Origin of the sequence: Corynebacterium aurimucosum (genome assembly GCF_030408555.1) — a bacterium.
Lineage (GTDB): Bacteria > Actinomycetota > Actinomycetes > Mycobacteriales > Mycobacteriaceae > Corynebacterium > Corynebacterium aurimucosum.
In genome coordinates this window covers 509,321-566,354 of sequence record NZ_CP047048.1, presented here as the reverse complement: position 1 = coordinate 566,354, position 57,034 = coordinate 509,321, and the positions used below count along the sequence as shown (strand labels likewise).

51 protein-coding genes and 1 pseudogene (2 of these 52 cut by a window edge) are annotated in these 57,034 nt (G+C 63.2%); 30 read left to right on the top strand and 22 right to left on the bottom strand.

Annotated elements, in window-relative coordinates; all coding sequences use genetic code 11:
• The 3 genes in view from CAURIM_RS02730 to CAURIM_RS02720 are tightly spaced (at most 11 nt apart) and all read left to right on the top strand, a layout consistent with a single transcriptional unit that may run on beyond the window.
• Nucleotides 1-152, top strand: the 3' portion of a protein-coding gene (locus CAURIM_RS02730; RefSeq protein WP_070521391.1) for a hypothetical protein. 133 nt of this gene lie to the left of the window's left edge; 152 of the gene's 285 nt are visible here — the last part of the coding sequence; its start codon lies off the left edge, out of view; the stop codon is at nt 150-152.
• The gene (locus CAURIM_RS02725) at nt 152-1,018 is read left to right on the top strand and encodes a C40 family peptidase (protein ID WP_201828657.1); all 867 of its coding nucleotides are present in this window, start codon (nt 152-154) and stop codon (nt 1,016-1,018) included. Before CAURIM_RS02730 ends, CAURIM_RS02725 begins: the two co-directional genes overlap by 1 nt.
• Nucleotides 1,019-1,029: 11 nt before the next feature.
• Complete coding sequence (locus CAURIM_RS02720; protein ID WP_070446405.1) at nt 1,030-2,268, top strand: SatS C-terminal domain-containing protein; 1,239 nt, start codon at nt 1,030-1,032, stop codon at nt 2,266-2,268.
• Nucleotides 2,269-2,271: 3 nt separating this feature from the next.
• On the opposite strand, the gene CAURIM_RS02715 is transcribed toward CAURIM_RS02720, so the two are convergent.
• The gene (locus tag CAURIM_RS02715) at nt 2,272-3,156 is read right to left on the bottom strand and encodes an amidohydrolase family protein (RefSeq protein ID WP_201828658.1); all 885 of its coding nucleotides are present in this window, start codon (nt 3,154-3,156) and stop codon (nt 2,272-2,274) included.
• A gap of 39 nt (nt 3,157-3,195) precedes the next feature.
• On the opposite strand from CAURIM_RS02715, the gene CAURIM_RS02710 reads away from it, so the two are divergent.
• Nucleotides 3,196-4,416 (top strand): D-alanyl-D-alanine carboxypeptidase family protein, encoded by a 1,221-nt coding sequence (locus tag CAURIM_RS02710; protein WP_070446409.1) that lies wholly within the window; start codon nt 3,196-3,198, stop codon nt 4,414-4,416.
• On the opposite strand, the gene CAURIM_RS02705 is transcribed toward CAURIM_RS02710, so the two are convergent.
• From CAURIM_RS02705 to CAURIM_RS02680, 6 genes are all read right to left on the bottom strand, one after another.
• A complete protein-coding gene (locus CAURIM_RS02705) occupies nt 4,391-5,131 on the bottom strand; it encodes an RDD family protein (RefSeq protein ID WP_070644378.1) in 741 nt (246 codons plus the stop codon). The genes CAURIM_RS02710 and CAURIM_RS02705 overlap by 26 nt on opposite strands.
• 6 nt (nt 5,132-5,137) lie before the next feature.
• A complete protein-coding gene (locus CAURIM_RS02700; protein WP_070446413.1) occupies nt 5,138-6,220 on the bottom strand; it encodes a YhjD/YihY/BrkB family envelope integrity protein in 1,083 nt (360 codons plus the stop codon).
• Nucleotides 6,221-6,294: 74 nt separating this feature from the next.
• Nucleotides 6,295-7,329 (bottom strand): tryptophan--tRNA ligase, encoded by a 1,035-nt coding sequence (gene trpS, locus CAURIM_RS02695; RefSeq protein WP_070446415.1) that lies wholly within the window; start codon nt 7,327-7,329, stop codon nt 6,295-6,297.
• Nucleotides 7,330-7,377: 48 nt separating this feature from the next.
• Nucleotides 7,378-7,569, bottom strand: a complete 192-nt coding sequence (locus tag CAURIM_RS02690; RefSeq protein ID WP_049157254.1) for a hypothetical protein — start codon at nt 7,567-7,569, stop codon at nt 7,378-7,380.
• A gap of 65 nt (nt 7,570-7,634) precedes the next feature.
• The gene (locus CAURIM_RS02685) at nt 7,635-8,534 is read right to left on the bottom strand and encodes an exodeoxyribonuclease III (protein WP_070446419.1); all 900 of its coding nucleotides are present in this window, start codon (nt 8,532-8,534) and stop codon (nt 7,635-7,637) included.
• Between the two features lie 10 nt (nt 8,535-8,544).
• Entirely contained in the window at nt 8,545-9,780 is a 1,236-nt protein-coding gene (locus CAURIM_RS02680; protein ID WP_201829443.1) for an MFS transporter, read from the bottom strand.
• A 182-nt stretch (nt 9,781-9,962) separates the two neighbouring features.
• Here CAURIM_RS02680 and CAURIM_RS02675 point away from each other — a divergent pair, with 182 nt between their 5' ends.
• The 4 genes from CAURIM_RS02675 (at nt 9,963) to CAURIM_RS02660 (ending at nt 17,473) form a co-directional block, all read left to right on the top strand.
• The gene (locus tag CAURIM_RS02675) at nt 9,963-12,146 is read left to right on the top strand and encodes an NADP-dependent isocitrate dehydrogenase (protein WP_070730519.1); all 2,184 of its coding nucleotides are present in this window, start codon (nt 9,963-9,965) and stop codon (nt 12,144-12,146) included.
• Nucleotides 12,147-12,350: 204 nt separating this feature from the next.
• Nucleotides 12,351-13,829, top strand: a complete 1,479-nt coding sequence (locus CAURIM_RS02670; protein ID WP_201828659.1) for an RNA/DNA-binding domain-containing protein — start codon at nt 12,351-12,353, stop codon at nt 13,827-13,829.
• A 313-nt stretch (nt 13,830-14,142) separates the two neighbouring features.
• Nucleotides 14,143-15,378 carry a PepSY-associated TM helix domain-containing protein gene (locus tag CAURIM_RS02665; RefSeq protein WP_201828660.1) on the top strand — a complete coding sequence of 412 codons (1,236 nt, stop codon included), beginning with the start codon at nt 14,143-14,145 and terminating at the stop codon, nt 15,376-15,378.
• 52 nt (nt 15,379-15,430) lie between these two features.
• Entirely contained in the window at nt 15,431-17,473 is a 2,043-nt protein-coding gene (locus CAURIM_RS02660; protein ID WP_201828661.1) for a M3 family metallopeptidase, read from the top strand.
• A gap of 13 nt (nt 17,474-17,486) precedes the next feature.
• On the opposite strand, the gene CAURIM_RS02655 is transcribed toward CAURIM_RS02660, so the two are convergent.
• Nucleotides 17,487-18,995: a SulP family inorganic anion transporter gene (locus tag CAURIM_RS02655; protein WP_070530668.1), complete on the bottom strand. Its 1,509-nt coding sequence runs from the start codon at nt 18,993-18,995 to the stop codon at nt 17,487-17,489.
• Nucleotides 18,996-19,115: 120 nt separating this feature from the next.
• Here CAURIM_RS02655 and CAURIM_RS02650 point away from each other — a divergent pair, with 120 nt between their 5' ends.
• Nucleotides 19,116-19,472 carry a helix-turn-helix domain-containing protein gene (locus tag CAURIM_RS02650; RefSeq protein WP_070530670.1) on the top strand — a complete coding sequence of 119 codons (357 nt, stop codon included), beginning with the start codon at nt 19,116-19,118 and terminating at the stop codon, nt 19,470-19,472.
• A gap of 85 nt (nt 19,473-19,557) precedes the next feature.
• Nucleotides 19,558-20,586 (top strand): HNH endonuclease signature motif containing protein, encoded by a 1,029-nt coding sequence (locus CAURIM_RS02645; RefSeq protein ID WP_070530672.1) that lies wholly within the window; start codon nt 19,558-19,560, stop codon nt 20,584-20,586.
• A 99-nt stretch (nt 20,587-20,685) separates the two neighbouring features.
• Here CAURIM_RS02645 and ppc read toward each other — a convergent pair whose 3' ends face one another.
• The 3 genes and pseudogenes from ppc to pdxS all read right to left on the bottom strand — a co-directional run bounded on the left by ppc (nt 20,686) and on the right by pdxS (nt 25,362).
• Nucleotides 20,686-23,436, bottom strand: a complete 2,751-nt coding sequence (gene ppc, locus CAURIM_RS02640) for a phosphoenolpyruvate carboxylase (protein ID WP_236659322.1) — start codon at nt 23,434-23,436, stop codon at nt 20,686-20,688.
• A gap of 379 nt (nt 23,437-23,815) precedes the next feature.
• A pseudogene (gene pdxT, locus CAURIM_RS02635) lies at nt 23,816-24,409 on the bottom strand (pyridoxal 5'-phosphate synthase glutaminase subunit PdxT); the annotation flags it as partial.
• Between the two features lie 50 nt (nt 24,410-24,459).
• Entirely contained in the window at nt 24,460-25,362 is a 903-nt protein-coding gene (gene pdxS, locus CAURIM_RS02630) for a pyridoxal 5'-phosphate synthase lyase subunit PdxS (protein ID WP_049157099.1), read from the bottom strand.
• Between the two features lie 81 nt (nt 25,363-25,443).
• Here pdxS and pdxR point away from each other — a divergent pair, with 81 nt between their 5' ends.
• The 4 genes from pdxR to metX all read left to right on the top strand — a co-directional run bounded on the left by pdxR (nt 25,444) and on the right by metX (nt 30,006).
• Nucleotides 25,444-26,742, top strand: coding sequence for a MocR-like pyridoxine biosynthesis transcription factor PdxR (gene pdxR / locus CAURIM_RS02625; RefSeq protein ID WP_070446434.1), 1,299 nt, complete (start codon nt 25,444-25,446; stop codon nt 26,740-26,742).
• Nucleotides 26,743-26,786: 44 nt separating this feature from the next.
• The gene (locus CAURIM_RS02620) at nt 26,787-27,401 is read left to right on the top strand and encodes an MBL fold metallo-hydrolase (RefSeq protein WP_070718469.1); all 615 of its coding nucleotides are present in this window, start codon (nt 26,787-26,789) and stop codon (nt 27,399-27,401) included.
• Between the two features lie 138 nt (nt 27,402-27,539).
• Nucleotides 27,540-28,859 (top strand): O-acetylhomoserine/O-acetylserine sulfhydrylase, encoded by a 1,320-nt coding sequence (locus CAURIM_RS02615; protein WP_201828663.1) that lies wholly within the window; start codon nt 27,540-27,542, stop codon nt 28,857-28,859.
• Entirely contained in the window at nt 28,807-30,006 is a 1,200-nt protein-coding gene (gene metX / locus CAURIM_RS02610; protein ID WP_236659323.1) for a homoserine O-acetyltransferase MetX, read from the top strand. The genes CAURIM_RS02615 and metX overlap by 53 nt, the downstream gene beginning before the upstream one ends.
• 34 nt (nt 30,007-30,040) lie before the next feature.
• On the opposite strand, the gene CAURIM_RS02605 is transcribed toward metX, so the two are convergent.
• Nucleotides 30,041-30,364: a DUF3017 domain-containing protein gene (locus tag CAURIM_RS02605; RefSeq protein WP_070446599.1), complete on the bottom strand. Its 324-nt coding sequence runs from the start codon at nt 30,362-30,364 to the stop codon at nt 30,041-30,043.
• Between the two features lie 217 nt (nt 30,365-30,581).
• Entirely contained in the window at nt 30,582-31,436 is an 855-nt protein-coding gene (locus CAURIM_RS02600; RefSeq protein WP_070446440.1) for a bifunctional methylenetetrahydrofolate dehydrogenase/methenyltetrahydrofolate cyclohydrolase, read from the bottom strand.
• Nucleotides 31,437-31,460: 24 nt separating this feature from the next.
• Between CAURIM_RS02600 and CAURIM_RS02595 the strand changes: the two genes are divergently transcribed.
• From CAURIM_RS02595 to feoB, 4 genes are all read left to right on the top strand, one after another.
• A complete protein-coding gene (locus tag CAURIM_RS02595; RefSeq protein WP_201828664.1) occupies nt 31,461-31,931 on the top strand; it encodes a tRNA (cytidine(34)-2'-O)-methyltransferase in 471 nt (156 codons plus the stop codon).
• A 47-nt stretch (nt 31,932-31,978) separates the two neighbouring features.
• Complete coding sequence (locus CAURIM_RS02590) at nt 31,979-33,850, top strand: pyruvate kinase (protein ID WP_201828665.1); 1,872 nt, start codon at nt 31,979-31,981, stop codon at nt 33,848-33,850.
• A 109-nt stretch (nt 33,851-33,959) separates the two neighbouring features.
• Entirely contained in the window at nt 33,960-34,208 is a 249-nt protein-coding gene (locus tag CAURIM_RS02585; RefSeq protein WP_070644399.1) for a FeoA family protein, read from the top strand.
• Nucleotides 34,209-34,211: 3 nt separating this feature from the next.
• Nucleotides 34,212-36,146 (top strand): ferrous iron transport protein B, encoded by a 1,935-nt coding sequence (gene feoB / locus CAURIM_RS02580; RefSeq protein WP_070718475.1) that lies wholly within the window; start codon nt 34,212-34,214, stop codon nt 36,144-36,146.
• A gap of 240 nt (nt 36,147-36,386) precedes the next feature.
• Here feoB and CAURIM_RS02575 read toward each other — a convergent pair whose 3' ends face one another.
• The gene (locus CAURIM_RS02575; protein WP_236659324.1) at nt 36,387-37,901 is read right to left on the bottom strand and encodes a PH domain-containing protein; all 1,515 of its coding nucleotides are present in this window, start codon (nt 37,899-37,901) and stop codon (nt 36,387-36,389) included.
• Entirely contained in the window at nt 37,898-38,347 is a 450-nt protein-coding gene (locus tag CAURIM_RS02570) for a PH domain-containing protein (protein ID WP_070446450.1), read from the bottom strand. Before CAURIM_RS02570 ends, CAURIM_RS02575 begins: the two co-directional genes overlap by 4 nt.
• A 58-nt stretch (nt 38,348-38,405) precedes the next feature.
• Between CAURIM_RS02570 and CAURIM_RS02565 the strand changes: the two genes are divergently transcribed.
• Genes CAURIM_RS02565 through CAURIM_RS02555 form a run of 3 tightly spaced genes read left to right on the top strand, consistent with a single transcriptional unit; the run spans nt 38,406 to nt 39,143 of the window.
• A complete protein-coding gene (locus CAURIM_RS02565; protein WP_070446452.1) occupies nt 38,406-38,666 on the top strand; it encodes a helix-turn-helix transcriptional regulator in 261 nt (86 codons plus the stop codon).
• Between the two features lie 7 nt (nt 38,667-38,673).
• Entirely contained in the window at nt 38,674-38,796 is a 123-nt protein-coding gene (locus tag CAURIM_RS02560) for a hypothetical protein (protein WP_256364858.1), read from the top strand.
• Nucleotides 38,796-39,143 carry a hypothetical protein gene (locus CAURIM_RS02555; RefSeq protein ID WP_236659325.1) on the top strand — a complete coding sequence of 116 codons (348 nt, stop codon included), beginning with the start codon at nt 38,796-38,798 and terminating at the stop codon, nt 39,141-39,143. The genes CAURIM_RS02560 and CAURIM_RS02555 overlap by 1 nt, the downstream gene beginning before the upstream one ends.
• Nucleotides 39,144-39,148: 5 nt before the next feature.
• On the opposite strand, the gene CAURIM_RS02550 is transcribed toward CAURIM_RS02555, so the two are convergent.
• On the bottom strand, nt 39,149-42,286 hold the full coding sequence (locus tag CAURIM_RS02550; protein WP_201828666.1) for an error-prone DNA polymerase: 3,138 nt from the start codon (nt 42,284-42,286) through the stop codon (nt 39,149-39,151).
• A gap of 163 nt (nt 42,287-42,449) precedes the next feature.
• Between CAURIM_RS02550 and CAURIM_RS02545 the strand changes: the two genes are divergently transcribed.
• The 4 genes from CAURIM_RS02545 to CAURIM_RS02530 all read left to right on the top strand — a co-directional run bounded on the left by CAURIM_RS02545 (nt 42,450) and on the right by CAURIM_RS02530 (nt 46,047).
• Nucleotides 42,450-43,349, top strand: a complete 900-nt coding sequence (locus CAURIM_RS02545; RefSeq protein WP_070446457.1) for a MetQ/NlpA family ABC transporter substrate-binding protein — start codon at nt 42,450-42,452, stop codon at nt 43,347-43,349.
• 33 nt (nt 43,350-43,382) lie between these two features.
• The gene (locus tag CAURIM_RS02540) at nt 43,383-44,219 is read left to right on the top strand and encodes a MetQ/NlpA family ABC transporter substrate-binding protein (protein ID WP_201828667.1); all 837 of its coding nucleotides are present in this window, start codon (nt 43,383-43,385) and stop codon (nt 44,217-44,219) included.
• Between the two features lie 107 nt (nt 44,220-44,326).
• Nucleotides 44,327-45,370: a methionine ABC transporter ATP-binding protein gene (locus CAURIM_RS02535; RefSeq protein ID WP_070718482.1), complete on the top strand. Its 1,044-nt coding sequence runs from the start codon at nt 44,327-44,329 to the stop codon at nt 45,368-45,370.
• Complete coding sequence (locus CAURIM_RS02530; RefSeq protein WP_070446463.1) at nt 45,367-46,047, top strand: methionine ABC transporter permease; 681 nt, start codon at nt 45,367-45,369, stop codon at nt 46,045-46,047. The genes CAURIM_RS02535 and CAURIM_RS02530 overlap by 4 nt, the downstream gene beginning before the upstream one ends.
• An 88-nt stretch (nt 46,048-46,135) precedes the next feature.
• Here the strand turns inward: CAURIM_RS02530 and CAURIM_RS02525 are convergent, their stop codons facing one another.
• Complete coding sequence (locus tag CAURIM_RS02525; protein WP_070446465.1) at nt 46,136-47,005, bottom strand: sucrase ferredoxin; 870 nt, start codon at nt 47,003-47,005, stop codon at nt 46,136-46,138.
• Nucleotides 47,006-47,103: 98 nt separating this feature from the next.
• On the opposite strand from CAURIM_RS02525, the gene CAURIM_RS02520 reads away from it, so the two are divergent.
• Nucleotides 47,104-47,757: an AMIN-like domain-containing (lipo)protein gene (locus CAURIM_RS02520; RefSeq protein ID WP_070446467.1), complete on the top strand. Its 654-nt coding sequence runs from the start codon at nt 47,104-47,106 to the stop codon at nt 47,755-47,757.
• 5 nt (nt 47,758-47,762) lie between these two features.
• On the opposite strand, the gene CAURIM_RS02515 is transcribed toward CAURIM_RS02520, so the two are convergent.
• Nucleotides 47,763-49,307 carry a DNA polymerase Y family protein gene (locus CAURIM_RS02515; RefSeq protein ID WP_201828668.1) on the bottom strand — a complete coding sequence of 515 codons (1,545 nt, stop codon included), beginning with the start codon at nt 49,305-49,307 and terminating at the stop codon, nt 47,763-47,765.
• On the bottom strand, nt 49,304-49,987 hold the full coding sequence (gene imuA' / locus CAURIM_RS02510) for a DnaE2-dependent mutagenesis accessory factor ImuA' (RefSeq protein ID WP_236659326.1): 684 nt from the start codon (nt 49,985-49,987) through the stop codon (nt 49,304-49,306). Before imuA' ends, CAURIM_RS02515 begins: the two co-directional genes overlap by 4 nt.
• 59 nt (nt 49,988-50,046) lie before the next feature.
• Between imuA' and CAURIM_RS02505 the strand changes: the two genes are divergently transcribed.
• Nucleotides 50,047-50,457 carry a hypothetical protein gene (locus CAURIM_RS02505; RefSeq protein ID WP_201828669.1) on the top strand — a complete coding sequence of 137 codons (411 nt, stop codon included), beginning with the start codon at nt 50,047-50,049 and terminating at the stop codon, nt 50,455-50,457.
• A gap of 109 nt (nt 50,458-50,566) precedes the next feature.
• On the opposite strand, the gene CAURIM_RS02500 is transcribed toward CAURIM_RS02505, so the two are convergent.
• Nucleotides 50,567-51,220 (bottom strand): response regulator, encoded by a 654-nt coding sequence (locus tag CAURIM_RS02500; RefSeq protein WP_070446475.1) that lies wholly within the window; start codon nt 51,218-51,220, stop codon nt 50,567-50,569.
• A 2-nt stretch (nt 51,221-51,222) separates the two neighbouring features.
• Nucleotides 51,223-52,371, bottom strand: a complete 1,149-nt coding sequence (locus CAURIM_RS02495) for an ATP-binding protein (RefSeq protein ID WP_201829449.1) — start codon at nt 52,369-52,371, stop codon at nt 51,223-51,225.
• 112 nt (nt 52,372-52,483) lie between these two features.
• Here CAURIM_RS02495 and CAURIM_RS02490 point away from each other — a divergent pair, with 112 nt between their 5' ends.
• The 3 genes from CAURIM_RS02490 to CAURIM_RS02480 are packed head-to-tail and all read left to right on the top strand — an operon-like array spanning nt 52,484 to nt 55,866.
• Nucleotides 52,484-53,539 carry a PspC domain-containing protein gene (locus tag CAURIM_RS02490; RefSeq protein WP_201828670.1) on the top strand — a complete coding sequence of 352 codons (1,056 nt, stop codon included), beginning with the start codon at nt 52,484-52,486 and terminating at the stop codon, nt 53,537-53,539.
• 11 nt (nt 53,540-53,550) lie between these two features.
• Nucleotides 53,551-54,672 (top strand): threonine aldolase family protein, encoded by a 1,122-nt coding sequence (locus CAURIM_RS02485; RefSeq protein ID WP_201828671.1) that lies wholly within the window; start codon nt 53,551-53,553, stop codon nt 54,670-54,672.
• Between the two features lie 33 nt (nt 54,673-54,705).
• A complete protein-coding gene (locus tag CAURIM_RS02480) occupies nt 54,706-55,866 on the top strand; it encodes an HNH endonuclease signature motif containing protein (RefSeq protein ID WP_201828672.1) in 1,161 nt (386 codons plus the stop codon).
• 327 nt (nt 55,867-56,193) lie between these two features.
• Here the strand turns inward: CAURIM_RS02480 and guaA are convergent, their stop codons facing one another.
• Nucleotides 56,194-57,034: the 3' portion of a glutamine-hydrolyzing GMP synthase gene (gene guaA / locus CAURIM_RS02475; RefSeq protein ID WP_201828673.1), read on the bottom strand. Its footprint extends 728 nt past the window's final position; only the last 841 of its 1,569 coding nucleotides appear in the window; its start codon lies off the right edge, out of view; it ends in the stop codon at nt 56,194-56,196.

Here is a 57,034-nt window from a genome sequence, read left to right as displayed (position 1 = left end):
CCGGCGCATTTAACTCCGCCATGGAAAACCTCGCTGCCCGCCTTGCCCAGGTCAGGGCGGATGCCGGAGCTGTGGCGGACTCCAGCTTCCGCATGGCCCGCGAGGCCGAGGACGCTGACGGTGCTCTTGCTAGCGCCTGTGGGGGTCTGTGATGTTGGAGTCAGCAATCGCTCACATCGCTCGGATGCAGCCGGCACAGCTTCCCGATGTCTCCCTGCCCACTGTGCCCGATCTCACTGCTGCCGGGCCCTTAGCGGAGATAGCGCACGGAGATCCGCGGGCGCTTTTCGCCACCGCACGCCAGGCCACCGAGGACCTTTCCACGGCGCGCTCTGCGCTAGATTCCGCGCGCGGGCTCATCTCGGCGGCCGTCAGGGACCTCATCGGGCTGGGATTCGAGTTGCTCCAGCGCGGACTGCCTTTAGCCTTGGGCTTGCTCATCCCCAACCCAGCCACACAGGCCGCAGCCCGCTCGGCTTTGCAGGCCTTGGCAATGGAGTACGTCGGCAAGGCGATGCTGCGCGTAAAGCAGCTGGCCGGGGAGCTCCTTCAGGCGGCCGCGCCCCTCGTGCCCATTGCACAACGCGCGGTGCGCCCTTCAGTGCGCGGTCCGCAGGAGGAAGGCGGAGCACGCCACGCGCTGACCACGTCCTCGTCCTCTGATAGCAAAGGAAGCGCGCAAGGCCAGGCCGCGGTGCAAGCCGCACTCTCCCAGCTGGGCACACCCTATGGATGGGGCGGCACCGGCAACGGCAGCTTCGATTGCTCGGGGCTAACCCAATGGGCTTGGCGCCAGGCTGGGGTGGAACTGCCGCGCACCGCTGAAAGCCAGACCGTGGGCCGCCAGGTGAGCGCGGATGAGCTGCAGCCCGGCGACCTCGTTGTGTGGGATGGGCATGTGGCCATGTACTCCGGTGACGGGCAGATGGTGGAGGCCGGCAGCCCCGTGCAAACCAATCCACTGCGCACCAACAACATGGGGATGGCTTTCAAAGGCTTCTGGAGGCCCACAGGGTAGACTATTTGCCCATGAACACCCGCGCTATTGTCCCCATCAAGCTCTCCCTTTCTGAGGGCGATTTTTATACCCTATGGGCGCCAAAGTGGCGCCAGAACGGTTCCGAGTGGCAGGCCTTTCTCGGTGACGACGAATCCGTCCTGCTCTTTAACACCGAAGCCGAGATGCTCTGCTTCCTCGAATCCGGCACGAAGCACGACTTGCTCGACCACCCGAAGTGGGAAGCCTTTAATTCCCAAGCGGCGGACCGTGTCGTGCCAGAAAAGAAACGCGTCTACGACCTCATCGGCATGCCGAAGCACCTGGCCGGCCGCCCCAGCCACGAGAACGTGTCCACCGTCGCACGCTGCCTGGAGATTGCACAGGCACTAGCGGAGGTCTGCGCCGCGGAACACACCGTCATCTTCTTCGCATCGCACTCCATCCTGCGCAACCCTGCCCGCGGAGCCGATCACTACGCCGGTGAACAGGGCATGAGTGAGTGGTCCGGCGTGGGCCGCGTTATCCACAGCAACTGGCGCTCGGTCATCGAAGACCTCGACAAGGTGGTCAAGGTCGTTCCTTCCTCTGACTTCACCCAGGATGCAACCACCAACGCCGCCACCCGCATCTCCGCCGCCAGCGAAGCAGCAGAGGAAGCCCGCAAGAAGGCCGAGGAAGAGCGCAAGGCCGCCGCAGAATCCGCCGATCCTTATGACAGCTCCCCCTGGGCAGCCGCGGGCATCGACCCGGTGAAGATCACCGCCGATCAGAGGACGGTCTACACCCTGCGCACCTACCTCGACGGCAAGCCGGTTTTCTTGGGCAAGTGGGGCGAAATCTTCACCTTCCCCAGCTCCAAGGTGCTGGTGCGCTGGATCATGGAAAACGATGACCACGACCTAGCAAAGGTATCCACCTGGGAGGAAGTCGTTGCCGCAGCGAACGCTGGTGAGCTCGAGGTCACCGTTCACCCGGATAACCAGTACAGCTTCTACGGCATTGTCCGCGATATTGAAAAGGGCCCCGAATCCGTTGATACGGACCAGATGAGCCGTTGCTACGAGGTCTGCGCAGATGCCGCCGACTGGGCCGGGGATGACTCCATCAACTCCTACATGCTGCAGAACCCGCGCTTCCAGGACTACCTGGGCTACATGCTGGGTTCCACCGAGCACGCAGGCTACGTGCCCTCCAAGCCCTACACCGAGCACGCGGAGTCCTGGAAGGGCCTGGAGGAAATGCTGACGAAGCGCTTCTCCCGCTTCTAGTTTTTACTCGGAAGACTCGCTGTCTTCTTCCGCTTCGGAAGCGTTCACATCAGAAGCGTCTTCCGCGAATTCCGGATCCGCTAGCTCCTCGTAGGCGGGTAGGATTTCCTGCTCGATGAGGCGCTGGCGGTCTTCTTCACTGGCAAAAGAGTTCTCAATCGCCTTGATAGTGAGATCGAAGAACTCCTCCAGCCCATAGCCGAAGGTCTCGCTCAGGGCCAGGAAAACGTCACTGAGCTTCTCGCCTGCCACGGTGCAGGTAAAGCCAAGCTGCTGCAGCAGCGGCAGAGGATGGTCAGCCAGCTCCTCTGCGGGCAGCTCCTCCAGCGGCGCGAAGGTCAACGCGATGCGGCGATCCCGCACCCACGCGGATGCCTTGCCAGGGCGAACGCCGTCGAGATCAGCGCTGAAGTCATCGACAAGATCAGTGGCGTGCACAAGGCGTGTCGCACCCGCCTGCACAGCCACCACGGCATCCTCATAGGAGGCAACGTCCCGCTCCCACGGGATGAAATCTGCGCGGAGCTTCTCAGCCGCAGACAACTTTGTCAGCGCAGCACCAGCAACGCCTTCGCCTACATCCCAGCTATTGGCATCGCCCTCAACGAGGAGGCGAGCATCAATTCCAGGAACGTCGAGTCCTTCCCGCGCCGCAGCGAGCGCCTCGGCGGCACCGAAGGAGAAAGCACTGGGGCACAGGCGGAGCTCGGCGTAGACCACGTGGTCGCTGGCAAGCGCCTGCACAACAGCGTGCGTGGCCGCGCGGAGCTCCTCTGGGGTGGAAGCATCCGTGGGCAACGGCGCCAAGAGCGTCACCTTGGGCAGACCGGCGAAAATCTCAGCGCCGGAGTCTTTATTTTCGGGGCTAATCAGAGGTGCGTCATGCATGAGGATCATCCTAGGACGCGGTCTAGGATTAAGCACGCTATGAAACATGTCCCCGCGATCCTCACTGCCCTCGCCTTAGCCGCGACGCCGCCCGCGTTTGCAGAAGAGGAAGAGTCCTCATCGCCCACGCGCACCACCGCGCCGGATACCGACTCCTGCCCGCATTCCCTTGTTCCCGAGGAACCGACGACCACCTCTGAGAGGTTGGCACCTGGCCAGGAAGCGCCCACTCCCCTTCCCGCGGTTGAGGGCGCTGCGTGCGGTGTGACAGCCCCGCGCGGTTTTCGGGTCAATAAGGACGTTGTGGCTTCGGCGTGGATGGTTAGCGACCTGGATACTGGCGAAATCATCGCCATGAAGGATCCCAACGGGCGCTACCGCCCAGCCTCCATCATCAAGGCGCTGCTGGCGCTCGTGGTCATCGAAGAGCTGCCCCTGGACCAGCGCATCACCGCCACGCTTGACGACGCCTCCGTCGAAGGCTCCGCCGTCGGCCTCGGCCCCGATGGTGTCTATACCGTGGAGCAGCTTTTACAGGGTCTACTCATGGCTTCCGGCAACGACGCCGCGCACGCCCTCGCGCAGGCTGTTGGCGGGGATGAGAAGGCGCTGGAGAAAGTCAACGCGAAGGCACAGGAGATTGGCACGCGCTCGACGGTGGCGGCGAGCTACTCCGGTTTGGACGCGGCAGGCATGTCGACGTCCGCGGCGGATATCTCGTTGATCTACCGCGCGGCTTTTGCCAACGACACCTTCGCGCGCATCGTCGATACCGAGCACGTGGAGTTTCCCGGCTGGGGTGACATGCCCGGTTATGAGCTGTGGAACGACAATGGGCTCTTCCTCAACGACCCGGATGGTATCGGCGGCAAGACGGGCTATACCGAGGACGCGCACCATACCTTCGTCGGCGCGATTAATCGCGGCGGGCGCCGCCTGCAGGCGGTCCTCCTCGATACAACCGTCGAGCATGGTTTCCGCGCTTGGGAGCAGGCGCAGATGCTTCTCGACGAAGCCTCCGACGTCCGCCCCGGCGATGGCGTAGGGCTTGTGGATGATTTCGCGGCTGGACAAGAGGAGCCCTCGGAATCTGCACCAACCACCCCGGCTCCTACCACGCCGTCCACGCCCGCCACCCCGGAGGCGACTGCGGGGTCTTCATCCTTTGGGGACTCGCAGGGCTGGATTGGGTGGCTCGTGGCAGGGCTCGTCGCTCTCCTGGTCGTAGTGGTTGCTACTTTTTCACTACTTCGGCGTTAGCCATAATGTCGTGCTGGCCGCGCAGCGCATTCTTCGGACCAATCGTGGTCACCACGTACAGGGCACCAAAGAAGGCAATGAGCGGGCCGATGAGCGGCACGAGGGAGGCCACGCGCCACCAGTTGCGCTTGATGCTCTGCTGCCAGGTGAGCTTGTTGTGGGTGGTGACATCGCGCACCGTGTATCCAGCTATCAGCTTCGCCGGCGTTGCCCCAACTAGGACTTCGAAGCAGATGTAATAGGCCACCGTGATGATCCCCGAGAAACTGGTGAGCCAGACCTCATTGAGAGTGGAGTTGTATACCCCGACGCTTAGCAAGAGGGACACACCAATCGCCGCAATGACGTAGTCGATGACGGCCAAAAGCACTCGGGTGCCAGGAGTAGCGCGCGGGGCGTCCTGAACAGGCGCGGCGGGTGTGGCAGCATGATAGCTCTCGCCCCAGCGGCCGGTAGTGGCGTAGTCATCGAGCTGCGCCCACGTGAGCCGAGCACCTGATTCCATCATTTGGTCATAGCTGGCTCGGGACGAGGGCTCGCAGAGAATGCGGGCGGCAACGGCGAGTTCCTCGCGTTCGGAGTCCTCGGGGAGGTAGCCGAGGCCTTCGAGGTGGGCGTCGGCAGCCGCTAGCTGCACGCTGAGCTCGCGTGAGGTCGCGCGCGAATCCAGGGTGAAGTGCGTATAAAGGTTCGGGGCAAAAGACGCTGGTAGCATCCCGCCCTACTTTCGCCGCAGCAGGGCCCACGCACCCGCGGCGGCCGCACCAAGGGCAGCACCGGCGCCCAAGGTCACGCCCGTGTTCGGGCCCTGGCGGATCTCGTTGCGGACGCGGATGACTGCCTGATCCGGAACCGGCGGAACCAGCAGCTCGAGGGACTCCTCGGTGGTGGCTGTCCAGGCGGAGACGTAAAGCACGACGCGCCAGACCAAGTACATGACCACCATGAGGACGATCACCGGGCCAAACACGGCGCCGGCCGGGTTGCCTGCCGCGGAGGACATGATGATGGTGGACAGCTGTTTGATGGCCTCAAAGATCACAGCGCCGATAGCCGCGCCCTTCAGACCAGACTTGGTGGGCACCTTCGTGCGCGGCAGGAAAGCCACCATCCACCAGAAGACGAGGAAGTTAGCGATGAGACCGATCACGATGCCGGCGATAACCAGCACCGTTCCCATTCCTGGGAAGGACTCGATACCAACCCACTCGAAGATCTTTTGGGTCAGTCCGGAGGAACCCGCCGCCGTCACGCCGAAGGCGATAACCATGGCCACGAGCAGGCCGATGAGCCCCAGCAGGTCGCTGAGCTTCTTGGTCACAAAGTTGCCCGGGGCGTCAGTCGGATCCTGCATCCACATCGCCGAAATGCCGATGCGCAGGTTATTCATCCAGCCGAGCCCAGACCACAGGGTGGTGAGGCCACCGATGCCGTACATCGCACCGCGCTGTTCAATCGCGGTATGGAGAAGCTCCGTAATCGAATCCCCCAGATCGCCCGACACGGCGTTCGCGATCTGCTCTTCCAGTTGTTGCATGAGATCGGGGCGATTGGCCAACACGGTGGCGATGGCTGCCACCGTGAGCATGAAGATGGGGAAGATAGCAAGAACCGAGAAATACGTAATTCCGGCCGCGAACTGGTTGCCGCCTTGGCTACCGTAGCGATCCAGCATCTTCATGATGTGGTCGATAAAACCGGACTTCTCGCGGACCTTATCTACCGCTCCCGGCTCATCGGCATATGCACGCTCGATGCCGTAATCATCAGTCTTTTTCTCATCGGGTTGAGTCGTTGGCGCCACAGGCTTTCCCCTTTTTATGAATTACAGAAATAAGTTACAGAATCCTCTACACAGTCTTCATCATGCTAGCCAACTCAGCCGCGACGCGCGGGGAGAAAGCCCACCGCCTCGTAGACCTTGTCCACGAGCGGGGTGGCAATCTCCGTGGCGTGCTCGGCGCCCTTGGCCAAAATACGCTCCAACTCGCCGCGGTCTTCCATGAGCTCGTCGTAGCGAGCCTTCAGCGGAGTGGTGAAAGCCTCAAGTGCTTCCGCCGTGTCCACCTTCAGGTGGCCATAGCCCTGGCCCTCGTACTTGTCCACGAGGTCCGGGATGCTCTCGCCAGTCAGCGCGGACTGAATGGCCAGCAGGTTGGACACACCGGGCTGCTTCTCGCGGTCAAAGGCCACCACGCCAAGGTCATCGGTCACCGCGGACTTGATGCGCTTGGCGGAGGTCTTGGGAGCATCGAGCAGGTTTACGATGCCCTTCGGGTTAGCACCCGACTTCGACATCTTGGCCGTTGGCTCCTGCAGGTCATAAATCTTGGCCGAACCTTCCGGAATGAAGGCCTCCGGCACACGGAAGACCTCGCCGTACTTGTTGTTGAAGCGCTCCGCCAGGTTGCGGGTGAGCTCAAGGTGCTGGCGCTGATCCTCCCCCACCGGCACATAGTGCGGGGAATACAGGAGGATATCCGCGGCCATCAGGACGGGATAGGTAAATAGGCCCACGGACGTGCGGTCCTGGCCCTGTTTGAGGGACTTGTCCTTGAACTGGGTCATGCGGGAAGCCTCACCGAAGCCGGTCAGGCACTGCAAAACCCACGTCAGCTCCGCGTGTGCGGGGACGTGGGATTGTACGAAGAGGGTGGATTTCGCCGGGTCAATGCCCAATGCGATGAGCTGCGCGGCGCCCGCCACGGTGCGGTGGCGCAGCTCCTCCGGGTTCTGCTCCACTGTGATGGCGTGCAGGTCCGGGATGAAGTAAAAAGCCTCGTGGGAGTCTTGCAGGTCAATCCACTGCTTGAGCGCTCCAAGGTAGTTACCCAGGTGGTAGGAGTCCGCCGTGGGCTGAATACCAGAGAGGACTCGAGAAGCGGAGGTCGATGCAGAAGTGGAGTCAGTCATGGTTGATCACTCTACTCTGCCGCCTCCGCCGGGGAGGCGCTGCGTCGGTTAAATCTTGCGGGAGGTCGGGCTAATAACGTCCATCATCACGGCGAAACCGGCCACCATGAACGCGCCGCCAACACCCTGGAGGACGATCGGGCCAAGGAAGGCAAAGGACGGTCCGACGATGGTCCACCACCAGATACCCAGGGCAAGCAGAATAGCGCCGAGGACAAAGTAGATGATTGCGCGGGTCATGAGCATCTCCTGCGAAATAGAAAAGGACGTTAAGACGGGATTATCGTACCACTACTTGATGTGGGCTACTTGTACTCCACCAGAAGCGGAGAGTGATCGGACCAGCGCTCCTCCACCGTCGGCGCCTTCTCCACCCACGTGCGCTGCGCGCGCTCCAGCATGGCCTTCGTGGCAGCCTGATAGTCAATGCGCCACCCGGCGTCGTTGTTGAAAGCCTGGCCGCGGTAGGTCCACCAGGTATAGGGCCCCTCGGCCTCCGGGTGCAGGCGCCTGGCGACGTCAAACCATTGCGGATCCTTGGCCGCCTCCCAGGCGGTCTTGGTTTCGTAGTCCACCACGCCGAGCCAGTCCCCAAGCCCCTTCTTCTCCTGGGGCTCATCATCCGGGAAAGAGCCAAAAACGCGGTCCATGAAGGCTCGCTCCTCCGGCAAGTGTCCGGACTTCTTCTCGTTGGGCTTGTTGTTCTTCAAGTCCTGGGCGCGGTGGCAGATGTTCCAATCACCGCCGATAACAGACTCCGGATACGTCGCGGCCATCTCATCCAAAACTTCAGAGAATTCATCCAAGAAGAGGTACTTCTCATCCTGCTTCGGGGAATCAGTATCGCCGGAGGGCAGATACAAAGAGGCCACGCGCACGCCTTCCACGGTGGCGGCGATGAAGCGGCCGGATTCGGCGAAGGAGCCGAAGCCTACGGAGACGTCGCCAAGCGCATGCTTCGATAGGATGCCCACGCCCGCGCGGCCCTTGGCGGCGGATTCGGCCTGCACCAGGTTCCATCCGGCCTCCAGGGCTGGGGCCAGGGCCTTCTGGGTCTGCTCGGGGTTGGCGCGCACCTCCTGCATGAGGACGACGTCGGCCGGCGTGGTCTCCAACCACGCGTTCATACCCGGGTTGTTCTCATTGCGCTGTTTGCAGGCCGCGCGGATGCCGTTAACGTTGACGGAGGCGATGGTGAAACTCATGCCGGCCAGTCTAACTCTGTTCAATAATCTTCACGGAAGGGGCTAGGCGGCGCTTGTCCCACATGGTGATAACCCAGGTGATGCAGCCGGCCACCGCCAACCCCGCACCAGCGAGGGCGGTGGAGTTATAGGAATAACCTGCGCCCACGACCGCACCGCCGATAGCAGCACCCGCCGCATTGGCGATATTGAGGGCCGACTGGTTCAAGGCCGCCGCGAGGCTCTGCGCATCCCCCGCCACGTTGACGAGGCGAAGCTGCAGAGAGGGCACGAGAATGGAGCCAAAGAAGGCCAAGACACCAAAGGCAATCGTGCCCGCCCACGCGTTGTGCGCCAGGAAGTAGAAGGCCACGGACACACCGACCATGCAGATGAGAGCAAAGATGATGCCAAATTCCAGGTTTCGGTCTGCCAGCGCACCGCCGGCGACGTTGCCGACAGTCATACCGATGCCATAGGCCATGAGCACAATCCAGGTGTGGTTCGGGTCCATGCCGGCGACCTCCGTCATGGTCCACGTGATGTAGGTGTAGACGGCGAACATACCGCCGAAGCCGACGGTGCCGAGGAACACGGTGAGCAGGACCTGGCTGTTCTTCAACGCGCCGAGCTCGGTGAACATATCCGTTTCCGGCATACGCGTCATGTGCGGGAAGAGGAAAAAGAGCAGCACCATCGTTAAGGCTGCAAGGACCACGACCAAGTAGTAGGCCGAATGCCAGCCCAGTCCCTGGCCTAGGGCTTGGGCTGCCGGTACACCGATCACGGTGGCAACGGAAAGGCCCATGCCCACCATCGACATGGCAAACCCTTGCTTGCCCGGTGGGGCCATCGAGGCCGCCGCCAGATTAGCTACGGAAAAGTATGCGCCATGCGGCAGACCGGCGATGAAGCGCGCCACCAGCAGAACACCGTAATTCGGGGCCAAGGCTGTCAGCAGGTTACCCACGAGCAAGAAAGCGATCAGCAGGATGATGAGGCGGCGGCGTGGGAGCTTGCCCGTGAGTGCAGCGATGACCGGCGCGCCCACGACGACGCCGAGCGCGTAGACGGAGATAACCACCGACGCCGTGTCTTCCGTAATACCGAAATCATCCGCGATGAGCGGCAGCAGGCCCATGGAGGTGAACTCCGTGGTGCCGATGGCAAAAGCGCCCAGCGCCATGGCGATCATCACGATGGTGCGGCGCGTCGCGGAGATTTCCGTCTGGCGCGGGACGGGGCGGCGTTGGATACTGGTATTCATCGGTTTCACGGGGGCAGACCTTAGTACTTCCCTTCCCGAGCTCGTAAGTCCAGCCGGAAAGGTTGTGCCAAGTACACAGACCCCTCCCGCGGGTGGCGCGAGTCACAGGGGGACCGGCACCGCGAGAAAATAAGACAGGTATCCTGTGAGGTTGAACAGTTTTCAACTTCTTTAGGAGAACCATGGCAAAGATTATCTGGACCCGTACCGACGAGGCGCCGTTGCTGGCGACCTACTCCTTCAAGCCCGTCGTGGAGGCCTTCGCGTCCACCGCAGGCATCGAGGTGGAAACCCGCGACATTTCCCTAGCCGGCCGCATCCTGGCCCAGTTCCCGGAGCGCCTTGGTGACAAGAAGGTCTCCGATGCCCTGGCTGAGCTCGGCGAGCTGGCCAAGACGCCGGAAGCCAACATCATTAAGCTGCCGAACATCTCCGCTTCCCTGGTGCAGCTGAAGAAGGCCATCGCTGAGCTGCAGGCAGCCGGTTTTGATCTCCCGGAGTACGAAGAGGCTCAGGAGAAGTACGACGCCGTCAAGGGCTCCGCTGTGAACCCGGTTCTGCGTGAGGGCAACTCCGACCGCCGCGCCCCGATTGCAGTCAAGAACTTTGCTAAGAAGAACCCGCACAAGATGGGCGCGTGGTCCGCTGATTCCAAGACTAACGTGGCCACCATGGACGCTAACGACTTCCGCCACAACGAGAAGTCCGTCATCATGCCGGAGGAGGACACCCTCTCCATCGTTCTGAAGACCGCCGAGGGCGAGCAGCCCCTGCTGGAGAAGCTGCCGGTCCTCAAGGGCGAGGTCATCGACGGCACCTTCATGTCCGCCAAGGCACTCGACGAGTTCCTCAAGGCTCAGGTTGCCCGTGCCAAGGAAGAGGGCGTGCTCTTCTCCGCTCACCTCAAGGCCACCATGATGAAGGTGTCTGACCCCATCATCTTCGGCCATGTCGTCCGCGCTTTCTTCGCTGATGTCTTTGAGAAGTACGGCGAGGAGCTCGAGGCTGCTGGCCTCAACGGCGAGAACGGCCTGGGCGCTATCTACGAGGGTCTGGACAAGCTCGAGAACGGTGCTGAGATCAAGGCTGCCTTCGACGACGCGCTTGTCGACGGTCCGGACCTCGCCATGGTCAACTCCCACAAGGGTATTACCAACCTGCACGTTCCGTCCGACGTCATCATCGATGCCTCCATGCCGGCTATGATCCGCACCTCCGGCCACATGTGGAACAAGAACGACGAGGAGCAGGACACCCTCGCCGTCATCCCGGATTCCTCCTACGCCGGCGTTTACCAGGCAGTCATCGAGGACTGCAAGGCTAACGGCGCCTACGATCCGACCACCATGGGGACCGTCCCGAACGTCGGCCTCATGGCACAGAAGGCTGAGGAGTACGGCTCCCACAACAAGACCTTCAAGGTGCCGGCTGCCGGCACCGTTGAGGTCCGCAACTCCAAGGGTGAGGCCCTTATCTCCCACGACGTGGAGGAGGGCGACATCTGGCGCGCTTGCCAGACCAAGGACGCCCCGATCCAGGACTGGGTCAAGCTGGCCGTCAACCGTGCCCGCCTGTCCGGCATGAAGGCCATCTTCTGGCTCGACCCGGAGCGCGGCCACGATGCCAACCTCATCGAGCTGGTCAACAAGTACCTGCAGGATCACGACACCGAGGGTCTCGACATCTCCATCGAGGATCCGGTTACCGCGACCAAGATCTCCGTCGAGCGCATCCGCAAGGGCGAGGACACCATCTCGGTCACCGGCAACGTCCTGCGTGACTACAACACCGACCTCTTCCCCATTCTCGAGCTAGGCACCTCCGCAAAGATGCTCTCCGTGGTTCCGCTCATGGCTGGCGGCGGCCTGTTCGAGACCGGTGCCGGCGGCTCCGCCCCGAAGCACGTCCAGCAGGTCCAGGAAGAAAACCACCTGCGCTGGGACTCCCTCGGTGAGTTCCTGGCCCTGGCTGAGTCCTTCCGCCACGAGCACAACACCAACGGCAACGCCAAGGCCGGCGTGCTGGCCGCTGCTCTGGACAAGGCCACCGAGACCCTGCTGGATGAGGGCAAGTCCCCGTCCCGCAAGGTCGGCGAGAACGACAACCGCGGCTCCCACTTCTTCCTGACCCTTAACTGGGCCAAGGAGCTGGCTGCACAGACCGACGACGCCGAGCTGGCCGAGGCTTTCAAGCCAGTTGCTGAGTCCCTCGAGGCCAAGGCAGGCGAGATTGAGCAGGCGCTTCTCGACGTCCAAGGCTCCCCCGTCGACCTCGGCGGCTACTACGCCCCGAACGAGGAGAAGCTAGCCGAGGTCATGCGCCCAGTCGCTGCCTTCAACGACATCATTGATGGCCTGAAGAAGTAATTCTGCGCTTCTTCCCTAGCCCCGGAGTCTTAGACTAAGGCTAGGCCACCGCAAAGGCTCGATCCACGATGAGTGGGTCGAGCCTTTTCTTGCTTCATTAATCGCAAACAGACCTGAAACAGCACTCCGCGACGCTATTTATACCCGTTGAGCTGCGAAGACTTTTTCTTGACTGTTTCTTGCTTCTCGCGCATACTTTTACTCATGACTCCCATCAACTCTGCGCCTGAGGAACAACTTGTAGCCCGCGTGAAACGGTTTACGGCGCTTCCGGCTGAGCTACCGTGGCTCGAGTTCAAGGTAAACAAGCTGTCCTCTGGCGCGGAGATCGCAAAGTATGCCTGCGCTTTAGGCAACTCGGCGCGTCTGCACGATGAACCAGCAGGATACCTCATATGGGGAGTAAACGATGACCACGCTGTCGTTGGGACGTCGTTTGACTGGCAACGCGCAAAGGGGAAAGGCAACGAAGACCTACTCCCCTGGCTCAACCGCGTCATTAGTCCAGCTCCTGAACTAACCTTCGACGAGATCACGGTTGATGGGCGCCTCGTTGTGCTTCTGCGCATCCCCGCCGCATTGTCCGCCCCGTATTCCTTCGAAGGGAAACGGTATTTCCGCAAGGGCAGCTATGTAAAGAACCTCATGGATTTTCCCAATGAAGAACGTCAGCTCTGGCAGAAGCTCAATCAGTTCGAATTTGAAAACACTGTAGTCGCAGAGAACCTTGAGCCCGAATCGATTACCGACCTCCTTGATCCTGAGGCTTTCTTCCTTAATCGGCCGGAACTCCCGCATACGACAGGCGCTGCCCTTATCGACACATTAAGGAGCGCCAAAGCCATCTCCTACTCACACGAGCAAGGCTGGCATATTCCGGCGTGGTCCGCACTCATGTATGCGCGCTCTCTTCAGGACTTTCCGGAGCTGCGCGGGCGCGCTCCCCGCGTCCTATACTTCAACGGCCCTTCACGCACGGAGGTGGAACGAGAATGGGAATTCACCGAAGGCTATGCGTCTTCCTTCACCCACATAGTCACGCTTTTCAACACCATTCGTCCAGGTGGCGAACATATTGATTCCAGCGGTAAGCGCGTATTGACTCCGTTGTTGCCAACGGTAGCCTTCCGCGAGGTACTAGCAAATGCACTCATGCACCAGGATCTCGAGCAACGTGGCAGATTCTTGACCGTGGAGATTTTCAGCGATCGGGTCGAAGTAACCAACCCAGGGACCCCGCTTATCGACCCCCAACGGTTCATTGACTCGGCGTCCACCACACGCAATACCCATCTCGGTGAAGCTTTACGTCTGGCGCATTTTGTCGAACAACGCGGAAGTGGCTGGGACAAAATCGTCTCTTCCCTCGAAGCCGAACACTTCCCACCTGCTCTCATTCGCGCCAACGGAAGTACCACCGTCTCCCTCAGCGCCTACCGCCCCTTTGCGCTGATGACGATGGAAGAAAAGACCCAAGCCGTTTATCAACACGCTTGCCTTCGCTTCCTTGAGAACCTCCCCGTTAACAATTCCTCAATCCGTCAGCGCTTCGGGCTGAAGAACTCACAAGCCGCTCAAGCCACACGCCTGCTTGCTGCCACCGTCGAGGAAGGACTCATCCATGCCTATGATCCCAACGCCGGTCCGCGTTCGTTGCACTATGTTCCGTTCTGGAGCGAATAGAGATCACCTTCTTGCTTCATCAATCGCAAACAGGTCTTAAACAGCACTCCGCGACGCAATTTATACCCGTTGAGCTGCGAAGACTTTTTCTTGACTGTTTCTTGCTTCTCGCGCCTTATCTCGCGGGGCTTTTATCCTTTGAACACCGAGAACCCTAGTTAGTTAAAAAGTTTTTCACTACTTGGGAACCGAGAAACCATCGTCTCAGACTACTAGTGCAGTTGATATCAGCGCCTGTCCATCGCCCTTTGCTGAGCGCCCCGCGAACGTTCAGCAGGGGCCTTCACCAAAGACACTGAAAAGAGCACTACCTATGAGTCGGACGGCTCTGCGATCTTTCATTCAGCGCATTCACTTTTATGGCGGTATGTTCGTCGGCCCCTTCATTCTCGTTGCGGCCTTGACTGGCTGCCTCTATGCCATGGCACCCACCCTGGAGAAGGTGGTGTACCACGACGTCATGTCCGTTCCGGCGGTCGAGCACCCCGTGAGCTTGGAAGAACAAATCCAGGCCGCACAGCACGAGGTCATCGGGGACTACCCCACCTACTCCGGCCTGGGCGAGATGCCGCTACGCCGCTGGATTTCCTCCCTGCACGAAAGCTTCCACTTGGGCAAGATCGGTGAGCTCTACTCGGAGCTGGCTGCCTCTTGGCTGTGGGTCATGGCCTGCGGGGGTCTTTATATGTGGTGGATTCGCCGCCGTCCAAAGAACAAGGCAACCGCGAACGCCGCACACCAGCAGCCCAAGCGCTCTGCCCGCTGGAAGGCCACCCGCCTGCATTCCACCGTCGGTGCCTGGATCTTCATCGGTCTGCTTGGTCTCTCTGCCACCGGTATCACGTGGTCGGGACTGGCCGGCGACAACGTTGATTCCCTAGTGGAGCGCATGCAGTGGAAGGCCACCCCCATCGAGACTGCCCTCCCCGGCACCACCGCTGAAACGCATGAGCACACCATGCATGAAGGTCATGAAGGGCATGGGGTTGGAGGGGCATCGTCAAGCACGAACATAGCTGCCGAGGCCGAGCGCGTCTTCGCCACCGGCCGCGCCGAGGGACTCACCGGCCCGCTACGTATGTACCCACCGGAGGACGCCCACTCCGCCTGGCAGGTCAGCGAACGCTGGGTGGAATGGCGCACCACCTCCGATGCAATTTCGGTAGATGGCGCCACCGGCGACGTCATCGACCGCCAGCCTTTCTCCAGCCTGCCGCTGTTTAGCAAGCTCAGCAGCTGGGGCATCTACCTGCACATGGGCATCATGTTCGGCCTTCCGCTGCAGATTGCGCTGTTTGCACTGGGCCTCGCCACCGCCGCTCTCGTGGTGCTGGGGTACTACATGTGGTGGAAACGTCGCCCACGCTTCCTCCCGACTGCCCACTTCTCCTGGACCACCACAGGACTGGGCGCGCTTTTCGCGGCCACCGTGGGCGTCTTCCTGCCGCTTTTAGGAATCACCTTGGCAGCGTTCCTGATTCTCGACATCGTCCTGGTGTACCGTGCCACCACTCCACGCAGGGAACGCACACCAATCCCGGTGGGATAGTTTAGTGAAAGCCATCACATAGGGACGGGCTTATTAGGTACGGTAGTTTCTTATGACTAACCCACTACTGACCCCCTCTACGCTGCCCTATCAGCTCCCGCCGTTTGCGGAGATCAAGGTAGAGCACTACCGCCCCGCTTTCGACGAAGCACTCGCGCTTCACGACGCCGAGATCGCCTCCATCACCGACAACCCCGCCGCGCCTACGTGGGAAAACACCGTGGAGGCGCTCGAGCGATCCGGCCAGGACCTCGACCGCGTCATGGCGGTCTTCGGCAACCTCTCCGGTACGGATGTCACCGAGGAGATGGAGGAGATCGCCGCCGACATCTACCCGCGACTGTCCGCGCACTATGACGCGATGTACCAGAACGAGGTGCTCTACGCGCGCATCAAGGAGGCCACGCCGCTTGCCGACGACGCAGAAGGCCAGCGCCTCCACGACCACCTCTTGCGCACCTTTGCCCGCAAGGGTGCCGATCTCGATGCGACTGGCAAGGCCCGCCTGTCTGAGATCAACCAGCGCCTTTCTGCACTGTCGGAGGAATTTGGCCGCAACCTCATGGCGTCTACCCGCGAGCGCGCGGTCTCCTTCACCGAGGAGGAACTCGAAGGCCTGCCCGCCGAGCGCATCGCTTCCGCCAAAGCCGACGCTGAGGCGCTTGGCCGCGAGGGCTATGCCATCCCGCTGGAGCTGCCGACCGTGCAATCGGAGCTGAGCCGCCTGGCGCGGGAGGATGCGAGGGGGAGGTTGTATGGGGCGTCGGCAAGCAGGGGATCCGAAAACAACATCCCGGGACTCATCGAAGCCGTCCAGCTACGGGCCGAGAGGGCCGAGCTGCTGGGCTTTGCCTCTCATGCCGACTGCGTGATCGCCGAGGAAACCGCCGCGACTGCCGACGCCGCCCGCACCATGCTCTTCGACCTCGCCCCCGCCGCCGCGGCCAATGCCGAAGGCGAGCAGAAGCTCCTCGCTGAAGAGGCTGAGCTCAACAGCCAGGGATTCACCGCCGCCGACTGGCCCTACTGGGAATCCAAGGTCCGCGCCCGCGACTTCTCCCTCGACGAGGAGGAGCTGCGCAAGTACTTCCCGCTGGACCAGGTCCTAGAGAAGGGCGTCTTTGCCGCCGCCGAACGTCTCTACGGCATCACCGTTATCCCGCGCGATGACCTCGAGGGCTACGCGGAGGGGGTTCGCGTGTGGGAGGTGCGGGACGGTGCCGTCCCGCACGGGGAAAAGGACTCGCACGGGATCGGTCTTCTCCTCACCGACTACTTCGGGCGCCCCGCCAAGCGCGGCGGCGCATGGATGAGCGAGTTCGTGGGGCAGTCCCGACTGCTGGAGCGCAAGCCGGTCATCATCAACGTCATGGGCATCACCAAGCCCGCCGACGGCTCCCAACCGCTGCTGAGCATGGATGAGGTCCGCACTGTCTTCCACGAATTCGGTCACGCCCTGCACGGCCTGCTTTCCGACGTCCGATACCCCACCTTCGCCGGCACCAACGTACCGCGTGATTGGGTGGAATTCCCCTCGCAGATCAACGAGAACTGGGCACTGGATAAGAACTTGGTCAAGGAGTACGCCCGCCACGTGGAGACGGGCGAACCTATTCCGGACGAGCTTCTCGACGCCATCTCCGCCGCCTCCGAGTTCGGCCAGGGATTCGCCACCTCGGAGTATCTGGGGGCGTCGATCATCGACCTCGCGTGGCATTCCCTGAGCGCGTCGGAGGCCGCCGAGTTGGAAGCTACACCGGAGGCCGTCGCCGAGTTCGAGGCCGAGGCCCTGCGCGCGGCCGGGCTAGACAACGAGCTCATTGCGCCGCGCTATCGCTCGACCTACTTCAACCACATCTTCGCCGGTGGCTACTCCGCGGGCTACTACTCCTATCTCTGGGCCGAGGCCCTCGATGCCGATGGTTTCGAGTGGTTCAAGGAGCAAACCAACCTTCGCGAGGCCGGCCAAAAGTTCCGCGATGTCATCCTGTCGAAGGGCGCATCCCGCGACTTCACGGAGGCTTACCGCGAGTTCCGCGGCCGCGACAAGGACGTTGCGCCGCTGCTCAAGCGCCGCGGCCTCGCCGGTGCCTAGTTCCCCGATGGCACTAGTGCCCACCATCAAGGCGTCCGGTGAGCTGCTCCAAGCGATGCCGGCTCGGGCCGTTTAAGCCGACGATGTCCACGGTCTTGCCCTTTTCGTGGAACTTGCTAGTAATGCCGTCCAAGGTAGCAACCGTGGAAGCATCCCACACCTCGGCACCGGTGAGGTCGATGACAATGTGCTCAGCCTCATCGGTGTAATCAAATTGGTACACCAAGTCATTCGACGACGCCCAGAAAAGCTGTCCGTGCAGCTGGTAGGACCGTACACCGTCGACAAGCTCGGAAGCATCCACTCGCACCAAATGAGCCACGCGGCGGGCAAAGCTCACCATCGCTGCCAGCACACCGAGCACTACGCCGACCGCCAGGTTATGCGTCACCAACGTGCCAGCCATGGTCACCAGCATCACCACGGTTTCCGACAGCGGCATAAATTTTAGCGTGCGCGGGTGCACTGAGTGCCAGTCCACGGTGCCTACCGAAACCATGATCATGATGGCTACCAGCGCTGCCATTGGGATCTGGCCAACAATGTCCCCCAACGCCAAGATGAGAACTAGTAGGAAAGAACCGGCAACCAGCGTGGACAAGCGTGTGCGCGCCCCGGACTCGCGGACATTGATCATGGTCTGGCCAATCATCGCGCAGCCTCCCATTCCCCCGAACAGTCCGGTAGCGATGTTCGACACGCCTTGTCCCCAGCTTTCACGGGTTTTGTTGGAGTGGGTATCCGTGATGTCGTCGACAAGCTTGGCAGTCATCAGCGATTCCATCAACCCCACCACGGCCACTGCCAGCGCATACGGCGCAATAATCTTGACGGTCTCCAGATTTAGCGGCACGTTCGGCCAGAACAGCGCCGGCAGCGAAGTCGGTAGATCGCCCATATCGCGCACGCGCGGAACATTAAGGCCCGCCAGAACCACCGCAGCTGTCAACACAACAATCGTCACCAGTGGAGCTGGCACCGCAGCAGTAATCTTGGGAAAGCCCACCATGATGCCGAGCCCCACGACGACGAGAACATAGACCATCCACGGCACATCGATAAGGTGCTCCAACTGTGCTGTAAATATGAGAATACCCAGCGCATTGACAAACCCCAGCATCACGGAGCGTGGGATAAAGCGTTGCAGCTTGGGCACGCCCAACAGCGCGAGCACAATCTGAAGCACCCCGCCCAGCATGACTGTGGCCACGAGATAATCCAGGCCGTGGTCTTGTGCCACCGGTGCCACTACAAGGGCGATAGCACCAGTTGCTGCGGAAATCATTGCCGGGCGGCCGCCAGTAAAGGCAATCACCACAGCCATAATCACGGAAGAGAACAAACCCACCGCCGGGCTCACCCCGGCGAGGATGGAAAACGCAATCGCCTCCGGAATCAGCGCCAAGGCAACGGCTAGTCCGGCCAACACCTCGATGCGCAGTCGCGTAGCTGAGGAAAAGGCATAGCGGAAGGAGGCCACAACACCCATGGGCGCTTCAGTGACCGTGGTAGTTTCAGTCATAGCAATCCTGTCGTTCGTATCCCCCGAGCTTAACCCTCAAGTAGCTTTAGGGTTTTGGACTTGCATAACTTTAACCGCTGCATAGGCGCGCGACAAAACATGGTCCCTAGGAGGAAAGCCATGGCTGAATCTGGCTACAAAATCGGCGAGATAGCCGAGCGCACCGGCATTTCACTACCCACATTGCGCCACTACGACTCCGTCGGGCTAGTCTCTCCCTCTCACCGCAGCCCCGGAGGCTTCCGTCTGTACAGCGAAGAGGATCTGCACCGCATTTTGCTAGTCCGCCGCATGAAGCCGCTGGGGTTTTCGCTGGAAGATATGCGCTCATTTCTTGAGGCCGCTAATTCTTCCACGCCGGCTGCGCGCGAGACTGTCGCTCGCGTCCAACTGGAGGCACGTACGCGCTACGAGAAGCTGTCCAAGCAGCTGGCGTATGCCGAAGAGTTCCTCGATATAGTGAACAACTTGGCTTAGCACCCCCGAGAAGTTATCCACAGATTTCGTGGCGGGCGGGAGCTCGCCCTTGTTGGCAGGGTGCGGCGCTTTTACTCTGAGGTTCATGAGAGTTCAGACGTTCTTCGCCGCCCTCGGCCGCGCCATTGACCTGGTGGCCGAGTGCGCGGGCCTGTCTGAATCTGACTTAGTGTCTTTCGGAGCCACGTCTGCCGACGCCACCGTGTTCCTCTCCCTCCACCACACCTACTTCGGGCACACCTCTTCGACGAAGAAGCAGCGCACGGCGGTTGAAGCCGCCCGCCGGCGCGGGCACGGGCTGGTGACCTTGCAGCTTATCGAGCACTTCGTTGCCAAAGTCCGGGACCATAACAAAGCGTGGGATTTGCGGGTAGAGCTGTGCCAGACCAGCGCGGAGCTGGTGGAAAAGGTAGCGCGCAAGAGACTGCGTCAGATGCGCAAGCCCCGCACGTATGCCGAGCGTGCCAAGCTCACCCAGCACGGCAATGGCCTGGCCACCCTCACGGTAACTGCGGACTCGCTGCAGCTGACCGGTGTCTTTGAAGGCATCGACCAGGAACGCCCCGGCGAGAGTTTCTTGGAGAATCTGGAGGGCGGTGGCGTCAAAACTGAGGTTGCCACCATGGCGGTCCTGCAGCTCGATGACTACGCAGAGCTGCTCAAGGGCAATACCGACAAGGATGGCGAAGAATTCATCGTCCGCACAACAAGTGGCGCGACGATGACCGGCTCGCAGCTAGTGGAGCGCGCTCTGCTGGACAAGGGAGTTATTGTGGCGGTCAGCCGCGAGCATGGCCCACTCGATGTGTTTCGTTTCCAGCGCTTCGCCACGGCCAAACAACGCCTCGCCCTAGCTGCGGAGAACCCGTGCTGTGCGTGGGAGGGCTGCAAAGTTCCCTTTGAGAAGTGCCAAATCCACCACATCAAAGCCTGGGCCCGCGGCGGGCCCACCAACATCCTCAACCTGGTGCCGCTGTGTCCGTACCATAACGGCGTCAACGACGATGACCCCGATGCCCCGCCCTCACGTGGCCGCATGGATCGCATCGGCGGGCGGACGGCATGGATTCCACCTTATGACGCCGCTCCGGTCTTCACCAGCGCCTTCAACTAACACTTCAACTAAACCTTCCGCGAAGGCATTCCGCCACTGCCATGTAGTGCTCGAACCCCGCAGGAAATCCCCTCCTCGCGGGGCCTTCAGCGTGCCGGCTTAGCCGGCGTTGCGCAGCGCGGTGGCTAGGCCATTCATCGTGACCTGGATGGTCTTGGACACCAGGAACTGATCGTCGCCGCGGCGGTAGCGACGCAGCAGCTCCAACTGGATGGCGTTGAGCGGAAGCAGGTACGGGTAGCGCCGCTTGAGCGACCTCGCCTGGCGCTGGTTCTCACTGACCAACTCCGCGTTGCCGGTGACCTTGAGGTAGACCTCGCGGGTGCGTTCAAACTCCGCGGAAATCAGGCTGAAGATACGGTCCGCGGTTTCTTTGTCATCAACCAAGTTGGCATACAGGCGTGCCAGCTGCATCTCCGCCTTGGCCATGACCTGCGCCATGTTGGCGAACACGGAGCGGAAGAAAGGCCACGTACGGTACAGCTCACGCAGCTCCTCCCAGCGCTTCTCCACTTCTCCATCGCCGCTTTTTACTCCGGCCTTTCCGGTTTCTGCTCCATCCGCAGTGGCATTTACTTCTTCTACGCTGGCCAGTCCTACTCCACATTCACCACCGGAGGATTGCTGTACCCACGCTGTCACCGCACTGCCCACGCCGAACCAGCCCGGAATGTTGGTGCGGGACTGTGACCACGACAGCACCCAGGGAATCGCTCGCAAATCCGTAATCGCGGTGGTCTGCTTACGCGAGGTCGGGCGCGAGCCCAAGTTGAGATCATCAATCTCATGCAGCGGAGTGGACTGGGTGAAGTAGGCGATAAACCCGGGGTCATCAACCAGCTGGCAGTACGCCGTACCGCTCAAGTCCGCCAGCTCCCGCATGATGTCGTAGGCCCGCTCGGGATCCGCAATCGGCTCGGTATCCAACAACGATGCCTCCAACGCACCGGAAACGAAAGCCTCCAAATGACGGCGCGCGGTCTCCGGAGCTCCATACTTCGCAGAAATCACCTCGCCCTGCTCAGTAATACGCACCGAACCCGAGACCGCGCCCTTCGGCTGCGCCAGAATCGCATCATAGGTCGGGCCGCCGCCGCGGCCCACCGCACCACCACGGCCATGCGCCAAACGCAGCTCCACGCCGTGGCGCTCACACAGCTCAACTAGGGCCAATTCGGCGTCGTACAGCGCCCAATTCGCCTGCAGATACCCGCCGTCCTTGTTGGAATCCGAATACCCCAACATAACCTCTTGCACATCCCCGCGCGAGCGCAGATGCTCGCGGTACACGGGCACCTGCCAGAGCTTCTCCAGGATGCCAGCACCCGCTTTCAAATCCTCGATGGTCTCAAACAGCGGCACCACATCTACCTGGTTCAGCCCCACCTCCTTGAGCAGCACCATCGGCTCCAAAATATCGGAGACCGTTCCCGTCATAGAGATAATGCAGTGCGACACCGACTTCGGTCCAAAGTCCCGCACAGCGCGGGCCACCGCACGGAAAATCCCCAGCTCCTTGGCTGTATCCTCGGTGAATTCCTTTTCAGTGCCCGGGAAGAGCAGCGGACGATTTGTCTGCAACTCCCGCACCAGCAGCGCGACCTTCTCCTCCTCCCCCAGCCCGCGATAATCCGAGGTAATGCTGGCTGCGGCGAAAATCTCGGTGAGGACGTTCTCAAAGGATTCCGAATTCTGGCGCATATCCAGCGTCGAGAGGTGGAATCCAAACGTGGTCACCGCCGAGCGCAATCGGGCAAGGCGGTCATCGGCGATGATGTCATCGTTGAACTGGCGCAGCGAGCGGTCGATCACATCCAGGTCCCGCTTGAGCTCCTCCGGAGACGCATAGGCGCTTGGCGACGCCTCCCCTTCCAACCTCGCCAGCACCTTCTTCCGGATGCCGAAGATGGCCCGGCGATAGGGCTCGTCAACGCGAGATTTTTCGTCGTTGTGGGCGGCGTCGGCAAGCGCGCCCAGCTCCTTGGAGCTGGAGGAATAGCGGTCTGATAGAGAGAGTTCGCGCTCCAGCTCGCCGAGCTCGTCGGCGTAGTACTGGAGCACCGTCGCCGCGGCTTTGCGGGTGGCATAGGTCAGGGTGTGCTCATTGACAAAGGGGTTGCCGTCATGGTCGCCGCCAATCCAAGAGCCAGGGCGGACGACGGGGGAATCGGGAAGCTGCTGGCCAAAGGTCTCACGCATGGCGTGACGGATAGCGCGGTTGAGGGCGGGGACCTGGTCGAGCAACGAAAGCTTGTAATAGCGCAGGCCGACGTCAATCTCGTCCTCAAGGGTGGGACGGGCGATGCGAATCAGCGCGGTCTGCCACAGTAGCGTCATGCGCAGGTACATTTCCTTCTCGATCGCCGCCATATCGCCGCCGCGGTGTGCTTCCTTGAGGAGGTTCTTGATGCGGGTCTGGGTATCGAAGACGGTACGGCGGCGAGTTTCGGTGGGGTGCGCGGTGAGAACGGGGGCAACGTGCGCACCGCGGATGACGGAGGCGGCGTCGGCGGGCGCAACACCTTCTTCTTTGAGCTTGGCGAATGTCTTGCGCAGGGAAACCGGCGCCTCGACGGACTCGTCATCCAAGTCCTCCGCTAGGTTCGCGATGAGCGCGAAATAGCTGAACGCTCGCGCCACGAGGTTGACTTTGGTGATGTCGAGGTCGCGGAAAATAGCGACGAGATCTTCCGGCTTGGCATCGCCGTGGGCGATGTCGAAGGCCATGCGGCGGGTGGATTCGACGAGCTCAAAGACGTCCTCGCCCTCCTGCTGCGCGATAACTCGGCCGAGCACCCGGCCGAGGAAGCGGATGTCTTCGCGGACTTGTTCTGGGGCGGGTGTGCTCACGGCGAGGAGCCTTTCTGGGAGTGATGTGTTCGGCTGGCACATCTCAATGTAGCCCAGAGCACTATTGGGTGATAGTTATTTGCCGAAAGAGCTCGCGGGCAGAAAGGGGTGCGGACAGAAAGAGTTAATGGGCAAAGGACGCGAGCCACGCGGCGTGGAGGCGCGAGTCGCCGTTTTCTTCCGGATGGAAGCTCAGCGCTGTGACGTGTCCCTGCCTCACACCGACGATCACTTCGTGTCCCGCAGTAAGACGAGTTAGCTCCCCGTCATGCCCGGCACTAGCTGCGCACGCCACACCAGATTTAGCGCTCGCACCCGCACTGAGAACTTCACTGCTGCTTGCCGCGCCACCAGCCGCAGTACCACGCGCAGGGGCAGGCACCGTGGCGATGACCTCGACGCCTTCACCCACGCGGGTAACGATGGGCGCGCGGATGAAGCTCGCCTCAATGTCTAGCGTGATGCTTCGGGCCCCTGTGTCATGAGCCTCGGTGTCGTCATGCGCCGCAGCGTCTCGGGACTCGGTGCGCCGCGTCCCGGCCTCGGAGGCCTCTACATCGGGTCGCTGACTTTGCATCGCGACGGGAACGACGCGCTCCTCGGAGAAGCGTTGGTTCCCGAAGGCGTTGCGGCGCACGGTGACGTCGATAAGCCCCAGCGTCTGCTGGCCCGGCGCGGGGTTCTCCAGGTCGCGAGCGCTGTAGATGAGCCCCGCGCAGGTGGCAAGAACCGGCAGCCCGCCCTCGACGGCTCGGCGCAACGGCTCCGCGACGCCGAAGGAGCGCGCCAGCTTATCGATGGTGCTCGACTCTCCACCGGGCAGAATGATTCCGCCCAGCCCGTCGAGATCCTGCGGCAGGCGCACCCGGCGTGTTTCAGCGCCGAGGCTCTCCAACACGGAGAGATGTTCCTCCACACCACCCTGCAGGGCAAGCACGCCGACGAGCGCTCGCACCGTGTCCGCCGCAGTCATTCCCTTTGCACGCTCTGTGTTCATTGCGCGGTTCATTACGCGCACCGCGTTTACCAGCCGCGCTCGGCCAGGCGGTGCGGGGCGGGGATGTCGTTGACGTTGATGCCCACCATGGCTTCGCCCAGGCCGCGGCTAATCTTGGCCAGCTCGGCTGGCTGATCATAGAGGGTGGCAGCCTTAACGATGGCTTCCGCGCGCTTCGCAGGCTCACCAGACTTGAAGATGCCGGAGCCGACGAAGACGCCTTCGGCGCCCATCTGGCGGACGAGCGCGGCGTCGGCAGGCGTGGCCACACCACCAGCGACAAACAGCACGACCGGCAGCTTGCCGGTCTCCGCAACCTCAGCAACAAGGTCATACGGTGCCTGCAGTTCCTTGGCTGCGACGTAGAGCTCGTCGCGATCCAGGTTCTGGAGGCGCGCGATTTCACCCTTGATGGTGCGCAGGTGCTTGACGGCCTCGGAGACGTCGCCAGTGCCAGCCTCGCCCTTGGAGCGAATCATGGCCGCACCTTCGGTGATGCGGCGCAGGGCCTCGCCCAGGTTCGTCGCGCCGCACACGAAAGGAACGTCGAAATCCCACTTGTTGATGTGGTTAACGTAGTCGGCCGGGCTGAGCACCTCGGACTCGTCGATGAAATCGACGCCCAGCTCACCCAGAATCTGTGCCTCGACGAAGTGGCCGATGCGGGCCTTCGCCATCACCGGGATATCCACGGCGTTGACGATGCCCTCGATGAGGTCCGGGTCAGACATGCGAGCCACGCCGCCCTGAGCGCGGATATCGGCCGGTACGCGCTCGAGCGCCATGACGGCGGACGCACCCGCATCTTCAGCAATTCGAGCCTGCTCCGGGGTCACGACATCCATGATGACGCCGCCCTTGAGCATGTCAGCCAGTCCACGCTTGACGCGCGTCGTGGCGCGTCCCTGTTCAATCTTCTGTTCAGTCATGGCTCACATAGTGGACCAGGAAATTGGTCCAAGACAAGAGCCATTTTTAGAGTGTTGAATTAGACCACTTATGATGGGGTCGTGTCTTTCCGCCTCGATCCATCTGATACGCGCGCTCTGCCGGTGCAGATTGCCGAAGCCCTCCGCACCCAAGTCGCGGCGGGCATTCTGCTGCCCGGAGAGCAGGTTCCGTCAACCCGTTCGCTGGCGCGCGATTTGGGCATTTCCCGAGGCAGCGTGGTTACCGCCTACGAACAGCTCACCGCCGAGGGCTACCTCACTGCGTCGGTGGGCTCGGGCACCATCATCAACCCTCACCTACCCCACGGACGCACCCCACAGCCCGCCCCGGCACCGCGGCCTTCCCCTACCCCACCGCGCGTAGAGTTGACGCCGGGTTTGCCCGATACCGAAGGAATCATCACCCCCGAATGGAGGGCGGCGTGGCGTAAGGCCGCGGTGGATCCTTCCGGCGATCTCCCCCGCGAAGCGGCCGCGCACCTGCGCCACATGCGCGGGCTCACCGTCGACCCGGCCTACGTCGTCATCACCGCCGGCGCCCGCGACGGGCTGTCGGTGCTGCTGCGCGCGCTGGGCAGCCAGTTGCGCGTGGGCGTGGAGTCCCCCGGGTACCCCAGCCTGCGCCGCGTTCCCCAAGCGTTGGGTCACACGCTTGTCGACGTCCCCACCGACGCCCACGGCGTCACCGTCCCCACCGTTGACCTCGACGTTCTCATCGTCACCCCCTCCCACCAGCACCCTTATGGCGGTTCCCTGCCGGCGGCCCGGCGCGCGGAGCTCGTCGAATGGGCACGCAGCAACGACGTGCTCATCATCGAGGATGACTTCGATTCCGAGCTGCGCTACGTCGGCCAACCTCTTCCTGCCCTGGCCGCGCTCGCCCCAGAGCACACCGTCTTGCTGGGAACGTTTTCTTCGGTGATTTCGCCGTCGATTGCCTGCGGCTATCTGGTCGTGCCGCCGAGCTTACGCTCGGCGGTGGATCGCGTGCGGGAGGTCTTCGGCCAGCCCGTCGGCGCAATTCCCCAGGCGGCACTGGCAAATTACCTGGCCAGCGGTGCGCTGCGGCGGCACACCGGGCGGATGCGCCGTGCCTACAAGCGCCGCCGCGACCTCGTCCAAGCCGCGCTGGAAGACGCTCCCGCTACCCTTCTGCCCATCCACGGCGGACTCCATGCGGTGTTGCTATGCGACAACGCCGTGGTCGACCGCGCGGCTTCCCTAGGGCTGACGCTCACCCCGCTCAGCGATTACTGGGGCGGCGTGGCCGCCGAGGAAGGCGTGGTCTTGGGCTTCGGGCATTTGAGCGATGTTGAGCTCGCCGCCGCGCTGGAGCTGGTTAAGCAGGCCCTAGCGTAATAATCCGTGGCGCAGCCACTCTGCGCCACGCTAGCGTTGGCGGCATGAAGATTTCGTTACATGGACAATCCGCCGTGGCCGTCGAAGCGCCCCAGGGCCGCATCATCATCGATCCCGGTCCTCTTTCAGACCTCAGTTGCCTGGATAATGCCGGCGCGGTGCTGCTCACTCACGCACATGGCGACCACCTCGACGTCGACACCGTGCGCGCGAGCGGCCTACCGGTGTGGGGGACGCAGGAAGCCGTAGACGCCATCGGTTCCGGCACCGCAGTCCACACAGGCGAGGAGTTCGAAGTCCTGGGCCTGAAAATCCGCGCGGTGGGCGGGCTCCACGAGGAAATCCACCCCAACATCCCACGTCCGGAGAACCTGGGCTATTTCTTCAATGGAGTGCTGCACCCCGGCGACCAGTGGGTTACCTCGGAAGGACGCACGGTAGACGTCCTCCTGCTCCCCATCGCCGGGCCGTGGGTGCGCGGGGCGGATGCCGCGGATTACGCCATGCGCATCGGTGCGCGCGTGACAGTACCCATCCATGACGCCGTGCTGTCCGACGCCGGCAAGCAGATCACCGACGGCATGCTCCAACGCGCCGGCGTGACCGGCTACCAGCGCCTGCTCGTTGGGGAAAGCATCGACATCCAACAGCGGCCTTGAGCCTTCGCACTGCATGGAGATCTACAGCACACACAGGCCCCCAAACCAACCGCTCGGTCTATTTTTATTCTCGGGCTTGCCTGCGGTTTCTAGAAAGCCACTAACAGCACTGAACCGCTTGGTCTAGCCTTTTGTGACATGAGCACCAAATACGATAATTCCGCAGTCAACGAGTGGTCGTTCGCGACCCGCGCCCTCCACGCCGGCCAGAACCTGGACGGCTCCACCAACGCACGCAACGTGCCGATTTACCAGACCACGTCCTACGTCTTCAACGACGCCGAGCACGCCGCCAACCGCTTTAACCTCTCGGATGCCGGCCCGATTTATACCCGCCTGACCAACCCCACGCAGGATGCGCTCGAGGAGCGCCTCGCTTCCCTCGAGGGCGGCGTCGCCGCCGTAGCTTTTGCTTCCGGCCAAGCCGCCGAAACCGCCGCCATTTTGAACCTGGCCTCCGCCGGCGACCACATTGTTACTTCCCCGCGCCTTTACGGCGGCACCTCCACCCTCTTTACCGTTACCTTGAAGCGCCTCGGCATCGACGTCACCCTCGTCGAGACCCCGGATGACCCAGCCTCCTGGCAGGACGCCGTCCAACCGAACACCAAGGCCTTCTACGGAGAGACCTTCGGCAATCCGGTCGCCGATGTCCTCGACATCCCCGCCATCGCTGAGGTTGCGCACAAGAACCAGGTCCCGCTCATCGTGGACAACACCATCGCCACCGGCGCACTCGCCCGCCCGCTGGAGCTGGGCGCGGATATCGTCGTCGTCTCCACCACCAAGTTCTACAGCGGCAACGGCTCCGCCATCGGCGGTGCCATCATCGATGGCGGCTCCTTCGATTGGACCGTCGAGCGCGATGGCGAGCCGGTCTTCCCCTACTTCGTTACCCCAGACGAGGCTTACCACGGCCTCAAGTACGCCGACCTGGGCGCACCAGCCTTCGCTGTCAAGGCGCGCGCGGGCCTGTTGCGCGATACGGGTGCCGCCATCTCCCCCTTCAACGCCTGGCTGACGCTGAATGGTATTGAGACGTTGCAGTTGCGCGTCGAGAAGCACAATGCCAACGCTCAGGCCGTGGCCGAGTACTTGGAGTCCCACGCCAAGGTCACCACCGTCAACTACGCCGGCCTGGACTCCTCCCCGTACAAGCAGGTCAAGGAGAAGTTGAGCTACGACTACACCGGCTCCGTGCTCTCCTTCGACATCAACGGCGGCCGCGAGGAGGCCTGGGCGTTCATCGATGCGCTGAAGCTGCACTCCAACCTGGCCAACATCGGCGATACCCGCTCGCTGGTGGTGCACCCGGCTACCACCACGCACTCCCAGTCCGACGAGGCCGCTCTCAAGGCCGCGGGCATTACCCAGGCCACGGTGCGCCTGTCGGTGGGCATCGAGGATGTCAACGACATCATCGCCGACCTCGAGCGTGGGTTCTCGGCCATTGGTTAGCCCGATTCCGGAACTCGCGCCCGAAGGCGAGCTCGCCGTCGTCCCCATCGGTGACTTCACCACGGAAGCAGGCGCCGTGCTTGCCGACGCCCACGTGGCCTACCAACGCTGGGGTGCTTTCGCCGGCGACCCCGACGGCGTCAACAACGTCTTGGTGGTTGAGCACGCGCTGACCGGTGATTCCAACGTGGTGGATTGGTGGTCCGACCTGGTCGGCCCCGGCAAGGCCCTAGATACGACGCGCTGGTGCGTTATAGCCACCAATGCGCTCGGCGGCTGCAACGGATCGACGGGGCCGAAATCGTTGCACCCGGATGGCAAGCCGTGGGGCGGGCGCTTCCCGGCGCTGTCGATTCGGGACTTGGTGGAGGCTGAGCACGACTGCCTGAAGCAGTTGGGTATTTCGCGTGTGCACGCGGTACTCGGCGGCTCGATGGGCGGTGCGCGCACGCTGGAGTGGAGCTTGTTGCACCCAGAAAGCGTGTCGGCGGTGTGCGTGATTGCGGTATCGGCTCGGGCTTCGGGGTGGCAGATTGGTATCCAATCGGCGCAGATTTCCGCCATTGAGCGCGACCCGTTCTGGCACGGCGGAAATTACTACCTCACCGATAAGTCGCCGCGGGATGGTCTGGCGGCGGCGCGCCGCATTGCGCACCTGACGTATCGCGGCGAGCAGGAGATCGATGAACGCTTTGGTGCCCAGCCACAGCAGGGCGAAAACCCTTTGGGCCCGCACCGAGAGCTCAACCAGCGTTTCGCGGTGAACTCCTACCTGGATTACCAGGGGGCGAAACTCACCGAGCGCTTCGATGCAGGTTCCTATGTGGTGCTCACGGAGGCGTTGAACCGGCACGACGTCGGCCGCGGACGCGGTGGGCTCATCAAAGCACTGGCGGCATCGCAAGTGCCGACGATGGTCGTGGGCGTGGACACCGATATCCTCTACCCCTATCACCAGCAGGAGCACATCTCCCGCAACGTTAACCACCTGCTGGCGATGGCCAAGATTGTCTCGCCCGTAGGGCACGACGCCTTCTTAACGGAGACTCGGCAGATGAATCGCATCCTGCGCAACTTCTTGTTGCTCTCCGCGCCGAATGGCCTCGATGTGGGCCCTGCCTACGTCGGCGACGAATACTATATCTAAAGAGCCGTGTGGCTCTTTTCAGGAGCCACACGCATCACGATCCCAGCGCGTCAATGGAAAAAGCCAAGAACGCCATCGCCGCGCCCAAAATGCCGGTAAACCAGGCATCGAAGCGCCGGGAGCGGACCGCGAGCACGCCGACTCGCGAGGAATCACACGTCAGGCGCACCACCGTAAGCCACATAAGTGCCCCTCCCAGAAGCATGGTGGCACGCCGCCAGTGCTCAGAAAGCGCATAAATCCCCGACACCACAACCGCCACCACGAACAGTCCAATGGCCACCCACTGCACCGCCGGCGGCAGCGCCGAAGGTTTCAGGTGCGCGTCGTGGGGATTGGACAGGGATACCGGCGGCACAGCTTTCCCGCGGGCCTGGTTGGCTCCACGGTTGCGCACGCGGCTGGGGGCTTGGCCTTCAGCCTGCGCATGGGCTCGCCCCTGAGCCGAGGGCCGGGGAACTCGTCGCGCTTGGCGCTGCGGGGTCGCCTGTGACTGTGCAGGTTGATCCGTCATTCTTGCTACTCACATGCTCAAGTTAGACGTGTGTTTACAGTGAACGTTCTTATAGTGAACGTTATTCAGCGGCGAGCTTTTCGGCGCGCTCGACGATATTGCTGACCAGGAACGCACGGGTCAGCGGACCCACGCCACCCGGGTTCGGGGAGACGTAGCCAGCCTTCTCCCAGACGTCCTCAGCCACATCGCCGGCGAGTTTGCCGTCGACGCGGGATACGCCGACGTCGAGAACCGCAGCGCCTTCCTTGACCATATCGGCGGTGAGCATGTGCGCCTTGCCTGCGGCCGCGATAATGACATCGGCCTCACGGGTTTCTGCGGCGAGGTCCTTGGTGCCGGTATGGCACAGCGTCACCGTGGAGTTCTCGGTGCGGCGGGTGAGCATCAGGCCGATCGGGCGGCCCACGGTCACACCGCGGCCAATGACCACGACCTTCGCGCCATCGAGCTCTACCCCAAAGCGGCGCAGCAGGTGGATGCAGCCATTCGGCGTGCACGGCAGCGGCGCTTCCTCGTTGAGCACCAGCTTGCCCAGGTTGATCGGGTGCAGACCATCGGCATCCTTGGCTGGGTCGATGAGCTCCAGCACGCGGTTTTCATCCAGGTGCTTCGGCAAGGGCAGCTGCACGATGTAGCCGGTGCAGGCGTCATCATTGTTGAGCTCTGAGATGACGCGCTCCAGCTCCTCCTGGGAGACGTCGCCAGGCAGATCCTTGCGAATCGAGTTGATCCCGAGCTTCTCGCAGTCGCGGTGCTTCATCTTCACGTAGGAATGCGAACCCGGATCATCGCCCACCAGGACTGTGGCTAGGCCCGGGGTAATCCCCTTCTCCTTGAGGGCGGCCACGCGCTGGGCTAGGTCCTCGAAAATCTCGTCGCGGTATAGGTTGCCATCTAGTTTGGTAGCGCTCATGCACACCATCCTAGACTGATGCCTATGAGCAGCTTGCACATTGTCTTCGACAACCCCGTGATCCCCACCAACACCGGCAACGCTATCCGCACCGCCGCCGTCACGGGCGCGAGCCTGCACCTCATCGAGCCGCTCGGCTTCAACTTCGAGGACAAGCACCTCAAGCGCGCAGGCTTGGACTACCACGACCTGGCAGACCTCAAGATCCACAAGGATTTCGATGCTTGCATGGACAGCTTGCCCGGCGCGCGCGTTTTCGCTTTCACCACCCACACGGATAAGTGGTTCACCGACGTGGAATACCAAGAAGGCGATGTCCTCCTCTTCGGCACCGAACCCACGGGCCTGCCGGAGAAACACGCCTTCCACCCGCGGGTAACGGAGCGCGTGCGCATCCCAATGATGCCGGCACGACGTTCGATGAATCTCTCCAACGCGGCCTCAACTGCCGTATATGAGGCTTGGCGCCAGCTCGGCTTCCGTGGCGCGGTCTAACAAGTCGCGGCACAATATGGGTGGACTTTCACATCGAAGGAGACACCGTGCCTAGCCTGCGCCCACTGCTTGATTCCCTCATTACCCGCGTCGAAGCTTCGTCTGCCGCCCACGCCGCGCAGATAGCGCGCGTGGATCCCGTCCACCGCCCCGGCGCGGTCAACCTCGTGCGCTATATGGAATTGCGTTCCCAGGACGCCGTCGAACTGCAGGAAGGCCTCACGGCCTTGGGTGCTACGAGCCTGAGCCACCCAGAGCCCGCGGTGCTGGAGCGCCTCCACGCCGCTCGCAATGTGATTGATGCCTTCGACGGCCAGGCGCCGACCTACCCCGTGCAGCCCATCGCCTCGGCGTATGCAGACGCCGACGATATCCTCGACGCCAACACCGAGGCCCTCCTCGGCCCCACCCAGGAGGACACGCACGCGCGCATCATGGTGACCCTGCCCACCGAGGCTGCGGAGGATTATGAGCTGGTCCTCGGTTTCGCCCGCGCGGGCATGGAATTAGCCCGCATCAACTGTGCCCACGAAGACCAGGCGGCGTGGGAGAAGATGGTGGAGCATGTTCACCGCGCCGCTGAAGAGGTGGGGCGCGAGATTCTGATTTCCTGCGATATTGCTGGCTCCAAGGTCCGCACCGGCACCATCGAGCCGGGCCCGCAGGTCATCCGCGTGCGCGGCGAGCGCACCGCAGCAGGCGAACTGCTGAGTCCGGCAACGCTCGTGCTTCACGACGCCCCCTCCACCGCCCGCGCCCACGGGGTGGCGGGGGAGGCGTCGCCAACCGCGGCACGCCCAGCGGTAGCGCTAGAGGTAGAAGGTAAGTGGCTAGCAGGGCTTCAGCCCGGCAGCGAGGTCCGCTTCACCGAAGCGCGCGGGCGCTCGCGTGTGTTCACCGTGGAGAGCGTAGAGGCAGGCGTGGCCGTGCTGCACGGGGAGCGCAACTGCTACCTCGCCGAAGGCACGGTGCTCAACCACGGCGGGGAGATCACCCGGGTGCATGGGGTTCCGCCCCTCGAGCAAAAGATTCGCCTGCACCGCGGCGAGGAATTGGTGCTCAGCACATCCGCAGAGCCGGCGCGCATCGCGGAGGGTGAGGTGACCACTATTGGGTGTACGCTGCCGGAGGTGGTCGGTGCGCTCGAGGTGGGCGACCGGGTGATTTTCGATGACGGCGCCATCTCCGGTCGTGTCCGCGAAGTGCGGGTGAATGGTGCGGCGCGCGAGGCCGTCATCACCGTGGAACATGCCGGGCCTACCGGCACCAACCTGGCGGCATATAAGGGAATCAATGTGCCGGATACTGACGTCCCGCTGCCCAGCCTCACCGAGGAGGACATCGAGGCGCTGCGTTTTGTGGCCACGCACTGCGATATCGCGGCGGTCTCCTTCATCCGCACGCCCTCTGATGTGTCCTTCCTCTACGACACACTCGAGGCGATTGCCGCTGAGCAGGACTCGGAAGAGATGGCACAGCGTGTGCGTGACCTGGGCATCGTGCTCAAGATTGAGACGGTTCCCGCCTATGAGCAGCTGGGAAGCGTGCTGCTGGAGGGCATGCGGCATGCCAAGTTCGGCATCATGATTGCGCGTGGTGACTTGGCTGTGGAGCTGGGATTTGAGCAGATGGTCCAGGTACCGGGGCGCATCATGAAGGTCGCGGAGGCGGCTCATATCCCAGTCATCATGGCCACCCAAGTTCTGGAGACCCTGGCCAAGACCGGGCTTCCCTCCCGCGCGGAAATCACGGACGCTGGCTATGCGCTGCGCGCGGAGTGCGTCATGCTCAACAAAGGCCCGCACATCACGGAGGCCATCCAGATTCTGGACCGCATGTCCCGCAAGCTGGGCCAATCACGACTGAAGAATCGCCAGCGACTACGCCAGGTGAGCAGCTGGTCCACTCCAAACGCTTAATGCGCCGCGTGGTGAGGATCACCTAAGACAAGTCGCCGAAAACTAGACACACCTACCTTTACTAAGGGTAACCTATATCGGTAGTGCTGATCGAGAAAGAGAGCCCACCGTGACGTTGCCTGAATGTCCACGACAAACCGCCGACGCTATCCCCATGGGATGCACCATCACCTTGGGGAAAGAGTGCATTTCCTGCACCTGTGACGCCGCGCTAGCGGTGCGCCTCGGCGAGCTGGGAATCCGCCCCGGCGCCACGTTGACCATGGGCCCGCGCGTCGCCGGCGGCGCGCGGGTGGTGTCGGTGGGCAGCTGCCGCTACGCCATCGACAAGGCAACACTGCAAGCCATCGAGGTCTAAACCATGGCCACCACGAAACCCAGCTGTCACGGCAATCCGGGCGGCGCGGTCGCCCCTGCCGGAGCACCCATCATCGCACTCGTCGGCTCCCCGAATTCCGGCAAGTCCACGCTCTTTAATGCCCTGACCGGTGCGAAGGCGCAGACCGGCAATTGGCCGGGAACTACGGTTGAGGTCAGCCGCGGCGCCTGGAAGCTGGGTGAATCCACCGCCGATCTCATCGACTTCCCCGGCACCTACTCGCTCGACCCGCTCAGCCCCGATGAGGCGCTCACCCGCGCCATGCTCATCGATTGCCCCGCAGATGAGCGCCCCGACGCCGTCGTCGTGGTCGTCGATGCCAGCGCCGTCGCGCGCGGCCTCAACGTCGCCCTCCAGTTGGCGGAGCAGCCCTACCGCCTCATCATCGCGCTGACGAAGACCGACGTGGCGCTCAACCAGGGACAGGTCGTCGACGCCTCTGCGTTGGCCGAGGCCACCTCCATCCCGGTGGTGGAGGTTGATGGGCGTAGGAGGGAGGGCGTCGAGAAGCTGCGCGAGGTTGTAATGGAGTCTTTGGCAACTGAGCCCGTGCAGCTGCGCGAGAATGCTGGTTTGGAGGACCGCTTCGCCGAGCTCGACGCCGCCGCAAAGGCCTCGGTGAGCGAGGTCGAGCACGCCACGCCCCTCTCCCACCGCCTCGATGCGGTAGCCCTTCACCCGGTAGCCGGGCCGTTGCTGTTCTTGGCCGTGATGTGGGCGGTCTTCCAGATCACCACCACCGTGGCCGCTCCCCTGCAGGATGGCTTGGAGGCGCTGGTCTCCGGCCCGTTGAGCGACTGGGCGCGGGCGGGGCTAGAAACCATCGGCTTAGGCCACCCCCTCGTGATGGGCCTGCTTGTCGACGGCCTCATCGGCGGCGTCGGCATGGTCCTCACCTTCGCCCCACTCATGGCGCTAATGTTCTTGTGTTTGGCGGTGTTGGAGGATTCCGGCTATATGGCGCGTGCGGCGGTGGTCACGGATCGCCTTATGCGGGCCATCGGCCTGCCGGGCAAGGCGTTCATCCCCATTGTTGTGGGCTTCGGCTGCAACGTGCCAGCGATTTCGGCCACCCGTGTGCTGGGCAGCCCGCGGCATCGCATCATGACCGCGCTGCTCATCCCGTTTACCTCGTGTTCGGCGCGCTTGGTGGTCTTCGTCATGCTCTCGGCTACGTTCTTCCCGGAGCATGCCGGCAGCGTGGTGTTCATTATGTACGTCATTTCCATCGCGCTGCTCGTGCTGGTGGGGCTAGCCCTGCGCAGGACTCTGTGGCGCGCGGTTCCGGAAGAAGCACTCGTTATTGACCTGCCGACGTATCAGCTACCCACGGTGCGCTTGGCGCTCAGCGTGATGTGGACGCGCCTGAAGGGCTTCTTGCAGACGGCTGGCGGCATCATCGTGAGTACCGTGGTTGTGGTGTGGCTGCTCATGGCCATCCCGGTTGGCGCTGCGGCGCAGGATTCTTCGTGGGGTGAACCACCAGCCCCGGAGGATTCAGCCTATGGCGCGGTCGCGCACGCTATCGCCCCGGCCTTTGCACCGGCCGGCTTCGATTCTTGGTCACTGGCAGGCCCGCTGGTGACAGGTTTCGTGGCCAAGGAGGCGCTGATTTCCACGTGGGCGCAGACTTACGCAGTCGAGGACGTTACCGACGCCTCCGCCGAGGAGCAATCGCACAGCGCGCTCAGCGATCACGTGCGGGCTGACTTCGAGCAGGCTTCCGGCGGTCACCCGCTCGCCGCGGTGTGGGCCTACATGCTCTTCCTGCTGGCCTATACTCCCTGCGTGGCCACGATTGCCGCGCAGCGGCGCGAGATCGGCTGGCGCTGGACGCTCTTCGGCTTCGGCGTCCAGCTGGCCACCGCGTGGGTGCTGGCCGTAGCGGCCTTCCAGGTGTTGAAGGTGTTTATCTAATGCCTGCCTCCCCCATCCAGGCGGTGCAGGAAGCCATCGAGGCCGGCGTTCGCTCGCGCGTGGACCTCGTGGCGAAGACAGGGCTGGAGCCCGGGACGGTCGATGTCATCCTGGATCACCTCACCGCCAGAGGGGTCCTCGATATGGAGCCGCTCGACTCCTGTCCCGCAGGCGGATGCGGGTCCTGTTCGGCCGCCTCGGCGTGTGCCGGCCCTAGCAGCACCCGCGGACCGGTGCTGCTTAAGCTTCGTCGCCGGGCGTAAGTTCCTGCGACCCACGGCTCGCACCGTCGCGAGAGTTGTTACGCGGATTGTTGCGTAGGTCTTGGTGGAGCCCTCTCTGCAGTTTGCCGTTCGGTTCATTGCTCTGCTCCAGCACGGCGTCCAGGGATGGCAAGGGGCGGGAGCGCAGGCGGGCGAGGAGCTCGGAGGCGTCGGCAGGCGTGAGGTCCTGGCCAGCCATCTTGACTGGGCCCGCCACAAGGTCGAAGCGCACGGTGCGCACGCCTGCAAGGTGACCCAGCGGCCCCACCTTGAGAGTGAGCTCCTGGATGTGCGGAGTTCCAATCACCATGACGCGGCGGTTGATGCGGCCGCGGTGCACGATGGTCACGGGAAGCGGGGAATCCACCAGTGTCACCGACTGCTGTTTGCGGTCGATGGGGCTAATCCAGGTAGCCCGGCGCGGGGAGGTATAGGTGGGCTGGGTGTGGCCCTCGGGGCGCGCGTAACCCTCAATCTGCGCGCGGTCCAGATCGGAGATGAGCTCTAAAAGCTCCAGCGCCTGCTCGCGGGTGCCCACCGGCAGGATGCGCGTAGAACCAGATTGCTTGCCGCTGCCCTTCGCGCCGTAGCCGGCCACCGACACATTCACTTCGTACCAGCCCAAACGCCGCCACAGGAAAGGCTGGCTCACCCGCACGCCGTGGATGCGGCTGATGCGGATAGTTTGGCGGCGGCGGTCAGCAAGGCCGTAGGAGACGTTGAGGGCGTTGGTGGGGGCGTCGTGAAGCGCGGTGAATTTCCAGGAAGAATCCACCAAACCCCACACACTTCCCACGTAACCCACGATGATGGGCAACAGCGCGGTCCACATGCCCGGAATGAAGAGCAAACCGCCAATAACGAGCGCGCTAATCAGCGTGGGCAGACGCAGCGCCTCGGCAGCAATCGTGCGCAGAATGGGAATTTCCGGGATCAGGGCGGTGGCTTCCTCCGCTTCTGGTGCTGGCTCACTGGTAGGACCTTTATTCGTGCGCCGCAGCAACTCCGCGCGTAATTCTTCCGCCTTCGCCTTGGACAAGTACTCAATTTTGATGACGGAAGAGGTGCCACCCGCGGTCTCCACGCGCACTGCTGCCAGCCCCAACAGGCGCGCGATGACGGATTCCACAACGTCTACCGCTTGAATGCGCTCGTAGCGCGCAGAGCGGAAAGACGTAGAGATGACCCCATGGCGCAGAGCGATTTCATCCTCGGTGAGCTTGTAGCCCAGCTTGCGCCACCAGATTCCTGACATCAGCCAAATCACCGCGCACACGAGCACGAAGCCGCCGGCACCCAGCAGAGTGCCGCGGCCGACCTCGCCCAGATGTCCGCCCTGCAGGTAAGACAGCACATCAGAAATCATGGAGGCGTTGATATTCACCGCAAAAATGGCGAGCAGCGCCAGAATCAGCGACCAGAAGCGCAGCAGCGGGGTGAGGCGGTGGACGCGGGTGTAGCCGTCGGCGTCGACAAGCGCGCGATCCTTCACAGCCCGCTCATCCTCTCGCGGGCCTTGACGGCGAGACGCTCGCGCAGGGCGTCGGCGTCTGCGGCAAGGAGGCCGGGAATGGTGGCGTCGCTGCTGGGCGACGCCGTGTGCAGCTGCACCTTCTTCAGCCCCATCGCGCGCTCGATGGGGCCGGCGGTGACGTCGACGAATTGGATGCGGCCATAGGGCACGACGGTGAAGGTGTGCCAGATTTTGCCGCGCGTGACCAGAAGTTCGTCGGCGGTTTCCTGCCAGCCTAAGTTCCTGACTTGGGCGGGGATGAGCCAGAGTTCATAGAGCGCCCACACGATGAGCGCGCCGGCGACCCAATAGAGCCAATCCCACCAGAAATACGCCGCCCCGGCCGCCAGGGCAGCAAGAATGACGTCCCAACTCAAACGCGAAATGTAGCGGGCTTTAGTGAGTGACGGGGATACGGAATTCATGCCGCAACTTTAACACGAACCCTTGACAAGTCGTTGGGTTTATACAACACTGTGGTGCATGTCCCCAAAGAAAAAGCCAACCCGCCCACTATTTAACCGGGTCCGCGTGCTCCGCGTTGAACGGGACATGACGCGTGCACAGCTTGCCGACGCCATCGGGGTCAACCCCCAAACCATTGGCGCCCTCGAGCGCGGTGACCACTCCCCCAGCCTGGATCTTGCTTTCAACATCTGCGAGGTCTTCGACTTACCCGTGGAAGCCGTGTTCTCCCGGACCGAATTCACTCCTATGTCCTCCGAAATCTACCGAAAGGGATAAGCCACACATGTCCGCCTCTATTCCCGATTCCGTCAAGGCCCGCAAGCGCTACACCACCCTGGCTGAGCTCTCCACCCTCCTCATCTGCCTTCCCTTCCCCTGCAGTTCTGGGACCTGTTCACCTCACTGATGGTGGCCGCCCTCGGAACGCTACTAACCGCACTGCTGACCGCCCGCCTCCGCAGAACGATTGGCGCCGCTGACCTTCCCACGACGGAACTCGATGAGTACCAAATGCAGCAGCACGTCGAAGCGCGTGACGACGGCCTCAAGTTCTCCCTCGCCGCACTTGTCATTCTGCTGCTGCTCACCGGCATCATTAGTTGGGGTGCGCGAACCATGCCCATCATGGATGGCGTGTTCGTATCCCTGCTCTACTTCAAGCTCATCCTGCTCTTGCTGGTGTGGCTACCCTTCTCCGTGGCGCGTTCCCTCGCTGGAAAGATGAACCGCGACGAGCTCATCTCCAAGGAGTAAACCGCTTAGCGGAAATCCCGCGAGCCGCGCGAGAGCGCCTCGCCAAAGGCCAGCGGCTCTAGCTGGTCCGCGGCAACGGTGACCGCACCGGAAGCATTCTGCACGATACCGCGCACGATGAGCGCGGGTGCCGTCCGAGCCGTCACCTTATCCCGGGCCCACAGGCCGGGCGAGACCATGACGTTCATCAACCCGGTCTCATCCTCCAAACCAAAGAAGACCACACCGCCTGCAGTCTGCGGGCGCTGGCGGTGCGTGACCACCCCGGCGATGCGCACGCGGGTGCCATCCTCCACGGCCGGTAGATCCGCCGCCGACAGAATTCCACGGGCCTGCAATTGCCCGCGGATCTGCTCCATCGGCTGCTGGTTGTGGGTCACGCCGGTGCTTGCCACGTCCGCCGCCATGAGCTCAAAGGCACTCATCCCCGGCAAAGACGGCGCCTCGATAGCAGACAGACCCGGCAGCATCCCCGCCCGTTCTGTTGCGGCCACGCCCGCCTGCCACAGTGCTTGGCGGCGGTCCACCCCAAAGACATCCAAGGCCCCCGCCACCGCGAGGGCCTCCACGTGATCGACGGTGAGATCGGCGCGGCGGGAGAGATCGGGGACGTCGGCAAACGGCGCGGCCACCTCAATGCGGTCAGCGGCTTTATTACCCAAGCCTTTGATGAGGTTAAGGCCCAGGCGAATGCGTACCTCACCGTCCGTGCCCACCACCACGCGCGCTTCGCGACCCGACTCGTTGACGCTGACCGGCAGCACCTCCACGCCGTGGCGGCGCGCATCCTGAATGAGGGACTGCGGCGAGTAGAAACCCATTGGCTGCGCGCGCAACAGGCCCACACAAAACTGCGCCGGATAATAGCGCTTAAACCACGCCGAAAAGTACACCAAGGAGGCAAAAGACTGCGAGTGAGACTCCGGGAAGCCATAGGCGGCGAAGGCCACGATCTTGGCCCACAGCTTGTCCGCGATTTCCCCGGTAATCCCGTTGGTTTCCTCCAAGCCCTCATAGAAGCGCTGCTTGAGCGCTGCCATCTTGGCCGGCGAGCGTTTCGAGCCCATCGCGCGCCGCAGGTCATCCGCCTCCGCGCCGCTGAACCCGGCAGCATCGACTGCAATCTGCATGAGCTGCTCCTGAAAGAGCGGAATTCCCAGTGTCTTGCCCAGGGACTTCTCTAGCACCGGATGGTCATAGGTGACCGGCTCCTTACCATCGCGGCGGCGCAGATAAGGGTGCACCGAACCACCCTGGATGGGGCCCGGCCGGATGAGCGCGACCTCCACTACAAGGTCGAAGAAGACCCGCGGCTTGAGCCTCGGCAGCGTGCTCAGCTGCGCTCGCGATTCCACCTGGAACACGCCCACCGCATCCGCGCGGCAGAGCATGTCATAGACTTCCACGTCAGCCAGATCCAACTCCCACAGGTTGACCACCCGGCCAGTACTCTCCTCCACCAAGTCCATCATGTGATGCAGGGCTTCCAGCATGCCCAGGCCCAGCAGGTCGAACTTCACCAGCCCAGCTGCGGCGCAATCATCCTTATCCCACTGCAGAACCGAGCGATTTTCCATGCGCGCCCACTCCACGGGCACGACATCCGCAATCGGCCGGTCGCACAACACCATGCCGCCGGAGTGAATACCCAGGTGGCGCGGCTGGCCCAGGAACTGCTCAGCCAAGGTTTCAACATCCGAAGGTGCGGGCGCAATTCCCTTCGACCACGCATCGGCCGAGCCCTGCGGGTAGCCCAACGCCCGGGCGGCATCCCGCAACGCACCTTTGCGGCGGTACGTAATCACGTTCGCCACCTGCGCCGCCCTCTCGCGGCCGTGCTTGGCATAGACGTACTGGATAACCTCCTCGCGCCGGCCCGATTCAATATCAATGTCGATATCCGGCGGGCCATCACGGTCCGGGGAGAGGAAGCGCTCAAAAAGTAGGCCCGCGGAAATCGGCTCCGCATTCGTAATCCCCAGCGCGAAGCACACCGCCGAATTCGCCGCCGACCCGCGTCCCTGACACAGGATGTTTTCCCGTTTACAAAAGTCCACCAGATCGCACACGATGAGGAAGTAGCCGGGAAATCCCAGCTGCTTGACCACACCCAGCTCATAGCGCATCTGCTCCCACGCCCTGCGCCGAATCTCCTCAGGGCGCGTGGCATAGCGAACTGCCGCGCGCTCGAAGGTGAGGTGCTCCAGCCAGGACATCTCGGTATGCCCTTCCGGCACGTCGAAGTCAGGCAGGTTCGGGGCCAGCGCCTCCCAGGTAAAACTGCATTCTTCGAGGACGCGAACGGTTTCCGCAATCAGCTCGGGGCGCTCAGGCAGCAGGCACGCCATCTGTTCCCCGGAGCGCAGCCAGGACGAGCCCATGGGGTGGGAGTTGGGGGAGGCGTCGGCAAGCGCGAGGCGTCTGGACAGGGCTTGTTTGGCCTCGGCCAAGCGCGCGCGATCCCGCGTGGCGGCAGCCGGGTGGGCAGTAGCGATGGCGCGTGGAACCGGCAAGGAGTCCAGCAGTAGGTGGTGGTCCGCGTCCTCTGGGAGCTGGGTACATGCGTACTCCAAAACCATGCTGTCTATTTTTATTCCATCGACCAGATGATCGAAATGTTCCGACCACTCCCAGCCCACCAGGAAGAGGCACTCATCCTGCAGCAGCGCACCAATCTCCGGCAGTGAAGGATAGGACACGACCCCCTTCTCCCCCGCCCCCATGTGGGCGCGGGCAATGAGCCGGGATAGACGCCGGTACCCCTCCGGTGTGCGCGCCAGGACAGTCAGCGGGGCCGGGTCGAGACTAAGCTCCGCACCAAAGACCGCGGGCAGACCCACCTTGGCGGCAGCCTCCGCAAACTTCATAAGGCCATAGAATCCATCCCGATCTACCAGCGCAATCCCCCGCAAGCCCAGCTCGACGGCGCGCGCCACAAGTCCCTCCGGCTCGGAGGCGCCATGCAGAAAGCTATAGGAACTTACCGCGTGCAGCTCCGCGAAAGGCACGGAAGAATGCCCTACTTTCGGCGCGTCCGTGGCCTGCGGCAGATGATCTACCGAGATCGGGACGGGGCCCGGGCGACCAGAGAGGATCCTCTCCACCCGGGACCACGGCAGCGCCTTGCCCCCATTAAACCTCATAGCCTCACACAGTAGATTCGAACACAGGTTCCCGTCAAGGTTGTCGTTGAACAATTCCCTGAATAGACAAAGCGGTTCAATCGTTGCTAGTTTTTCCTGCAGTGCAAACTCCTGCGGTGACACGACTTGCCGCACAAACCAAGAAGGGACACTAGAACCCACCATGAGCATCCGTCGCGTACTTGCCGCCACCTCGGCAGCCGTCATCGCTGCAACCGGCCTGGTTGCTTGCTCCTCCGATTCCTCGGACTCCGCTGAGTCCAAGGAATCCGGCGAGGCCATTACCAAGGACTCCACCATCACCATCGGCACCACTGACGCCAACATGGAAGAGTGGGCCGTATTCCAGGACCTGGCCAAAGAAGCCGGTTTCGACGTCAAGTTGGAGAACTTCGCCGACTACAACACCCCGAACCAGGCTCTGGACCAGGGCAAGCTGACGACGAACAAGTTCCAGCACCTGAAGTTCCTGGCTGAGTACAACAAGGGCAACGGCACCGACCTCGTGCCGCTGGCCGCCACCGAGATCTACCCGCTGGCCATCTACTGGAAGGACCACAAGGACCTCGCTGACATCGAGGGCCAGGAAGTCGCCATTCCGAACGACTCCACCAACCAGGGCCGCGCCATCGGCCTGCTGGTTCAGGAAGGCCTGGTCACTCTCAAGGAAGGTAGCCCGCTGACCCCCACCCCGCTGGACATCGATGAAAAGAAGTCCAAGGTCAAGGTCACCCCGGTGGATGCCGCCCAGACCCCGGCCGCGTATGGCGAGGGCAAGCCGGCTGTCATCAACAACTCCTTCCTCGAGCGCGCTGGCATTGACCCGCAGTCTGCCGTCGCTCAGGATGACCCGGACTCCACCGAGGCTGAGCCTTACATCAACGTCTGGGCCGTGCGCGCCGACGACGCCGATAACGAAACCCTCCACGAACTGGCTGAGCTGTGGAAGGACCAGAAGGTCACCGACGCCGTTCTGAAGTCCTCCGGCGACACCGCCGTGGCCGTCGACCGCTCCCAGGAGGAGCTCCAGGAGATCCTGGACCGCCTCGAAGAGCAGGTCTAAACAAACCCACCACCGACTAGTAAAGGACGAATCATGCGCATCCGCCGTCTCGTAGCAGCCGCCGCTAGCCTGCTTGCTGCTACCAGCTTGGTCGCCTGCTCGTCTGCAAGCTCCGATTTCGCCGCCGGCACCGCCGAAGATCCCATCATCGTCGGCACCACCGACGCCGAACTTCCGGAGTGGGGCGTGCTCAAGGAACTCGCTGCCGAGGAAGGCATCGAAATCGAGATGAAGAGCTTCACCGACTACGCCACCCCCAACCAGTCCCTGGCAGAGGGCAGCACGGATACCAACAAGTTTCAGCACTTAAAGTTCCTCGCTGAGTACAACGTGGGCAACGGCACGAACCTCGTTCCGGTGGCCTCCACGCAGGTCTACCCCATGCCGCTGTTCTGGAAGGGCCGCGCCATCAACCTGCTGGCCGCCAACGGTTTGCTGGTGCTCAAGGAAGAGGGCAAGCTCACCCCGGACCCCGCCGACATCGACGAGGCCGCATCCAAGGTGAGTGTCACCCCGGTCGATGCTTCCCAGACCCCGTCCGCCTTCGGCGAAGGCAAGCCCGCCATCATCACCAACTCCTTCTTCAAGCGTGCGGGTATCAACCCGGCCGACGCCGTGCTTTACGACGACCCGGAAAACCCCAACGCCGACCCGAAGATCCTGTTCGACCCCTACGTCAACGTGTGGGCTGTGCAGGAAAAGGACAAGGACAACGAGAAGGTCAAGAAGCTGGCCGAGCTCTACCTCTCCGACGAGGTGAAGGCCGCAGTGCAAGACACCACGGGTGGAACCACTATCTTTGTGGATAAACCGCAGGCAGAGCTTCAGGAGATTCTGGAGCGGCTGGAAGAAGAAGCCTCCTCTAGCTAAGCACATCTCCCCCCTCCCCCGCGCTCACGCTTAGTTGCGTGACCCGGGGGATTTTGCCCGTTACTCCCTCCTCACTCATCACACGGACACGTACAAAGGAAAACCACGTGACTGAACACCAAGGCGCCCACCGGGGCACCCGGATTGAATTCCGCAATATCACCAAAGTCTTTAAAAACAAGAAAACCACCACGAAAGCGCTTGATGATGTCTCTTTGACCGTCGAGCCCGGTGAGATCATCGGCATCATCGGCTTCTCCGGTGCCGGCAAGTCCACGCTGGTGCGCATGATCAACGGACTGGATAAGCCAACCTCGGGGCAGCTGCTTCTCGACGGCACCGATGTCGTCCCCCTGCCCGAATCCAAGTTGCGGGGCATTCGCCGCAACATCGGCATGATCTTCCAGCAGTTCAACCTCATGTCCTCGCGCACCGCGGCGGGCAATATTGAGTACCCGCTGAAGCTGCAGGGCGTCGACAAGCAGGAGCGTCAACAGCGCGTCCAGGAGCTGCTAGAATTCGTCGGCCTGGCGGACAAGGGCGATAACTACCCAGAGCAGCTCTCCGGTGGCCAGAAGCAGCGCGTCGGCATCGCCCGTGCCCTGGCTAATAACCCTTCCCTGCTGCTGGCGGATGAAGCCACCTCGGCGCTCGACCCCACCACCACCCACGAGGTGCTCGACCTGCTGCGCAAGGTCAACCGCGACCTCGGCATCACCATCGTGGTCATCACCCACGAGATGGACGTCGTGCGCTCCATCGCCGACAAGGTAGCCGTCATGGAAAACGGCCACGTCATCGAGGCCGGCAGCGTCTATGAGGTCTTTTCCAATCCGCAGACCAAGGTGGCGGAGAAGTTCGTGGCCACCTCGCTGCGCAATACCCCGGACGTCGTTGAGGCCGATGACCTGCTGGCCCACGAGGGCCGCCTGTTCACCATCAACCTGACGGAAAAGTCGGGCTTCTTCGACGCCGCCGGCAAGCTCGCGGACAAGGACGTGTCTATTGCCGTGGTCCACGGTGGCATCACCACCTTGCAGAAGCACTCCTTTGGCAAGATCACCGTGCGACTCAACGGGCCGGAAGCGGCCATTGAAGATTTCTACGCACACATGCAACGCACCACCGATATTGAGGAGATCCAACGATGAACGTCACCTACCTCGCGCAGGCCAATTGGGATCGACTGGGCGGCACGCTTGTCGACGCCATCAAGGACACCCTCATCATGGTCGCCACCACCCTGGTGGTCGCCGGCATCATCGGTCTCGTGCTGGGCATCCTGCTCTACACCACGCGCCCAGGTGGCATCCTGCAGAACAAGCCTATCCACTTCGTCATCAATATCCTGGTGAACTTTATTCGCCCGATTCCGTTCATTATCTTGCTGGCCTTTGTGCAGCCGCTGACGGTGGCGGTGCTGGGCAGCTCCATCGGCCGCGAACCGGCCACGTTCGTCATGGTTATCGCGGCTACCTTCGCGGTGGCGCGCATCGTCGAGCAGAACCTCGTGGCGCTGGATCCGGGCGTGATTGAAGCAGCCCGCGCGATGGGTGCTTCGCCGTGGAAGATCATCACCACGGTCATCATTCCGGAGGCACTCGGCCCGCTGGTGCTGGGCTACACCTTCCTGTTCATCGGCATCGTCGACATGTCCGCGATGGCGGGCTACGTCGGCGGCGGTGGCTTGGGTGACTTCGCCATTGTCTACGGCTACCGCGCCTTCGAGTGGGAGGTCACCGTGGTGGCCACCCTCATCATCATTGTGCTGGTGCAGGCAGCTCAGTTCTTCGGCAACTGGCTCTCGGCCAAGATTATGCGCCGCTAGCCGCGCCTGCGCATGGCTCGGCGCGGTTTAGGGTGTCACGCCCGTACTCTAAGCGCCGCGTTCATATCTTATGCGCCGCGTCCTTATCCTACGTGCCACGTCGCGCGACGCGGCACGCGGCAAAGTAGGAAGAGGTCTTCGGCTCGTCTCCACAGGAAGAGACGACGCCGGAGGCCTCTTTTTCTTCGAGCTCTACGTCCCATGCGCGGCCGTCGCGGTGGCGCACAACGACGCTATTCTTCGCGGCGGGGGTTTCCGCCGCGTCGACGGTGAGGTCGCCGTAGTGGAGGGACTCGGAGGCGTCGAGAAGCTGGCGTGCTACTGCAAGCTCCGCTACCTGGCCTTGGGGAGTGTGAAGACCGGAACCACGGTTGGCGGGGTAGAAATACTCGCCGTGCAGAGCCTTGCCCACGAGCTCGCGGCCAGCGTCCACGTTGAGGCGGCCGAAAGAATATCCCCACGGCATCAGGAGCACCGACGGTGCGAAACGGTGCCCCTTGGTGTGGGAGGTTTCCCACACGGTCTCCTCAAATTCGCACGCCAGGGAAGCAGCAAGCGGGCGGCCCTTGATAGCGCAGCAGGCATCGCGCTTGGCGTGGGTACACACGAGCACCAGCGGCAGGCACGTGCCAGTGGGATGCTCCAGATCCAGATCGAGGATGTCCTCCGGGCCGTTGAGGACGTAATCCTGTACCAACCCCTCGCGTGCCCACACGACGAAACAGCGGAAGTGACCCGTCCCCCGCTCATGCCCGGCACGCCCAGGGCGGCGAATGAGTTGCAGGCCCGCCACGCCTTTGAGCTTGGCCTTGAGCTTCGCAGTCAAGCCGGGGCCAAAGGTACGCCCGTCAAGCACGTCACGAGACCACGCCGTGGGCCACTCAAAGAGGACGTACACAGATTCTTGTTTTGCGGTACCGGCCAGGGGCTCGACCTGGACGTCGGAGCAGAAGGTCATGACGCCATCTTAACTGGCATCACTTTCTTCACAACAATGTGGTTACGATGCTTAGCTCGATGCATATAATTCCCCGTAGTGCCACTACGCTCGAAGTCATGCCGAAACATAACCTCTTGCGCACAGCCGCCCCAGTGGCCGCACTCGTTGTCTCGGGTGCACTCGCGCTTCAGGGATGCGCTCCGTCTTCCGCTCCGGACGGCAGCTCCGACGGCCCCACGAAGACTCTCGACGCCACCCTGTCCGGCGCCTCCACCTCCACGGCTACCGTTACTCCCACTGCCCCCTCCCCCGCCGCACCGGCTGGGCTGACCCCGCTGGGCGACGCCAACATGGAGATGAAAACCCTCCGTCCACCAGCTCCCTCGGAACTGGTGGTGACCGATGTCCGCGTGGGCAAGCATGAAGGTTTTGACCGCGTGGTCTTCGAGTTTGTCGGAGACGGTTCACCGGGCTGGTTCATCGATTACACCGATTCCCCCGCCCAGCAGGGATCCGGCAACCCGATTGCTTACAACGGTTCCACCGCGCTCGACGTCAGCATCGACGGCACCGCCTACCCTTTCCAACTTGATATGGAAGACCCGAATATCGGTACCGTGAAGGGTGCCGGCGGGCTGGTGACCCAGGTGGTCAGCAGCGGCACCTTCGAGGCCCGCTCGCAGTTTGTCATCGGGCTTGATGGGCGCCACCCATACTCGGTTCAGGTGCTCAAGGCACCGACGCGCCTGGTTATCGACATCCTGAACTAAACAGTTCAGGCATAGGTTGCCTCCACCGACCAGCGTCCGCCTGCCCACACGAGGAGCCAGGCGCGCTGGCCTTTCTCGTTTTCCCCGACGACTTGCAGGCGCGCGCAGCGCTGCGCCGCACCTGCTTCCCACCACTCAGAGTCCACGGGCCACGGGCCAGCCCAACCGGTCACCCGGTAGCGGTGGCGCCCCCACCCCAGGCCCGCCGGCTCCCCGGAGAGGAGGGCCTCGGCGGTGACGATGATGTCTTTCGATGAGGCGTCGATAAGCCGGATCCGCGCGGCCGGGTGCGCCAGGCTTGCCGGGAGCGGCGCGGGGATGCGCCCGGGCCAGGTGCCCTCCGGCTGCGGGTCACGCTGTTCGCCGTAGGGGACGTACTCGATGCGCTCGGCCACCCCACGCCCGCCCGCCGGGCGGGGCTGCAGCACGCGATCTACCCCCAGCTGGGATTGCACCCGCGCGATGACGCGCTTGGCCTGCTCCGCGGATTCGCCCGCGCCCCACAGGAGCCCATCCCCCGGCGGGGTAACCTCCACCGGCTCCAACGCCAGCTTGACGATGCCCCCTCCCTCACCCGGCGCACTACCCGCCCGCGCAGCACTCAGCCAACCATCGAGCTGCCAGCGCACGCGGTCCGCTGTAGCGGCCTCGCTGAGCGCTTCCTGGGTACGCCAAATCCGCTCCAGGCGCTCGCCACCCTCGAACTCCGCGGCAACGCACAGGCGCAGGCACACCACGCCGGCCTCATCGAGCAGCACGTGCAGGCGCGCCGCGAGCTGACGCGCAGCGAAAGCCGCAGCATCCACGCGCTCCAAGGGTTCTTCGAAGCCCTGCTCCACGCCTAAGTCGGGGCGCGCAAGCTCCGGCGCCACGCGCCTATCCGGTGCCGCCGCGGCCACCGCGTGGCATCGCCGTCCAGCCTCGCCGAAACGGGTGGTAACTTGGCGCAGCGGCAGGCTCGCCAGCTCCCCTAACGTGCGCACGCCCAGCTGCCCCAAGGCATGCACCACGTCCGCCGAACACCCCAGCGCCACCTCCGCGGCCAATACTCCCACCGGCTGCTGAGCCAGAAAGTCGCGCGAGCCGCCTGCCGGAACTACCGCGCCCAGGTTGTGGTGGCGCGCGGCAATCAGCGCGGTGGCGATCTCATCAGCGACGCCGACGGTGGCGTCGAGGTGGGATCTGGCGGTGGCGTCGACAAGCATCTCCACTGCTTTCTCCTCGCTGCCGTGGAAACGCCCGGCCGCGCCCGCATCCACGATGACCAGGCCCGGACGCAGCACCTCCACCGAGGAGGCCACCGCGTCCAGCCCCGCGGCAATCTCCGCGAAGACCACGCCGTCTCGGTCCGGGTTGGCCTCCTCCACGCGCAGCTCCGGTAGGAGAGCTTGGGCCTGGCGCACGCGCATTCCGCGGCGCACCCCCGCCCGGCGCGCCGCCGCGTTGCACACCGCCACGCGGTGCTGGGCAGCGATAGCGCATGCTGCCCTGTCTGCGTCCTGCAGCGCCTGGATAGGCCAATCCGGGAACCACAGCGCCGCGACCCTCACACGACCTCCAGGCGCGGGCGAGTGTCCGGCCGCTGCCCACATGTGAGCACTCCACGCCGCGAGCGCATGCTTGCCGACGCCACCCGCACCCCTATATCAACCCCCCGAATCCGCCCGCTGCCCCGGCCCACGCCATGCACAGCGATAACTTCCGCGCCTATCTCCACGGCTGTGCCCGGCAGCCGGGTTCCCACGGTAAGCAGGGCCGCCTGCCCAGCCCGCACTTTTGCCAGCACGGGGCGCGCCCGCGTGGGGCTCAGCGCGCCTGTGCCTTTGTGCACGACTAGATCCAGCCCCTCGCACAGCACGCCGGTCACCGCCCAGGGCTCTACGCCTGGATCGGGCACCGTGATAACCCGGGAGACATCACCCTCCTCGGCCACTTGTGCGAGTAGGAGATCGGGCCAACCCACCACCCCGACGTGTCCGCCTGCCGCGCTAACATGGGATATCAGCTCCACCACGAGCGCAGCACATTCCGCACAGGCGGTTGCCTGCTTGCGGGGCAGACCACCACCCGGGAGCAGCTCAGATAGCTTTTCAGGGACTCCGAGGAGCTCCGCCTCCGGCTGCACCTGCGCAGAATCACCCGGGGTTTCCAGGCGTTGAATCTGGGCGCGCAGAACCGCAATCTGGTCAGCCCGGGAGCCACCCGCCAAACGAACACCTGTTTGATTCATGGCTCCTATTATGAACCTCTTCCCGGACGCGCGCAATTGCGCTGGTAGCGTTAGGCGCCATGAATCCCCTCCGCGCGCACACCACCCCTATCCCCACTCCGCCGCGGGTACGCCTCGGTGCCTCGCTGTTAGCTGGCGCCGCTGTAGCAGTGGGGGCGAGCCGCATCCACTTCGGCCTCGCGCTAGGACTCAGCCTGCTCTTCCTCATCGCCGCCTGCGCGCTCGTATTCCTGCACCCCTACCGTGCTAATCTGCGCGATTATGCCCAGCGCCACAACGTCACCATGCTGCCCAACGCCGCACAGCTCATCCCGCTTATGGCGCTGTGGCTGATGGTCATGTTCTCCCCGCTCCTCGCGCTTCCTGCCTGGGGCAGCGCGCTGGTGTGGGCGCTCGTTTCAGGCGCGGCCTTCCTGCTCTTCCCCCACGTTGACGGCTCCCGCAAGCTCGCCTACGCGCCCCCTGCCTAACCCCGCCGGACTAACTGCGTGAGCGGCGACCACCTCCACCGGCCCCCGATCCTGGTTTGTGCGGGGCTGTCTGCGCCAGCGCCTTTGCCAACCCGCCTCGGCCGGGCGTCTAAGCCAGGTCGCGCGAGGTGGCCCAGCGCGTGAGCTGATGGCGGTTGGACTGCTGCGTCTTGCGCAAAATATTGGAGGCGTGCGTTTCCACCGTCTTCACCGAAATGAACAGCTGCTTGCCAATCTCGCGGTACGTATAGCCGCGCGCAAGCAGCCGCAAGACCTCCAGCTCACGCCGCGTGAGCGCATCCACCGCTGGGTCTTGCCCCTCCTCCGGCTCCGGGGCGGGCGAACCGGAGGCAAAAGCATCAAGGACAAAACCCGCCAGGCGCGGCGAGAAATACGCATCCCCGCTGTGCACCTGCACCACCGCCTCGGCCAGGTCCGGGCCGGAAATATTCTTCGTCACATACCCGCGCGCGCCCGCCCGGATCAGCGCAATCACATCCTCCGCCGCATCCGACACGCTCAGCGCCAAAAACACCGGACGCGACGGCTGATGTGCCGTCCCATTAATAACGGCGAGGCCGCCGCCGTCGGGCATGTGGACATCGAGAAGCACCACGTCCGGCGAGGTTCGCGCAATGCCCTCCAGCGCCTCCGCGACAGTGCCAGCATCACCCACGATCTCAATCTCCGGGGCCACCGCCAGCTCTGCGCGCACACCCGCGCGGAAGACGGAGTGATCATCAACCAAAAAGACCTTCACCATGCTCATAACGCTACCTCCAGCTCCACCTCGGTGCCCTCCCCCGGGGTCGAAGAAATCCGCACGCACCCACCTGATCCCTCTACGCGCGCGCGAATACTGTCACGAATCCCGTGCCTATCAGCGGGAATATCCTCCACATCGAAACCCACCCCGCGATCGCGCACAAAGATACTCAGCTCGCCCGCCAACAACTCCGCGTAGACATCCACCACGTCCACGCTTGCGTGCTTGCCGGCATTCACCATGGCCTCGCGCGCTGCCTGGATAAGCAGCTTCGCGGATTCCGTTAGCTCCGCGTCTTCGCCCACCGTCACCGCGGATACCCGCATATCAAAGAGATCCTCCACTTCCCCGCACGCCGCTTCGAGGGCACCAAAGCAGGTGGTGGGGGCCGCAGAGGGGGCGTCGAAAAGCCAGGCGCGCAGCTCCCTTTCCTGGGCACGCGCCAAACGCGTCACCTCACGCGAATCCCCCGCCCTCTTCTGAATCAGCGCCAGCGTCTGCAGCACCGAATCGTGCAGGCGGGCGGCAATCTCGGCGCGCTCCTCCGAAACCGCCTTCGCCGCCTGCTCCTGCGACAGCGAACGCCAGAGCTTCAGCACCAGCGGCACCACCAGCGCACCAAAGCCCACCAGCGTCAGTGCCGTGGCCAGGATCGCCGAACCCGATCCGCTCTCCCACGTCACCGCCGCCACCACGACGCCACCGATGACCAGAACGGCACCCGCCGCCACGGCAACCAGGCCCACCGGCGTGTTCAGGCCGCGGTCATAGGCCAACCACGCCAACACCGCGCCGATGGCCACCACCGCCAACGGCACCGCCGCGCTTAACGACGCCCCCGAAACCCCCAACACGCCCACCGCGCTACCCGCCAGCGCCAAGAGCACCAGCACGAGGGAGAGGGGGCTGCGGCGGGTGGAGGGGGCGTCGTCAAGCGCGGGCGTGAAAATCCACAGACCGGCATAGGCCATCGCCCCCACCCCGCCCAGCAAGGTCAACGCGGTCAAAGCGATGCGCACGGAGAGCGCCGAGACCCCAAGATTCTGCGCCAATCCCGCCGCCACGCCGGCGACCACGCGGCCAGACTGGGGGCGCGACATCACGGGATAAGGCGCCGCGTTTTCTGCGGGCACATAGGGCGAAGTCATACTAGCCATAGTCCCACGCCCCACCCTCGGGCACATCAGGGACAACCCTGAGGCCGAAAAATCAGGGCGATTACCGATACCGCCACGCGGCCCCACGCGGCACCATAAAAGTATGACGAAGAACAGCACGCTCAACCAGATGTGGACGACCCGCCCCGTCCGCCTTCCCAAGAAACAGGGCGGCGACGCGCAGATCGCTGGTGTCTGCGAAGGCATCGCGGTGCGCTATCAGCTCGACCCCACGATCGTGCGCGTAGCCTTCGTGGTCGCGTCACTCGCCTTCGGCGGTGGCATCGCCGCCTACCTCGCCGCGTGGGCGCTCATGCCGCGCTTTGGCTCGCCCTACTGCCCGCTCGATGCGGCCTTGGGCAAGGATGGTGTCAAGGAGGAACAAGAGCTCGGCTGGATTCTGATTGTCGGTGTTCTTCTTACTTTTAGCTCCGGCCCACTGTTCCTCAGCGGACAATTCCTCGCCGGACTTCCGCCCGCTGTGTTGACCTTCGGACTGTTGGCGCTGGCGTGGTACGCCCTTCACCAACGCGAACCGCTACCGCCCAGCGGGCTATTGGCCGCCGAGCAGCCGGTGCGCGAGGAACCTGTCAACCTCAACCCTTATACCCCGGCAGACGGCCACCCCTTCCCGCCAGGGCGTAGGACTCCGCCGTCTTGGGATCCACTCGGCGTGGTGCCCGATGCCTGGGACCTGCCGGAGCCGGGCCCGCGGGAGGAACCGACAAAGAAGCGCGGTTCGCAGTGGGTCGAGGGCGCGATTGCCCTCGGCGCTGTGGGAGCGGCCCTGACGATTGCCTTCCTTGGAGTCACCTTCGTCGCCGAGGCCGACGAGGAGTCCGGTTTCAGCTTCCGCTTTAACGCCGGTGAACAGCACTTTGCCCCCACCCATGAAGAGGAGCTTAAGGAATACTACGACCTGGGCATCGGCGAATCGACGGTAGACTTCAGCCAGCTCCACGGCCTGAAAGACGAGCACGATGTCACCGTCGACGCCGGCATCGGCGCCGTCGAGGTCATCCTCCCGAAGGACATCCCTGTCTCGCTGACCTGCGATGACGGCCTGGGTGAGAGTAACTGCACCGAACGTCAGGACCCTGATGCACTGTTGAAGATTCACATCGACGCAGGTATCGGCGAGCTTACCGTCACCGGCTAAACTGGCCCACCATGATTCACTTCGGCAACGACTACCACCGCTCCGCTCACCCCCGCGTCCTTGATGCCATCGCGGGGGCAGGCGGGGCTTATGCCGGCTACGGCACCGACGAGCTTTGCAACACGGCCGCTGCGCGCATCCGCGCTGCCTGCCAGGCACCGAACGCCGAGGTGCATTTCATGGTCGGTGGCACGCAGGCCAACGCCACCATCATCGCCCACCGGCTGCGCCCCTGGGAAGGTGTTATTGCGGCGGATAGCGGGCACATCGCCACCCATGAGACGGGTGCTATCGAGCACACCGGGCACAAGGTCATCACGCTGCCAAACCAGCTGGGAAAGATCACCGCCGCACAGGTCCGCGCGTGCATGGATGAGTACCGCGCCTCCGGGGTGGAAGAGCACATGCCGGAGCCGGCGCTGGTCTATATCACCCAACCCACTGAGTTTGGCACCGCCTACTCCCGCGCCGAACTCGTGGCCCTGCGCGCGGTCTGCGATGAGTACGGGTTGGGCCTGTTTGTCGACGGCGCCCGCCTCGGCTACGGTCTGTCCGCTTCAGATATCACCCTGCCGGACCTGGCCGCGCTTGTCGACGTCTTCACCATCGGCGGCACCAAATGCGGCGCCCTCTTCGGCGAAGCCATCGTCTTCCCCGCGGGTGCGCCGCGCTTTCGCAATGCCATGAAACAAAACGGTGGCCTGCTGGCTAAGGGCTGGTTGCTCGGCGCGCAATTCGCTGCCCTCTTCAGCGCCCCACCTAATGCCCCCACCGACGCGTTAACTGGAGCAAACGCAACCTGCACTCGCGCTCAAGCAGCCACCCCGGGCAATGAGGTAAACAGCGCGGCAGCAACCACCCTCTACGAACAGATCTGCGCCCGCGCCAACGCCCAGGCCCAGCGCATCGCCGAGGCATTCCGCGCCGCAGGCATCAACATGCTCTTTGACTCCCCCACCAATCAGCAGTTCGCTCTGCTAACCCGCGAGCAGGAAGACAAACTCTCGCAGGACTTCGTGTGCCAGTTCTTCGAAGAACACGAAGGCCTGCGGGTGGTGCGTTTTTGTACGGCGTGGTCGACGGAAGAGGGGGACGTCGATAAGCTCTGCGCTGCGATTTCTGCGCTCAAGTAGCGTGGTTCCCCGGCCTGGTTTAGGCTGTGGGCTATGCAACTGGGGGGTTACATTCAAGCACTAGCGCGCGGGCTGGACGTCGTCGAGCAATGCGCCGGTGTTACGCGCGCGCAGCTGGTTCAGATGGGTGCGCGACCAGATTTCGCGGAGAAGCTGCTGAATCTGCACGCGGTGTATTTCGGGGACACGATGTTCTGCTCCCGGCAGCGCAAGGCACGCCGTACGGGCCACGACGTGTTCACGCTCCTTGAGATTGAGCGCTACTGTTCCAAGCTTAAAGCCCGCAGGGCCTGGGAGCTGCGCCAACTACTGGCTGCTACCCCGCGGGAGAAAATCCCCATGGTGGCGAAGGCCAAGCTCAAAGAATGGCGTCCGCCGAAGGACCCTGCACCGGGCGTGCGGGTGACGCGGCGCGCGGGCCGCAACCACACGCTGAGCATTACGGATTCCTCGCTCAATATTTCCAAGCTGTTGGCCGTGCTCAAGTCCACGGATCAAGATTTGCTCACCGCAGCGCATACCGTGTTCCGCGGCGGCGGTGGTTCCGGCCAGACGCTGCAGTCGAACGTCATCGTGCGCTTGGATGAGCTGGACCGCATCGTCGATGGTGATGGTGAAGAGATCGAACTGCAGCTGACGAATGGCGCGACGATGACGGGTGCGGAGTTCGTGCGCGAAAAGCTTGCCGACGTCGGCCTCATCACCCTCGTCCACCCCCACCACGGCCCCGTAAACCTGTACATGGCGAGCCGTTTCGCCAACACCAAGCAGCGCCTGGCGTTGTCGGCGGAGCACCCGACGTGCGCGTGGCCGGGATGCAACGCACCTGCTGAGGACTCGCAGATTCATCACCTCACCCGCTTCCAAGATGGCGGGCCGACGAATATGGCCAACTTGGTGCCGCTGTGTGCCTACCACAATGCGGTCAATGACGATGATCCGGAAAAGCCCACCGGCCGCGGGCGCCTCGACCGCATCGATGGCCGCGTGCACTACCTGCCGCCGTGGGCGGGGCCGCCGATTCCCATCGAAAGCCCGGCCCACCCGCCTGCTCGAACATCCACGGATCCGCCGACATCCGGCCCGCCCGCCCCACGTTCCACGCCGCGTGCGGCACCAGGCTCTGCCCCCGGCGCGCCGCCGCAGAACTCCGGCAAACCTCCGGACCCGCCACCGAGTTCATCCCACCTGTAGAGCTTCGCCCTAATCACACAACCGCTTTAACCAGCCGCTCGCTGAGAAAACTTGCTCGGCGTGCGGCTACTCGCGCGCGCGTTAAAGAGGTATGTGCCCTTGTGCCGTGCGTACTAACGCCGTCGATACTGGCAACGGGCACGCTAGCGGCATGCGTGTTAACCGTATGGTGCCGGCTGACGCCTGCGGCTGCGGCGGGCGCGCAGGAGCTTCAGCTCCATTCCGCGGAACTGAGTGCCAGGGGCGGAAAACGGGAGCGCGGCCGCGCCCAGTTAGTTAGGGCACGGCCGCGCTACGCAGCGTCTGGGAGTTTGCTTCGCTTCGCTTTTACTCCCACTCGATGGTTCCCGGCGGCTTCGACGTCACGTCGAGCACGACTCGGTTAACATCCTTGACCTCGTTGGTGATGCGGGTGGAGATCTTCTCCAGCACGTCGTACGGCAGGCGGGTCCAGTCCGCGGTCATGGCGTCCTCGGAGGACACCGGGCGCAGGACGATCGGGTGGCCATAGGTGCGGCCGTCGCCTTGGACGCCGACGGAGCGGACGTCGGCAAGCAGCACCACCGGGCACTGCCAGATCTCGCCGTCCAGGCCAGCGTTGGTCAGCTCGGTACGCGCGATGAGGTCCGCCTGGCGCAGCGTCTCCAGACGCTCCTCGGTGACCTCGCCGATGATGCGGATACCCAGGCCCGGGCCCGGGAAAGGCTGGCGCGCCACGATTTCCTCCGGCAGGCCCAGCTCGCGGCCAACCGCACGGACCTCATCCTTGAAGAGCAGGCGCAGCGGCTCGACGAGCTCGAACTCGACGTCGTCAGGCAGGCCGCCCACGTTGTGGTGGGACTTAATATTCGCAGTACCGTCACCACCGCCGGACTCCACCACGTCCGGGTACAGCGTGCCTTGCACCAAGAACGCGGCATCCTGGCCGTCCAGAGCCTGGTCGACGGCGCGCTCGAAGGAACGGATGAACTCCGCACCGATGGCCTTACGCTTGGCCTCCGGCTCGGTCACACCGGCCAGCTTGTTGAGGAAGGCCTCGCGCTCATCCACGGTGATGAGCTTGGCGCCAGTCGACGCCACGAAGTCCTTCTCCACCTGCTCACGCTCACCCGCGCGCAGCAGGCCGTGGTCAACGAAGACACAAGTCAAACGGTCACCGATAGCGCGC

Coding starts and splice junctions, on each gene's coding strand:
- CAURIM_RS02725 (WP_201828657.1), top strand. CDS start 152: ATGTTGGAGTCAGCAATCGCTCACATCGCTCGGATGCAGCCGGCACAG.
- CAURIM_RS02720 (WP_070446405.1), top strand. CDS start 1,030: ATGAACACCCGCGCTATTGTCCCCATCAAGCTCTCCCTTTCTGAGGGC.
- CAURIM_RS02715 (WP_201828658.1), bottom strand. CDS start 3,156: ATGCATGACGCACCTCTGATTAGCCCCGAAAATAAAGACTCCGGCGCT.
- CAURIM_RS02710 (WP_070446409.1), top strand. CDS start 3,196: ATGAAACATGTCCCCGCGATCCTCACTGCCCTCGCCTTAGCCGCGACG.
- CAURIM_RS02705 (WP_070644378.1), bottom strand. CDS start 5,131: ATGCTACCAGCGTCTTTTGCCCCGAACCTTTATACGCACTTCACCCTG.
- trpS (WP_070446415.1), bottom strand. CDS start 7,329: ATGACTGACTCCACTTCTGCATCGACCTCCGCTTCTCGAGTCCTCTCT.
- CAURIM_RS02690 (WP_049157254.1), bottom strand. CDS start 7,569: ATGACCCGCGCAATCATCTACTTTGTCCTCGGCGCTATTCTGCTTGCC.
- CAURIM_RS02685 (WP_070446419.1), bottom strand. CDS start 8,534: ATGAGTTTCACCATCGCCTCCGTCAACGTTAACGGCATCCGCGCGGCC.
- CAURIM_RS02680 (WP_201829443.1), bottom strand. CDS start 9,780: ATGAATACCAGTATCCAACGCCGCCCCGTCCCGCGCCAGACGGAAATC.
- CAURIM_RS02675 (WP_070730519.1), top strand. CDS start 9,963: ATGGCAAAGATTATCTGGACCCGTACCGACGAGGCGCCGTTGCTGGCG.
- CAURIM_RS02670 (WP_201828659.1), top strand. CDS start 12,351: ATGACTCCCATCAACTCTGCGCCTGAGGAACAACTTGTAGCCCGCGTG.
- CAURIM_RS02665 (WP_201828660.1), top strand. CDS start 14,143: ATGAGTCGGACGGCTCTGCGATCTTTCATTCAGCGCATTCACTTTTAT.
- CAURIM_RS02660 (WP_201828661.1), top strand. CDS start 15,431: ATGACTAACCCACTACTGACCCCCTCTACGCTGCCCTATCAGCTCCCG.
- CAURIM_RS02655 (WP_070530668.1), bottom strand. CDS start 18,995: ATGACTGAAACTACCACGGTCACTGAAGCGCCCATGGGTGTTGTGGCC.
- CAURIM_RS02650 (WP_070530670.1), top strand. CDS start 19,116: ATGGCTGAATCTGGCTACAAAATCGGCGAGATAGCCGAGCGCACCGGC.
- CAURIM_RS02645 (WP_070530672.1), top strand. CDS start 19,558: ATGAGAGTTCAGACGTTCTTCGCCGCCCTCGGCCGCGCCATTGACCTG.
- pdxS (WP_049157099.1), bottom strand. CDS start 25,362: ATGACTGAACAGAAGATTGAACAGGGACGCGCCACGACGCGCGTCAAG.
- CAURIM_RS02620 (WP_070718469.1), top strand. CDS start 26,787: ATGAAGATTTCGTTACATGGACAATCCGCCGTGGCCGTCGAAGCGCCC.
- CAURIM_RS02615 (WP_201828663.1), top strand. CDS start 27,540: ATGAGCACCAAATACGATAATTCCGCAGTCAACGAGTGGTCGTTCGCG.
- metX (WP_236659323.1), top strand. CDS start 28,807: ATGTCAACGACATCATCGCCGACCTCGAGCGTGGGTTCTCGGCCATTG.
- CAURIM_RS02600 (WP_070446440.1), bottom strand. CDS start 31,436: ATGAGCGCTACCAAACTAGATGGCAACCTATACCGCGACGAGATTTTC.
- CAURIM_RS02595 (WP_201828664.1), top strand. CDS start 31,461: ATGAGCAGCTTGCACATTGTCTTCGACAACCCCGTGATCCCCACCAAC.
- feoB (WP_070718475.1), top strand. CDS start 34,212: ATGGCCACCACGAAACCCAGCTGTCACGGCAATCCGGGCGGCGCGGTC.
- CAURIM_RS02570 (WP_070446450.1), bottom strand. CDS start 38,347: ATGAATTCCGTATCCCCGTCACTCACTAAAGCCCGCTACATTTCGCGT.
- CAURIM_RS02565 (WP_070446452.1), top strand. CDS start 38,406: ATGTCCCCAAAGAAAAAGCCAACCCGCCCACTATTTAACCGGGTCCGC.
- CAURIM_RS02560 (WP_256364858.1), top strand. CDS start 38,674: ATGTCCGCCTCTATTCCCGATTCCGTCAAGGCCCGCAAGCGCTACACC.
- CAURIM_RS02555 (WP_236659325.1), top strand. CDS start 38,796: ATGGTGGCCGCCCTCGGAACGCTACTAACCGCACTGCTGACCGCCCGC.
- CAURIM_RS02550 (WP_201828666.1), bottom strand. CDS start 42,286: ATGAGGTTTAATGGGGGCAAGGCGCTGCCGTGGTCCCGGGTGGAGAGG.
- CAURIM_RS02545 (WP_070446457.1), top strand. CDS start 42,450: ATGAGCATCCGTCGCGTACTTGCCGCCACCTCGGCAGCCGTCATCGCT.
- CAURIM_RS02540 (WP_201828667.1), top strand. CDS start 43,383: ATGCGCATCCGCCGTCTCGTAGCAGCCGCCGCTAGCCTGCTTGCTGCT.
- CAURIM_RS02530 (WP_070446463.1), top strand. CDS start 45,367: ATGAACGTCACCTACCTCGCGCAGGCCAATTGGGATCGACTGGGCGGC.
- CAURIM_RS02525 (WP_070446465.1), bottom strand. CDS start 47,005: ATGACCTTCTGCTCCGACGTCCAGGTCGAGCCCCTGGCCGGTACCGCA.
- CAURIM_RS02520 (WP_070446467.1), top strand. CDS start 47,104: ATGCCGAAACATAACCTCTTGCGCACAGCCGCCCCAGTGGCCGCACTC.
- imuA' (WP_236659326.1), bottom strand. CDS start 49,987: ATGAATCAAACAGGTGTTCGTTTGGCGGGTGGCTCCCGGGCTGACCAG.
- CAURIM_RS02505 (WP_201828669.1), top strand. CDS start 50,047: ATGAATCCCCTCCGCGCGCACACCACCCCTATCCCCACTCCGCCGCGG.
- CAURIM_RS02500 (WP_070446475.1), bottom strand. CDS start 51,220: ATGGTGAAGGTCTTTTTGGTTGATGATCACTCCGTCTTCCGCGCGGGT.
- CAURIM_RS02495 (WP_201829449.1), bottom strand. CDS start 52,371: ATGACTTCGCCCTATGTGCCCGCAGAAAACGCGGCGCCTTATCCCGTG.
- CAURIM_RS02490 (WP_201828670.1), top strand. CDS start 52,484: ATGACGAAGAACAGCACGCTCAACCAGATGTGGACGACCCGCCCCGTC.
- CAURIM_RS02485 (WP_201828671.1), top strand. CDS start 53,551: ATGATTCACTTCGGCAACGACTACCACCGCTCCGCTCACCCCCGCGTC.
- CAURIM_RS02480 (WP_201828672.1), top strand. CDS start 54,706: ATGCAACTGGGGGGTTACATTCAAGCACTAGCGCGCGGGCTGGACGTC.